We start from the raw sequence: 41,901 nt of genomic DNA on the forward strand, positions 1-41,901 counted from the left end.
GGCGGGGCGGGAGGCGCCGGTTTGCGGGCCTGCCGAATAGCGAGCGCAGACGGGATGGTGACCCGACGGGCGCGTGGCGGCCCGGGTCTCATGCCTTCGTGCTCATCGTAGGGCCGCATGGGTGCAGGCCACATACTCAAAATTGAGTACGCCGCGCGGCGCGGCCGCTCGTGTTACAGCAATGACGCCAGGCGGACCAGTTCGGATTGGCGGCTGCACTCCATCTTGGTCAGCAACGATGCCACCTGCTTGCGCACCGTCAGGACCGAGGCGTGGCGCAAGGTGGCCACTTCCTCGACGCTGTGGCCGGCCGCCAGCCCGGCCAGCACCGCGGCTTCGGCATGCGTGATGGAGAACACCGATTGCAGCTTGGTGACGTCCGGCATCGCGAAGGCGCTTTTCTTGCGCATGCGCACCAGCAGCATCCGGCCGCCGATGAGGCTGAGCGCATGGGGCGCCGTGCTGATGTCCACCCAGAACAGCTCGCCCCAGCCGGAGGCCGTGGCCATCGAACGCATATGGCCGTCGCCCGCCACGGCGGCGCAGTGCGCATCGAACAGCCGCTGCACCTTGGCGTCCGCGTGGCGCAGCCGTCGGCCATGCAGCGTCCAGCCGTTCACGTCGTCCAGAAAACCCACGGCCAGCGGCGACAGTTTGTCGACGATGCAATCCACGCTGATCAGCAGCACCGCTTCGTTGACCTCGGAAAACGCGCTTTCCAGCGACTTCCAGCCGATGGCGCGGTTGCGTTCGCGTTGCGACAACTGATGGCGCAGCACGCGGAAGTACCGCGCGTAATCGCCGGATTGCAGCCGGTCGCTCGCCTTGGCATCCACGGAAGAACGCTGAAAGCCGATCGCGGCGTGCAGCACGGTGTTCGATTCGATGATGAGCGACAGCAGTTGCTCCATGCGATGCCTGACCATGAAGTCCGCGTAGAACTCGGTGCGGTGCAACTGCGCGGGCTCGTACAACCGCGCGGTGTCCAGCCAGGTGCCGGCGGGAGCATTGCGGCCGTCCTGCTCAAGGATGTCGCAGGTGGAGTAATGCTCCTGGTATTCCGAGGTGCACGCGTCGGAGAATCCGATGGCGGACAGCGTCAGCAGTTCGTTCCTGGCGTCGAACACGATGAGCGTTCCGCTGTCGGCCCCGACAAGATCGCGGGCCGTGCCAAGAATGTCGCGCCATGGCGGCTCGGGGTCGGTCAAATGATCGACGGCCTCGACGGCGCGGCGCAATGCGATTCGATGATCGGGCATGGCGTGCCTCCAACGCTGGTTTAAACGTAATCGCTGCTACGTGTCACACATGGTTGTAGGTGGCGCCGGCCGGCAAGGCATGGCGGCGCACCGCTGCTGCGGATCAAAGCGGTGGGCGCGCCGCAAGGAACGTGCGGTGATGGCGGCAAACCCAGGGCCGATTATCGTCGCAAATTTGCGCGCGATGATGATTTCGCCGGGTTTGTCCGCAAGGAAAATTGCGTGTTGATGCGGCGATACCGGGATAATTCAACCGCTGCGGAAGTCCCCGTAAAACTGCCGCGCGGCACGGCTGAGCTTACTGCGCCAGCAGCCGTAGCAGCAGCGCCTTTTTCGGCTCGTCGGCCTTGCGCGCCAGCGCGGCCAGCTTCTTGTCGGATCCGTACAGCCGTTCGCGCACATGCGCCCTGTGGTGTTCGGGCAGCTCGGCCAGCGCGTCAGCCAGCAGGGCGAGTGTCTGCGCATCTTCAATCGCGAATCCGGCAGGCGGCTTGAAGCCATCCGTGCAGACGCACAGGCATGCCACGGCGGTGGCAAGAGTGTCCGGCGTCAGCCCATGCTGTTCGAGGAACACGGTGGTGTAGCGATCTTGCACCGACTGGTGTTCGTCGTCCACCAGATCCATGTAGTGGCGCAGCAGCGCAAAGCGGCCGGCGTCGGCCAGGCCCAGCGCGAAGGCCGCGTACGTGCCCGACAGGCAGGCCTTCTCGGCCTCCGAGTCGGTGTACCACTCATAAGGCTGGATGGCGGCGCGCGCGTAATTCTCCAGCGCATCGTGCGCCTCGAGGTGCTGCGCGGCGTTGGCAAAGAAGCGATGCGTGTCGGACTTGGCCAGGCCTTTGATGGGCAGATAGTGGCGTGCACGACTTTTCAATTCGATGCGGTAGCCGGCGGGAAAGCCCGCGCGCAACGCATTCGCGATGAAATCGAGCGCCTGGATGTAGGCTGCCGCCGATTCCTGCCGGATGGTGACGGACACCGTGGCAAGTACGTCGTTGGCGGCGCAGTCCACGTATTCGTGTGTCAGGCGCGTGCATGCTGGCGCAAGCGCTCCGCTGCCGGTGACCAGCATCGCTGCGGCACGCGCGCTGCCCACGTCGCGCGCCAGCTCCAGAAAGGTCAAGCCAAGCGGCCGCGCATAGCCGGGTTCAAAGCGCAGGATCAGCGTTGCCGCGTAGAGCAGCAGGTCGATGCCGCGGTCGCCGGGATCCAGCGTTGCGCCGGGCTTGAGCGTGTAGGTGTTCTGGCGGAAGGCGTTCTGTGCCACGTCGAAATAGCGCGGCAGATATTGCTCTTCGGACCAGCGCCGTAGCGCATGGATGATGGCGCCGCGCTGCTCCGCCAGCGATTCCTGGCCCGCGTTCAGCGCCAGCACGCGCGCAAAGACGGCGATCAGCCAGGGGTAATCGAACTCGGGAAACAGGCGTTCGTTCAGAAGATGGCTGCACAGCAGGCTGATGTGCAGGCGGCCGGTAGGCTGGCTGCCGTTCAGCACTTCGTGGTCCACGTATTGCGCCACGCGCTCGCGCAGGCCTTGCTGCTTGGCCTCGTCGGTGTGGTCCACCAGTGTCAGGCGCAGCCGGCCTTCGGTGGTCGGGAATTGCGCACGAAAGCGGAAATGGTGGTCCAGGTGCGGTTTGCCGGCAAGCCGGGCGATGCGTTCAAGCACGGCCTCGCGCAGCACGGGCGCCAGCGATTGGTGGATGGCTTCGGGACTGAGCGGGCCGTTGCGGCCTTCGGCGCGCAGGCCGTCCTCGTCGTCGGGCTCCCAGCTGGGCATGACGTCGAACATGATGCGCGAGGGCTCGTACTCCAGCAGGATTTCGCTGTGAATGCCGGCCTGCAGCGGCGTGCGGGCCACGATCGCGTCGATGTCATCGCGCGCTTGCAGCTTGTCGAACCAGCCATGAATGGCGGCAAGCGTTTCATCCTGGATCTGCTGGGCGGTCTTGTGATGCAGGCCAATGGCGCGGGAGTCGTGGGACATCGTGATTCGTGAGGGTTGCAACAGTTGCGCCGAATGCTACACGATGGGGCGCCACGCCAGCGTCAGTGCCGCGACGCGAAATCGCCGATGGCGGCCGCGGGCGACAGCGCGAATGACGCCTTCATGTCGCGCACTTCCTCGACTGGCGTGCGGCCGAAGAAGCGCTTGAATTCGCGGCTGAACTGCGACGCGCTTTCGTAGCCGACGCGGGCCGAGGCCGACGCGGCCGTCAGCCCGTCGCGGATCATCATGAGCCTGGCGTGATGCAGCCGCGTGGACTTGATGTACTGGATGGGCGAGGTCTGCGTCACCGCCTTGAAATTGACGTGAAACGCCGGGACGCTCATGCCGGCCTCTTGCGCCAGATGCGTGACGTCCAGCGGCTGGGAATAGTCCGTATGGATGCGGCGCAGCGCACGCGCGACGCGGCCGAAGCGTCCCGGGTGCGCCAGCGCGGCGCGCAGCGCGCCGCCTTGCTCGCCGCTCAGGACGCGAAAGCAGATCTCGCGCACCAGCGCCGGGCCGAGGATCTCGGCATCGAGTGGATGGCACAACGCACGCAAGAGGCGCACGGTGGCGTCGGCCAGCTCAACGGACAGCGGGGTCGAAGCGATGCCGAGCGGCGCGTCGCCGTTTTGGGTGTCTGCGCCGGTGCCTGCGGCGGCTTCGGAGCCATCGCCTGAGCGGTTGTCGATCGCCACCACCAGATCGGCCACGGTGGCCAGATCCATCCGTATCGACACCGCGAGCATGGGTTCTTCCTTGCTTGCCTGCGTTTCCGTGGAAAAGGGCAGGGGCACGGACAGCACCAGAAAGTGCTGCGCGTCGTAGACGTAGGTTTCGTCGCCCAGAAAGCCGAGCTTGCGGCCCTGGCAGACGATCACGATGCCGGGCTCGTAAAGCACCGGCGTGCGGCCAAGCGGCCGGTCAGAGCGCATGAAGCGCACGCCGTCCAGCGCGGACAGGCTGTAGCCCTCGTTGGGCGCCAGGCGGTCGATGAGCGCAATCATTTCGCGCGACAGCGGATTGGACGGCAGCGTCATGGGGCATCCGTGGTTCGGTTCCGGTGGGGGACATTCTACCGGCGTCAATCGGGGCGGAACAGTGTGCGCGATAGGAATGGGCAAGAGTGCGATAGACGCAGGTATTCGCGCGCGGCGCTGCAATCCTTAGCATTTCAGTCACGTAAACGACTTGGAGAAACAACCATGACTTCGACTCAGAACCGGCAATCCAAAGTGGTGCTGATCACCGGCGCCAGCAGCGGCATCGGCGAGGCCTCGGCGCGGCTGCTGGCCGCGCAGGGCCACCGCGTGTATGTGGGGGCGCGCCGCACGGACCGGCTGGAAACACTGGTGCAAGAGATTCGGGCAAACGGCGGCACGGCAGCGTTTCGCGCGCTGGACGTCACGTCGGCCGAGGACATGCGGGACTTCGTACGCGGCGCCGAGGCGGCCTACGGGCAGGTGGACGTGATCGTCAACAACGCGGGCGTGATGCCGCTGTCGCCGCTGAATTCGCTGAAGGTGGACGAGTGGGATCGGATGATCGACGTGAACATCCGCGGCGTGCTGCACGGCATCGCCGCCGTGTTGCCGGGCATGGAGCGCCAGGGACACGGACAGGTGATCAACGTGTCTTCCATCGGCGGACTCGCCGTGTCGCCGACGGCGGCGGTGTACTGCGCGACCAAGTTCGCGGTCCGTGCGATCTCGGATGGCTTGCGCCAGGAGACCGACAAGATTCGCGTGACCGTGGTGTGCCCCGGCGTCGTCGAATCGGAACTGGCCGACACCATCACCGACGACACCGCGCGCGTGGCGATGCAGTCGTTCCGCCGCGTGGCCCTGCACCCGGACGCCATTGCCCGCGCCATTGCCTACGCCATCGAACAGCCTGACGACGTGGACGTCAGTGAAGTGGTGGTGCGCCCGACGGCCAGTCCGTATTGAACGATCAATCCAAAGGAATCACTCATGACTGCGACAACTTCTAAAGACCAACCCTTTTCCGGCCAGACCGCCATTGTGACCGGCGCCGCCAGCGGCATCGGCCTGGCCACCACGGAACTCCTGCACGCGCAGGGCGCCCGCGTCGTGGCGGTGGACAGGGATGACGCTGTGTGCGCGCTGGCGCGGCCCGGCGTCGAGCCCCTGGTGGCCGACATCTCGCGGGAAGACAGCGCCGAGCTTGCAGTCAAGACCGCGATGGACCGCTTCGGCAGGCTGGACATCCTGGTGAACAACGCGGGCGTCATCATCAACAAGCCGGTGATCGACATGACGCTGGACGACTGGAACGGCATCCTTGCCGTAAACGCCACCGGCGCCTTCCTGTTTTCGCGCGAAGCGATGCGCGTCATGGCGCCGGCGGGCCGCGGCGCGATCGTCAACATCGGTTCGTATGCGTGCTACCAGGCCTTTCCGACCATTGCGGCCTATGCCGCGTCGAAGGGCGCGCTGGCGCAGTTGACGCGCGCCCTGTCGCTGGAGGCCATCGAGCACGGCATCCGCGTGAACGCCGTGGGATCGGGCGACGTGGTCACCAACATCACCAACCACATCCATGCGGACGGTCCCGGCTTCCTGGCCGAGCATGGCAAGAACGCGCCGATCCGGCGGGCGGCCGAACCGCGCGAGATTGCGGAGGTCATTGCGTTTCTGGCGTCGGAGAAAGCCAGCTACATCGTGGGCGCGGTGGTGATGGCCGACGGCGGCATGAGCGTGGCGCTGCGCTAGGCGCGGCACCAGTTCGGTCAGCGTGGCGGAAAGATCGCCGCGCGCCACAGGTCCAGGAAGTGGCGCTTTTTCAGCGGGTCCAGGTACACCAGCAGGCCGACGCCCAATGCCACGGGCCGCACGCCGGCCGCTGGCACGACCGATGCGCTGACCGGCCGCATGCCGGACTCGCGCGCCAGCGCATCCTGCCCCCGCGCCGACAGCAGATAGTCCAGGAACAGCGCGCCCAGGTCGCCGCGCGGCGCCTGTTTCGGAATGATGGCCGAGCGCGACAGCATCAGCGTGTAGTCCTGCGGGTAGATGATGGCGAGCGGCGCGCCGTTGTCGATGCGGTGCCGGGTATAGGACTCCAGCAGGTTGTAGGCCAGCGTCACGTCGCCGCTTTCCAGCTTGTCCAGCGCGTGTTCGGTGGACTCGTGGATGGACACGCCGTTGCGGCCGAAGGCGCCAAGCAGCGCGCCCGCCATGCTGTCCAGCCGCGTGTCCTGCGTGGCCGCCAGATAGCCGATGCCGCTGCCCTGCACGTCGTAGGTGGAGATGCGGCCGGCGAGCGGCTGGTCGGGCGCCTGCAGCAGCGACAGCAGTTCGCGGCGGGTATGCGGCACGCGCGCGGCATCGAGCTTGTGCGTGTTGTAGACCATCACGATGGGGTCGGTGCCGATGCTGAAGACCTCATCGCGCCAGTTCGCCCAGGCGGGCAGTGCGCGCGTCTGCGGCGATATGTGCACGCGCGCGTAGCCGTCGTTGACCAGTTTGGTCTGCAGGTCCATGGCGCTGCTGATGACGATGTCGGGGCCCGACGGAACGCCAGGTGGCTTCGCGGCGCGGGTCACGGTGTCGCTATAGAGTTCCTGCGTCGACAGCTCGGTGTATTCCAGCCGCACGGACGGATTGAGCCTGCTGAAGTCCTCCAGCACGCCGCGAAACACCTGCACGCTGTTGGACGCGTGCACGATCAGCACGTTGCTGCTGTCGGCGGGACCCAGCGTGAGGCCGCTGCTGCTCACTTCGGCGGCGTGGCTGACCGGTGCCAGCGTCAGCGCGGCGATCACGGTCAGGCCGCGCAGAAAGGACAGGGCGTCACGCATGATCGGCACGGGTGGGCAAGGGAGTGGCGGGCAGGGTGATGACGGCATCCAGGCCGCCGCCCACGCGGTTGCTCAGGCTGAGCGTGCCGCCGTGAATGTCGACGACGCGCTTGATGATGGACAGGCCCAGCCCGGCGCCGGGCGAGCGGGGATTGGGGCCGCGCGCAAACCGTTCGAAGGCCGTGTTGGCCAGCGCCGGCGGAATTCCCGGCCCCTGGTCGGACACCGTGACACGCCAGCCGCCGTCGTGCGGATCCAGCCGCACGTCGATGTGGCCGTCGTCGTTGGCGCCGTGGCGCAAGGCGTTGTCGATGAGGTTCTTGAAGGCTTCGCGCAGCATCAGGTTGTCGCCCAGCACGCGCGGCGGCTTGCTGCTGTTGGCGGATGGCAGATGCAGGCGGACATCAGGCTGCGGGTCGGCCTGCGGGACGGTGTCGTACACGGCCTGGCTCAGCAGTTCGGCCACGTCGACGGGCTGGAACTGCCGGACATTGCTTCGGTGGATGACGCTGGCGTCGCTAAGAAGCTGATTGACCAGCCGCGACAGCTTTTCGGCATTGCGCAGCACGGCCAGAAGGCTGCGCCGCTGCTCGGCCGGATCGTCCTCGTCCAGCGCGACTTCCATCTGCGCATGCAGCGCGGCCAGCGGGGTGCGCAACTGGTGCGCGGCCTCGGCAATGAACAGGCGCAGCGTGTCCAGGTTTTCCGACAGCCGGCCCATGAAGCCGTCCAGCGAGTGAACCAGCATGTCCAGTTCCTCGGGCACCGGCGCGGCGATGGGATGCAGGTCCGACGCGGTGCGGCCAGCCAGCTCGCGCTCGACCCGCTGGATGGGCGACAGCGACCGCTGCAATCCCCAATAGGCCAGCGCCAGCGCTGCCGCCGTAAAGCCGATGAGCGCCAGCGTGCCTTGCCACAGGATGCGCTCGGCCAGCGCGTTGCGCGCCTCGCGTGTCTGGGCGACCTGGATGATCGCGGTTTCGGTCTCTTGCGGACCCGCCACCTTGCGTTCCATCCACGCGATGCGCACCGGTTCGCCCTGGTACTCGGCGGCGTAGAGTTGCGGCGTGCTGGCGTCGGCATTGCCGCGCGCGGGTGGCGCGGGCAGGTCGCCGTATCCGGAGATCAGCGCGCCGCGCGCCGAGGCCACCCGGTAGAACACACGGTCGCGCGGCGCCTGTTCCAGCAGTGCAAGCGCCGCATAGGGCATGTCCATCTGCCACTCGCCCTGCACGAGCTGCAGGCTGTCGGCCATGGACAGCACGGACGCGCGCAGCAGTTGGTCGTAAGTGGTGTCGGCGGTCTGGTGCGCATAGCCGCGCACCAGCAGGTAGATCGCGCCCAGCCCGACTGCGAACAGCGCGCCGAGCACGGTCAGCAGCCGGCGGCGCACGGAAATACGGCGGGGCTGCTCGGAACGCGGCCGGTTCATGGTGTTGCGAGCCGCTACGGATGCGGCGGGGCCGCGGGCTCGCCGTCCGCGCCTTCCGCTGCCGTCAGCAGGTAGCCGGTGCCGCGCTGCGTCTCGATGCGAAGGGGCGAGCCTTCCAGCTTGCGGCGTAGCCGGGCGATGTAGACCTCGATGGCGTTGGGCGCGGCGTCGTCGTCAAACGCAAACAGCTTGTTCGCGATTTCCGACTTGCTGACGGCGCGGTTCATGCCGGCCAGCAGGATCTCCAGCAGGCTGAACTCGCGCTTGGGCAGGTCGATGCGCCGGCCGGCCAGCGTCACCTGCCGCGCCGCACTGTCGATGACCAGTTCACCAAAGCGCAGGGTGCCCGTGGCCTGCGGGCTGGGCCGGCGCAGCAGCGCGCGGCACCGGGCTTCCAGCTCGCGGAAATCGAAGGGCTTGGCCAGATAGTCGTCGGCGCCGGTATCCAGCGCGTGCACGCGGTCCTCGATGTCGATGCGCGCGGTCAGCGCCAGGACGGGCGTCTTGCTGCCGCGGTCGCGCAGCCGGTGCAGGATGTCGAACCCCGACATACGGGGCAGGCCGATGTCCAGGATGACGAGATCGAAAGTCTCGTATTGCAGGACACCATCGGCGTTCAGGCCATCGTTCTGGCTGTCGACCGCATGGCCGAGACGACGCAGCCGGCGCACGAGTGCGTCAGACAAATCCTCATCGTCTTCGATTACCAGGATGCGCATAGCGCCGATTGTCGCATGAGGGGGAGCCCCCACGCCGCGCGCGCTTCGCACGCTAGCTGCCCCCGAGGGGGCGCTTTTCCCTTGGGGCGGCCCGGCGGGAAAAGGAGTTCCCAAGCGACGAATGTGTCTCCGCGGCCAACAAAAACGACAGGTTCCAGACAGCTTTTCTTCCTAGTCTTGCGCTCCTGCTTCCCCAGCCGGAGGCGGGCACACATAACAACGACTAGCTGGAGATAACCCTCATGCTTCTGACCCTGCTTGGCTTCGGCATGGTGATCACGTTCATGACGCTGATCATGACCAAGCGCCTGTCGCCGCTTGTCGCCCTCATCCTTGTCCCCATTATTTTTGCGCTGCTCGGCGGGTTTGGCGCGGGCATCGACAAGATGATGCTGGACGGCATCCGCAAGATCGCGCCGACCGGCGTGATGCTGATGTTCGCCATCCTGTACTTCGGCGTGATGATCGATGCGGGCCTGTTCGACCCCATCGTCGGCCGCATCCTGCGCGCGGTGAAGGGCGATCCGCTGAAGATCGTGGTGGGCACGACGGTGCTGGCGCTGGTGATCTCGCTGGACGGCGACGGCTCCACCACCTACATGATCGTCGTGGCGTCGATGCTGCCGCTGTACCGTCGCCTGAAGATGAACGCGCTGTCCATGACCTGCCTGGCGATGCTGGCGAGCGGCGTCATGAACCTGACGCCGTGGGGCGGACCGACGGCGCGCGCGGCCAGCGCCCTGCACGTGGACGCGGGCGACATCTTTGTGCCGCTGGTGCCGGTGATGGGCGTGTCCATCGTTGCGATCCTTATCCTGGCGTTCTTCCTGGGCCTGCGCGAGCGCCGCCGCCTGGGCGTGCTGGCGCTGCCGGAAGGCGCGTCGCTGCATGCCGGCTACGACGAGGACGGTCCGAAGAATCTGCCCGAGATCGAGGTCGACCACGACCTGCGCCGTCCCAAGCTGCTGTGGGTGAATGCGGGCCTGACGTTGGCGCTGATGGTGAGCCTGGTGCTGGGCGTGCTGCCGCTGCCCGTGCTGTTCATGATCGCGTTCGCGATCGCGCTGATCATCAACTACCCGAACCTGGCCGAGCAGCGCCGCCGCGTGGCGCAGCATGCGGGCAACGTGCTGTCGGTGGTGTCGCTGATCTTCGCGGCGGGCATCTTCACCGGCATCCTGTCGGGCACCGGCATGGTCGAAGCCATGTCGCGCAGTCTGCTCGCCGTCATTCCTGACGCGCTGGGACCGTATCTGGCGGGTATCACCGCGCTGGTCAGCCTGCCGTTCACGTTCTTCATGTCGAACGACGCCTTCTACTTCGGCGTGCTGCCCATCCTGAGCGAAGCCGCGCAAGGTTACGGGATAACGCCCGTCGAGATGGCGCGCGCCTCGCTGATCGGCCAGCCCGTCCACCTGCTCAGCCCGCTTGTGCCATCCACCTACCTGCTCGTCGGCCTGGCCGGCGTGGAGTTCGGCGACCACCAGCGCTATGCGCTCAAGTGGGCCACGATGGTCTGCATGGTGATGCTGGTCGCCGCCCTGGCGTTCGGCCTGTTCCCCCTGGTCGGCGCGGCCGCCTGATTCCCCGCGGCGCCTGCCGCACGACTTTGAAAGGAAGAACCATGGCTTTGCGCATCGCCTACGTCACCAGCGGCATGGGCCATACCGGCACCGCGATCTGCCAGGCGCTGCATCGCGCCGGCCATCGCGTAGTCGCCGGCTGCGGTCCGCGCTCGTCCCGCAAGGACCACTGGCTGAAGGAACAGAAGTCGCTGGGCTACGACTTCATCGCCTCGGAAGGCGACGCCACGGACTGGGCGTCGACCGAGGCCGCCTTCGCCAAGGTCCGGCGCGAGGTCGGCGAGATCGACGTGCTGGTCAACAATGCGGGCTCCATGCTGGACATGCGCTTTCGGCAGATGAGTCACGCCGACTGGTCGGCCGTCCTGCGCAGCAACCTGGATACGCTCTTCAACAGCACCAAGCAGGTCGTCGACAGCATGGCGGACCGGGGCTGGGGGCGGATCATCAACATCGGGTCGGTCGCGGCCGAGAAAGGCCAGATCGGCCAGATCAACTTCGCGACCGCCAAGGGCGCGGTCATCGGCTTCACGCGCTCGCTTGCGCAGGAAGTCGCGGCGCGCGGCGTGACGGTGAACCTGGTGTCGCCGGGTTTCATCGCCGACGATACCGTCCGCGCCTTCCCGCCCGCGCTGCTGGACCGCATCGTCGAAAGCGTGCCGGTCGGCAGGCTGGGCACCGCGCGAGACCTGGCCGGGCTGTGCGTGTGGCTGGCGTCTGACGAGGCCGCGTTTGTCACCGGCGCCAACTACGCCATCAACGGCGGCGTGTACATGGGCTGATGCAGGGGCGTCAGACGGCGCGGCTTTTCAGGAAGTCGGCGATGGAGGTCGCGGTGCGCTTGCTGTCGGCCAGCCATTCCACGCGCCATTCGGTGATGCGCTCGTCGGTGTAGTGTTCAAAGACGCCTGGCGTGGGCTCGTTGATGGACTCCAACTGCCGCACCAATACCAGCGGTTGTTCCGCACCCGGCGTGTCTTGCGAAAAGGCCGCGGCGTCTTCAAAGGTGTCAAAGGCGTAGTAGTAATCGTCGCCGTCGTGCAGGTCCTCACCGCCCGCATGCGGGTGCACCCACACGCGATATTCCAGGACGTCGTCGTAGAAATAGCCGCCGCCCGACTTGGTCATGGCGGGGTATTCGCCCACCTGATCGGGATCGATGGCGACGGGGTGAGCGGATGAAATGCCGGGTGTCATGGTGCTGCGGGCTCCGATTGATCTGCCTGGGGCAGGTAAGCAGGGCCGACACCTTATCGCAGTTTCGACCGCTGCGCCGCTGTCAGCGAAACACCGACCAGGCCAGCGTCGCCGAAAACACGCCCAGCACGATCGAGGCGCCGCGCTGCATCTTTGCCGGATCGATCCACTTCATCCGTTCACCGCCCAGCGTCGCGCCGAACAGCACCCAGGCCAGACCAATGGGCACCAGCAACACCGCAAAGACGCCCATCGCCGTCAGATACGCCGGGACGCTCTGGAAGGCCAGGGCGGGAAAGATGGCGCTGGCGAACAGGATGCCCTTCGGGTTGAGCAGCGTGGCGACGAACAGCGTGCGCATGCCGATCAGCTGCTGGGCCGCCGAGGGCACGGCGGTGGCGGCGCGCCACATGCGCCACGCGAGCCAGGCGATATACAGGCTGCTGGACGCCCGCACCACGGCCGGCAACCACGGCACCACCTGCGCGGCTTCGCCCAGGAATCGGCCCCACACCGTGATCGACACCAGATAGCCGGCCAGTTCGGCCAGGGTCAGGCGCGCGGACTTGCGAAAGCCTTGGCGCAGGCCGGCGGCGGCTAGCAGCGTATTGGTCGGACCCGGCATGGCCAGGATGACTGCGACGCCTGCGACAAACAGACTGGCGGTCGTGACGGTGAACATGGTGCATGGGATCGATGGCGGGAAGGGCCGTCTTGTAGCACGGCCCCGTTACCGCATGCAATCGCAGCCCTGCGTCAGGGCGCGGCCAAAGGCGGCCGGTCAGGTGCACTGCCAAAGATGCCCGCTGACGCGGCAGGCCGCGCACCAGAAGCTGTAGTTGCAGCCACCGCTACCCCACAGCCATTCGCCGCCGTCTTCTTGCGGCAGGCCCGAGTCCAGCTGCATGGCCAGGGGCATGTCCTCGCCGCAATCGGGACACGCCGGATAGGTGGCGGATTGCACCCAGCTCGGTGCGCCGCCGACCCGGCTGAGGTTCTGGCGGCCATTGGATTCGCCCCAGTCCTGCCAATGCCAGCGCGCCGGCGCCTTGAACAGCGTCACGTCGGCCGCCAGTAGCGGAGTCGCGACGAAGTCCGGCGACAAAGGGGCATCGCGCTCCTGGCTGGGATGCGTCCGCGGCACGCCGTCCTCGCCGTGGCAAAAGAAGAGGGCGCCGTCGGTTTCCCAACCCTGGCACGACAGGCAGGTGGCGAATTCAATCGCGCTATTGCCATCGATGCCGGCCGCGGCGGGATCTTGGATGGTGAGCAGCCGGTGCAGGGGGCCGTGGCACAGGCCGCATTGGCTCGCCAACGTGCCGCCCATGCGCGCCTGCAAGCCGCCCGTTGATTCAGCGTTCCAGGTCGGGTGCGCGCGATGCACCTCGCGCCGCCACGCCGGTTGTTGCGCCAGCATCGATTTTCGTTGCGCGGCGTTAAAGCCGATGTGCAGCGGCTGTTCGCCGTGCAGGGCGCGCAGGCCGCCTTCGTGTTCCGTATAGCCCGCCTGCTGCAACCACGCTGCGGCATCGGAGTGGCCGGCCTCGGGGAACAGGCGGCGCCAGGCCGCGTACACCGCCTGCGGTCGGCGCGAACGCAGCAATGCGACGGCGCGCGCGCGGCCTGGACTGCCTTCGGACAGGTCGTCGTCCAGCCGGTGCAGCCAGTCGTACAGCGTGGCGTCGTCAAGGGCGCGCCATGCGTGGTCGGCCGCGTATTCCGGACCGCCGTCGTCGTCTTGCACGGCGGTGAGCAGCCGCTCCCATTCCGGGGCAAAGGCTTCGGGATGCTGCACCGCTGCGGAGTCCAGGATCCCCCGCGCCAGTTCGGAATCCGCGCCGCGCCGCCAGACGTCGCGAACCGTGGCTACGTAGGCCTCGTCGTCCATCAGGTCCAGCGCAGCGTCGATGAAGGTGGCGTGGTTCGGCGGCCTGTGGAGCGCCTGCAGAACCAGATCGGCCAGCGCCGCCGGCGCATCCCGCCACAATTGCAGCGTCTGCGCCATGGGGTCGTTGTTCTTCCAGCCCAGGCGTTCGTAGGCGTCAAGGATCTCGGTGGCGGTTTTCATCGGCCCGTCCAGAATTGATCGAGCCGGGAGGATATCCGATGGCGTCGCTTGCCGCGGACCGGTGACGTGGGCGGGGGACGGTTCGCGCCGGGTCCGTGCTAGCGTGCCAGCTTCGTCGATACGTCCGTATGCGTGCCACGGTCCAGATCCGCGCCAAGCGATCTGTCCCATGCAGGCAGCGTCTGCAGTTCCTCGCTGACTTCACCCGCTTCGATGCGACGCGCAATGTCGTCCAGCAATTGCGTGCGCGTGGCGAATCCCCGGCCCTGCAGGTCTCGTGCAAACAGCCGGTAACGCAGATTGGGTTCAGCGCCCTTCATCACGCCCAGATTCAGGATCTGGCCTTGCTCGTTGCGCAGCAGCAGATGGCCGGGGCGGGCATAGATACGGTAAATGCGCCAAGGCGACGAAATCGCGGTGTGACGGGGATGTGTGACGCACCCGGGGTCGCTACTACCGCCGGACGGCAGTGGCGTCGAAGGAAGGCGTTTGATGCACGCGTTGGCGAATCGGGCAATGGATCTTCTGATGGCGCTCACGCAGCGCCCGCCGTCATCGCGGAAAAATCAATCGGGCAGGGGACTGGCGGCAGGGGCTGGCGCTGAATGACCACGGGTTGTTCCTCATATGGCGATACGGCGAGGCGACGCGCGTTCAAGCACCACGCGCCCAGCATACGCGCTTTAGGCGGCCGGCTTACGCGCTGAGGTGATTTGGTTACGCATTAAGCACAAAGCGCGTTGACTTCCCCCCGCAGGCCGCCCATAGTGGTCTAGAAGCTTTTCGAGCATCGTGATTTTCGTCCGGTCTTGCACCCTCCGAGGGGCGCCTAATTGTTCGCGATCCTTTCCTTGACTGGCCTCATTTCGCGGGCCCGCCCGCATTTAAAGGAAAGCGTCATGGAAACCGGAATTGTGAAGTGGTTCAACGATGCCAAGGGGTTTGGCTTCATCATGCCCGAGGACGGTGGCAAGGACATCTTTGCGCACTTTTCGGAGATCGTCAGCGACGGCCATAAAGTGCTTCTTGAAAATCAGCGTGTCAGCTATGTGACCGCGCAAGGCGCCAAGGGCCCTCACGCGACGCAGATTCGCGCATTGTGATCGGCGGCCGCACGGCCTATCGGTCAGATACTGGAGGTCCCATGTTTCATAACAATATGGTTTACAAGGGCTACCGGCTTACCGCGAGTGTGTCCCGGGTTGCAATCGGGAACGCGCGCCGACCGGCTTTTACCGCAACGGTCGCCGTGGAATTGGCGGGCGATCAGGACCGGCTCGGCGAGCCGCATGCCGTGCCGCTGTTCGACTCCGGCGGGTGTGTTGCCACGCCCGGCATGGCAGTCGACGCCGCGATCACGCATGGCCGTTTGATGGTGGATGCGCATTCCCGGGCAGTGTGACGGCGCTGTGCGAGCCGCGGGGTAGCGCGAATCGCTGCCCATGCACGGTGCAAAAACCAGACAGGGCCGTCCTCGTTACGGGGGCGGCCCATTTTCATGTTGGGCAGCGCGGGTTCAGTGTGGCGATGGCGGGTAATGACGTCTGAAAGGGCTTTCCGATCAGCACGCCCGCTGCCGTACAACATTACGGTAAGCCGCCTCAGGCCTTCAAGCCTAAGCGCCGCGCCAGCTTGTGCAGGTTGCTGGGGTCCACATCCAGCGCTCGCGCAGCCACCGCCCAATTGCCCTGGTTGGCGTCAAGCGCCCGCCGGATGACCTGACGCTGGCAGGCGTCGACCGCGTCGCGCAGCGACTGCACCGGCACGCTTGCATCGGGGACGTCGGCGGCATCGTCTTCCAGCGACGCCGGCATATCGCCGTCGGACAGGTCCAGCAGCTTGGCGCCCAGCGTGACGATCTCGTTGCGGGTGGCGCCGTGGCTGACCGCCTTGATAGCCGCGCGGCTGAGGACGTGTTCCAGTTCGCGCACGTTGCCCGGCCAGCGATAGCGCCGCATCATTTCCTCGGCCTCGGGTGATAGCCGCAGGCTGCGCAGGCCGAGCCGCGCACGGTTCAGTTCCAGGTAGCGGCCGGCCAGCAGCAGGATGTCGTTGCCGCGGTCGCGCAGGGGCGGGATGGGAATCGGGTAGACCGACAGCCGGTGATAGAGGTCGGCGCGGAAGTCGCCCGCACGCACCAGATCGCGCAGGCTGCGGTTGGTGGCCGCCACGATGCGCACGTCCACCGTGCGCGGGCGGTCGTCGCCCAGCCGCTGGATCTCGCCGTTCTGCAAAGTGCGCAGCAGCTTTGCCTGCACCAGCAGCGGCAGTTCGCCGACTTCGTCCAGGAACAGGGTGCCGCCATTGGCGGCTTCGAAGCGGCCGGGGCGGTCGGCAACGGCGCCGGAGAACGCGCCCTTCGCGTGGCCGAACAACTCGCTTTCAGCCAGCGATTCGGGCAGCGCGGCACAGTTCACGTGCACCAGCGGCCGGTCGCGGCGGCGCGACAACCCGTGCACGCGATGCGCGAACAGCTCCTTGCCCACGCCGGTCTCGCCCAGCAGCAGGATGGGCAGCTCCGAATCGGCCACGACGTCGATCTCGTGCAGCAGCCGGGCGATGGAGTCGCTCTGGCCCAGGATCTCGCTGCTGGCGGGGGCGGCGCTGTCCGCCGGCGCCTGCCCGCGCGCCACACGCAGGGCGCGAATCTCGGCCTCCAGGCGAGTGGTGCGCAGCGCGGCTTCGAGCAGCACGATGTAGTCGCGCAGGTCGGCTTGCGCCTCCATGTCGAACGTGCCGACCTCCAGCGCGTCCAGCGTCAGCACGCCCCAGGTCTTGCCCTCGATGTGCAGGCTGGTGCCCATGCAGTCGTGCACCGGCAGCGGTTCGCCCGCCATGCCATTGATGAGTCCGTCGTAGGGATCGGGCAGGGTGCTGTCGTGATGAAAGCAGGTGACGCCGCGCCGGCCCAGGATGGCCGCCAGCCGCGGGTGCTGCTGCACGGCGAAGCGGCGGCCCAGCGCATCCTGGGTCAGACCGTCTACCGCGATGGGGCGAAGGTGGTCTTCTTCAAGCTGCAAGAGCGCGACAGCGCCGCAGCGGAAATGGGTGCGAAGACTGGAGACCAGGCGCTGAAGACGGATGGCGGGCGGCAGGTCGGCGACCAGGTCCGCAAGCAGGAGATTTTGCATGGGTGAATTCTACCGTTGCAAGGTGAATAGAACCCTCCTGTTAAATGGTGATATTTACCCGTTAAATCGCATGTGGTTGATATATCGCAAGTTTTTCCTGGCACGGTTTTCGCAAGTAGGGAAGCACCGTCATGATCAATGGAGAGACGCGATGAGCATGGTTGAGCAATCCCTGGGCCAGTTGGCCCGCAGCATTCCCGGCGCCACGCAGGTGTTTCACGAGTTCGAACTGGACTTCTGCTGTGGCGGCAAAAAGAGCCTGGCCGAGGCGGCCGCCCAGCGTTCGCTGGACCCCGCCCAGATCGAGGCCCGCCTGGTGGCCCTGGCGCAGAATCCCTCGCAGGAAATTGACTGGGGGCTGGCGTCCCCGGCCGAACTGGTCGAGCACATCCTGGCGCGCTATCACGAGGTGCACCGCCAGCAGTTTCCAGAACTCATCCGCCTGGCGCTGAAGGTCGAACAGGTGCATGCCGACAGCCCGGACTGCCCGACGGGCCTGGCCGACCACCTGCGCACCATGCAGCAGGAACTGGAAAGCCACATGCAGAAAGAAGAACAGGTGCTGTTCCCCATGCTGGCCCGCGGTCACGGCGCCATGGCGACCATGCCGATCATGGTGATGCGCATGGAACACGACGACCACGGCGTCGCGCTCGAACGCCTGATGGCCCTGACCAACAACGTGACGCTGCCGCGCGCCGCCTGCAATACCTGGCGCGCGCTATACCTGGGCATTCGCCAGTTCAAGGAAGACCTGATGGCGCACATCCACCTGGAGAACAACATCCTCTTTGAAAACGCAGGCGCGCGCGCCTCGGCCTGACGGGCACGCGCGGCAAGGAAGGGCGGGGCCTGCCGGCCCCGCGGCATCAGCAGGGAAGAGGTCCGTATGAATATCGACAAATTCAAGCAGCAGCACGTGGATATCCTGGAAGGCATCGCGTCGTTGCGCAAGCTGGCCCTGGCGGGCGTGGCGCGCAACGCCGCCGAGATCGCCCGGGGCATCGTGGCCATGAGCGCCACCATCAAGCTGCATCTGGCGGTCGAAGACCGCGCGCTGTACCCGGCCGTGGCGCGCAGCGCCGACGCCGAACTGGCGCGCAAGGGGCGGGAGTTCCAGGAAGAGATGGACGCTATCGCCGCCGCCTACGAAGGCTTTGCCAAGCGCTGGAACAACGCCCGCAGCCTTGAGCTGGACGAGCGCGGTTTCCGGAACGACGCCAATACCGTGCTGCGCCGCGTCCACGAACGCATGCAGCGCGAAAACCACGATCTTTATCCGCGCATCGAAGCCATGTAGCGCGGGGCGGCCTTAGCGGTCTTCGGGCGCAATGCCCGCAAGCGCGCGCCGCAAGGCCGCATGCGCGTCCCGGTCCACCGGCCGATGCTTGCGTTCGGCGCTGGCGGGATACTTGCCCAGGAAGTTGCCGCCCTTGCGGTCCATGGCCGGGCGCACCGGCCGGGGCGCGAAGCCGCCGCCGCAGTTCGGGCAGACGTTGCCCAGCACGTCTTCCACGCAATCGGCGCAGAAGGTGCACTCAAAGCTGCATATCCGGGCCAGCGGGGACGCCGGCGGCAGGGCGGTGTCGCAGTGTTCGCAGGTGGGGCGCAAGGCAAGCATGGAAGGCTCCAACGTCGGGAAGAGACCGGTGCGTCAGCGTACCCGTTTCGCCGCCTGCCGCGCCAGCCCCGAACCGGACACAAAAGGAATGAAAAGCGCCATCTCCGTTGCAGGTAACCGGCGTCCGCCGCCTGTACACTCGGAACACCTTACAGGGCGACAGGGGTACTTGATGGCCGGAAGCAGTTTCTTCGCGTTGTTCGACGATATCGCCACCATCCTGGATGACGTTTCCGTCATGACGAAGGTGGCGGCCAAGAAGACGGCGGGCGTGCTGGGCGACGACCTGGCGCTTAATGCCCAGCAGGTCAGCGGTGTGCCGGTCAACCGCGAGCTTCCCGTGGTCTGGGCAGTGGCCAAGGGCTCCTTCATCAACAAGCTGATCCTGGTGCCCGCTGCGCTGCTCATCAGCGCGTTCGCGCCCTGGGCCATCACGCCGCTCCTGATGCTGGGCGGCGCGTTCCTCTGCTACGAGGGCGTCGAAAAGCTGGCGCACAAGTACCTGTCGCATGGCGAATCCCCCGAAGGCCACCATGCGGCGCGCGCCGAGGCGCTGCAGAACCAGTCGGTCGACATGGTGGCGTTCGAAAAGACCAAGATCAAGGGCGCGGTGCGCACCGACTTCATCCTGTCGGCGGAAATCATCGTCATCAGCCTGGGCGCGGTGGCGGGCGCCGATTTCACGCGGCAGGTCGCGGTGCTTTCCATCATTGCCATCGGAATGACGGTGGGCGTGTACGGCCTGGTTGCCGGCATCGTCAAGCTGGATGATCTGGGTTTGTACCTGAGCCAGAAATCCTCGCGCGCGATGGCCTGGCTGGGTGAGCGCATCGTGGCCGCGGCGCCTTATCTGATGAAGACGTTGTCGGTGGTGGGCACGGCCGCGATGTTCATGGTCGGCGGCGCCATCCTGACCCACGGCATCCCGCCGGTGCATGCGGCCGTCGAACACGCCGCCGCCGCGGTTGGCGGGGGCGGCGTCGTTCACGCGCTGGTGTCCACGCTGCTCAATGCCTTGTTCGGCATCGTCGCCGGCGCGGTGGTGCTGGGCGCAGTGAGCGGCATCAAGCGCCTGTTCAAGAAGGGCTGACGCGCCGCTACTGCTGCGGCGCGGCGCTGGCCGGCGAGCCCATTGCCTGGAACAACGCCGCCGTTTCCGTCATGCGGGCGTTGGCGTATTCCAGTTCGCGCAGGCGCGCTGCCACGTAATGCTGTTCGGATGCGTACTGGGTGTACGGCGCCAACGCGCCCAGCCGCACGCGGCTGGCCGTGTTCCGGTAGGACTGCTCCGCCGCGCGGCGTGAGCCTTCCGCCGAGGCCAGCGCCTGCCCGCCGGCATCCAGCCGTGACAGCGTGTCGGCCACGTCGCGGAACGCGGTCAGCACGGTCTGCTTGTACTGCAACACGGCGGCCTCGTAACGCTCCTTGGCGGCGCTGCGCTCGGCAAGCAACTGCCCGCCGTGGAAGATCGGCTGCGTCAGCGACGCGCCGATGGCCCAGATGGAGCCGGCGCCCGACAAGGCATCTGCCCACGCAAACCCGCCCTTGCCCATGGAGGCCGTCAGCGACAGGCTCGGAAATAGCTGCGCGGTCGCCAGGCCCACGTCGGCCGCGGCCGCCACCAGCGCCGCCTCGGCAACCTGGACGTCCGGCCGGGAAGCCAGGAGTTCCGACGGCACCACCACCGGCACCGCCTCGGGCACGGCGATCGTGCTGAAGGCCAGATCCGGCGGCGCCTGATCGGGACTGCGGCCCAGCAGCACGGCCAGCGCGTGACGCGTCGCATGCCACCGCGCGCGCAGCCCGGGCAGGGAGGCCTCCAGCGTGGCGGCATCCTGGTCCGCATCCAGCGCGTCGTTCTGCGACGCCGCGCCCAGTTCGTACCGGCGCTGCGTATCGCGCGCGACCTGTCGCAACAGCACCACCTGCTTTTCCGTCAGCGCCACCTGTTCGGCCAGCGAGGCCGAGGTGATCGCACCCGTGACGATGTTGGCTGCCAGCGAACGCCGCGCGGCTTCGAGCTGGTAGGCCTGCTGTTCGACCTGCGCCGCGAGCGACGTGTTGGCAAAGCGCGCCGCGCCGAAGAGGTCCAGGTTGTAGCTGGCCTGCACCTGACCCGTGAATACATTGAAGAGCGCGGTGGGCTGCGGCAGGTTGGGCATCGTCAGCGCACGGTTGCGCGTGGCGCTGACGCCTGCATCCACCGTGGGCAGCAGCGACGAATTGACCTGTCCGCGCAATTGCTCGCGCGCGCCGGCCAGATTGCGTTCGGCCGCGGCCAGGTCCGGGCTGTTGGCCAGGCCTTCTTCGACCAGCGCATTCAGCGCGTCGGACTGGTAACGCGTCCACCATTGCGGCACCGGGTGCGCGCCGCGCTCGAAGCGCTGCGCCACGCCCTGCGCGGCGGCGCCGGCAGCAGGTGCGGCCTCGACGCCGTACTGCGCGGGTTCGGCCACCGCGGGCGGCCTGCTGTCGGGCGCGAAGGCGCAGGCGCCCAGCGCCAGCACCAGCGCAAGCGCGGCAAATCGCAGGCATGCGGAAGGGATGGGATGTCGCATCGTCAGGCTCCTCGTTCCACCGTGTCGCCCGCGTTGGCGCCGGGCGGCACGCCTTCGGGTTCGTCGCGTTCGTTGTGCTTCACGCGGAACCACGCCGCGTACAGGGCCGGCAGGAAGAACAGCGTCAGCACCGTGGCGCTGGTGATGCCGCCCATCAGGGCCGTCGCCATGGGACCAAAGAAGTTGCTGCGCAACAGCGGAATCAGCGCCAGCACGGCGGCAGCGGCCGTCAGCGTGATCGGCCGGAAACGCCGGACCGTGGCGCCGACGATGGCGTCCACGCGCTTGTGGCCCGCGCTGATGTCCTGTTCGATCTGGTCCACCAGGATGACCGAGTTGCGCATGATGATGCCGAACATCGCGATCACCCCCAGCATCGCGACAAAACCGAAGGGCTTGCCGAACAGCAGCAGGGCGGCGACCACGCCGATCAGCCCCAGGGGCGCGGTCAGCACCACCATCAGCACGCGGGCGAAGCTTTGCAGCTGCACCATCAGCAGCGTCAGCACGGCCACCGCCATCAGCGGCATCTGCGCATTGATGGACGTCTGGCCCTTGGCGCTTTCCTCTACTGGTCCGCCCACTTCGATGCGGAAACCGACCGGCAGCTCGGCGCGCAGCGTGTTCAGCTTCTTGTCGATGGCGCGCGTGACGTCGATGCCTTGCGCGCCGCCAACCACGTCGGCCTGGACGGTGATCGTGGGCTGGCGGTCGCGTTCCCAGATGACGCCGTACTCCAGGTCGTACTTCACCTGGCCGATGCTGCCCAGCGGCACGGGACCGTTCGCCGTCGGCATCGCCAGCGTGGCGAGCCGGGCGGGGTCGACCCGCTCTTCTCGCGGGGCGCGCAGGCTGACGTTGATGAGCTTGTCGCGCTCGCGGTATTGCGTCACGGTGTAGCCCGACAGCGTCATTGCCAGGAAGTCGGAGATGTCGCTGGAGCTGATGCCCAGCTCGCGCGCCTTCTGCTGGTCGACTTCGAAGCGCACGGAGCGCTCTGAAGGCTCGTCCCAGTCGAACTGCACGTTGGCCGAGCGCTTGTCGGCGCGCACTTCGGCGGCCACCTTCTCGGCCACCGCGCGGACGTCCGGGATCTTGTCGCCGCTGACGCGGAATTGCACCTGATAGCCCACCGGTGGTCCGTTCTCCAGCCGCGACAGGCGGCTGCGGATGGCGGGGAAGTCGCTGCGCAGCATCGGCTCCATCCACTGCGCAAGCTTTTCGCGATCTTCCACCGAATGGGTGGTGATCACGAGCTGCGCGAAGTTGGGCGTGGCCAGCTGTTGATCCAGCGGCAGGTAGAAGCGCGGGGCGCCCGTGCCGACGAAGCTGACCGAATGTGCGATCTCGGGCCGGCCGTCGATCGCCTTTTCCAGGCGCTCGACCTGGCGCAGCGTCGCGGCAAAGGATGCGCCTTCCTGCAGGCGCACGTCGACCAGCAGTTCGCTGCGGTCGGAGCTGGGGAAGAACTGCTGCGGCACGAACTTGAAGCCCGCCATGGCCACGGCAAACACCACCACGGTGCCTGCCAGCACCAGGAAGCGCCGGTCCACGCACCACGCCACCCAGCCGCGCAGGCGCCGGTAGAAGCGGGTGTTGTAGATGTCGTGCTCGTGGTCGTGCGGCAGATGCGCCTCGCGCTTGCGCTCGGGCAAGAGGCGATAGCCCAGCAATGGAATCAGCACCACGGCCGCGAACCACGAGGTGATCAGTGCGATGGCGGACACCTGGAAGATGGAGCGCGTGTATTCGCCCGTGCTCGACTTGGCCAGCGCAATGGGCAGAAAGCCTGCCACGGTGACCAGCGTGCCGGTCAGCATCGGAAACGCCGTGCTGGTGTAGGCGAACGCGGCGGCGCGCGTCCGGTTCCAGCCTTGTTCCAGCTTCACCGACATCATCTCGACCGCAATAATGGCGTCGTCCACCAGCAGGCCCAGCGCCAGCACCAGCGTGCCAAGCGACACCTTGTGCAGGCCGATGCCGAACATCTCCATGAACAGCGCCGTGATGGCCAGCACCACGGGGATGGAGATCACCACCACCATCCCGGTGCGCAGGCCCAGCGACACCAGACTGACGGCCAGCACGATCGCCACGGCTTCCGCGACGGAGCGCAGGAAGTCGTCGACCGAATGCGATACGGCCGTGGGCATGCTGGAGACTTCCTTCAGCGTGAGGCCCGCGGGCAGTTGCGCCTGCAATTCCTTGAACTTCGCGTCCAGCGATTTGCCCAGGCGCACCACGTCCTGGTTCGGCTGCATGGTGATGCCGATGCCCAGCACGGTTTCCCCGCTGAACCGCATCTGCTGCGCGGGCGGATCGTCGTAACCGCGATGAATGGTGGCGATGTCGCCCAGCCGGATCGACTTGTCGTTCACGCGGATCAGCGTGTCCGCCAGCGCCCGGCTGTTGGGAAACTGCCCCGAAGGCCGCACGAAGATGCGGTCGTCGGCGGTGGTGAGCGTGCCCGCGCCCTGCACGGCGTTCTGGCTGTTGATCGCCTGCGCGATCTGTTGAGGCGAGACGCCCAGCCGGGTGAGCTGCGTGTTCGTGATCTCGATATAGATGTGTTCGGGCTGATCCCCGAAGTAATCCACCTTGGCCACGCCGGGCACGCGCAGCAGCACGGTGCGCAGTTTATCCGCGTAGTCGTGCAGTTGCGCCGGCGAGAAGCCGTCGCCCTGCAGGGTGTAGATGTTGGTGTAGACGTCGCCGAACTCGTCATTGAAGAACGGGCCCTGCACGCCTTGCGGCAGCGTGGCCCGCATGTCGCCCACCTTCTTGCGCACCTGATACCACTGGTCGGCCACCGTATTGGCGGGCGCCGAATCCTTCATCGTGTAGAAGATCAAGGATTCGCCGGGGCGCGAGTAGCTGCGCAGGAAGTCCGTGTTGGCGGTTTCCTGGAGCTTCTTGGCGATGCGGTCGGTGACCTGTTCCTGGACCTGCTGCGCGGTGGCGCCGGGCCACAGGGTCTGGATGACCATGACGCGGAAGGTGAAGGGCGGATCCTCGGACTGCGCCAGCCGCGAATACGACAGCACGCCAAACAGCGTGACGAGCGTGATGATGAAGATCACCAGTGGCTGATGCCGCAACGCCCAGGCCGACAGGTTGAACCTGCCTTCCTCGTGGCGATGGGCGTCTTGGCCGGCGTTCTGGCCAGCGACTTTGCCGCCTTCCTCGCCCACTTCCTGGCCGGGGGCGCTCATGACGCGAAGTCCTCGGGATGCAGCGGCGGCACCGGGCGCACTTTCTCGCCCGCCGACACCGTGTGCACGCCTTGCCACACCACCCGCTCGCCAGGCTGCAGGCCTTGCGACAGGGTGACGGTGCGCGCGTCGTAGCGCAGCACCTGCACCCGGCGCAGCTCCAGCGTGTCGGCGTCGGGTTTGACGATCCACACCGCCGGCTCTCGGCCTTCATGGAACAGGGCAGTGGCCGGCACGGTAAAGGTGGTCTGCCCGTTGGCCGACCGGTTGTCGAAGCTGATGTTGGCGGTCATGCCCAGCCGGACCTCGGGCGAGGGCGATTCCAGCGTGAGCTTGGCGCGGTAGGTGCGGCTTTGCGGGTCGGCGGCCGGCGCGATCTCGCGCAGCACCGCCGTGAAGGTCTGGCCGGGCAACGGGCCGAGCGTGACGCTGGCGCGCTGGCCGATCGCCAATCCCGCCAGCACGCTTTCAGGTACGTCGCACAGCGCGTCGATGTCGCCCGACCAGGCAAGCTGGTAGACGGGCGTGCCCGCCGCTACGTTCTGGCCGGTGTCGGCCTGTTCGGCCGTGATGACGCCCGCGTGGTCGGCCGTGAGGGTGGTGTAGTTGAGCTGGTCGGCCGCCAGCGCCGACTGCTGCGCGGCCTGGTCCCGCTGCGCAAGCGCGGAGGCATAGGCGTTGCGGGTTTGTTCAAGCTGCGTCGCGGCAATCAGGTTTTCACGTGCCTGGGCGCGGTCGCGCTCCAGTTGCTGGCGGGCGTAGTCAAACTGGTGCTGCGCCGCGGACAGCGCCGCGCGCGCGGCGGCCGCGTTCTTGGCCGCGTCGGCCGGATCCAGCTTGGCGAGGACCTGGCCGGGCGCAACGGTGTCGCCCAGCCGCACTTTGCGCTCGATGATCTTGCCGCCCACGCGGAACGACAGCGGCGTGCTGTAGCGCGCCTGCACCTCGCCGGGCAACGTCCAGGCGGGCAGGGCTTCGTCCGCCTGCGCGGGCATGGCGACCACGGGCCGCGGCGCGGCGGGGGGCGCCTCGTCGCGGCCGCAACCGGCCACGGCGGCAGCCAGCGCAAGCACGGCAGACATCGCCATCAGGCGTGTCCGGCGGCGGGGCAGGGAAATGGGAAGAAGCGGCGCTGCATCCGCAGCGGCGTGGCGCGCGGTGGAACGCGCGGCCGGGCCAGGACAATTCACGAAACACCTCGCGGCGCGGAAAAGGGCAGAAAAGGGCGAGTCGAACTCGATACGGACTGGATTCTAATACAGTCATGTATCTGGATTCAATGTTGAATCTGAAACTGGCGCCGATGCTAAACTCCGGCCATGTCAAAAGTCCGCCTAACCCGAGAGCAGAGCCGTGACCAGACGCGTCAGCGCCTGCTCGACGCCGCGCAGTCGATTTTTCTGTCCAAGGGTTTCGTGGCGGCCAGCGTCGAAGACATCGTCGAACAGGCGGGCTACACGCGCGGCGCGTTCTATTCCAATTTCGGCAGCAAGTCCGAACTCTTCCTGCAGTTGCTCAAGCGCGACCATGAAAACGTCATGGCCGACATGCGCGCCATCTTCGAAGCCGGCGAGACCCGGCAGCAGATGGAAGCGCGCGTGCTCGAGTACTACAGCACGCACTATCGCGAGAACGACTGTTTCCTGCTGTGGATGGAAGGCAAGCTGCAGGCCGCGCGCGATCCGGACTTCCGCGTGGGGTTCATCGCCTGTCTGCGCGAGCTGCGCGCCGCCACCACCGAATACATCCGCCAGTTCTCGGCCCACGTCGGCACGCCGTTGCCGCTGCCGGCCGAACAGCTTGCGCTGGGCCTGCTGGCGCTGTCGGACGGCATGCAGTTCAGCTATGCCTTCGATCCGCAGGCAGTCACGCCCGAGATGACCGAGGCCGTGCTGGCCGGGTTCTTTCGCCGGGTGGTCTTCGGTGACGCCAAGCTGGACTGAGGCCGCGGCGCCGGTCTGAATATTTCCGATTTCTGACTCAGGTGATTGTCAGCTTGGGTGCGCCCGTGATAGTAATACCGGCGGCGCACCGGTCGTGCTGAGGGGGCCAGCGCCACGTTCCGCGACCCTCGGGCGCAAGGAGTGCATCCATGACTTCGGAATCCCGACCCGGCACGACCATCCATCGACCCGTCTTCTTTTCAGCGGCCCTCTTCACTGTGCTGCTCGTCGCCTTCGCCATCATTGCGCCCAAGGCCGCGCAGGACGTCTTCGGCGCGATGCAGGCATGGATCATCAGCAACGCCAGCTGGTTCTACATCCTGGTCGTCGCGATCATCCTGATCTCGGTCGCGTTTCTGGCGATCAGCCGGTACGGCGACATCAAGCTGGGCCCGGACCACAGCGAGCCCGATTACCGCAATTTCACCTGGTTCGCGATGCTGTTTTCGGCGGGCATGGGCATCGGGCTGATGTTTTTCGGCGTGGCCGAGCCCGTCATGCACTTCGTGTCGCCGCCCGTGGGCGAGGGCGGCACGGTCGAAGCGGCGCGTGAGTCCATGAAGATCACCTTCTTCCATTGGGGCCTGCACGCATGGGCGATCTACGCGGCGGTGGCGTTGACGCTCGCGTTCTTCAGTTTCCGGCATGGCCTGCCGCTGACCCTGCGGTCCGCGCTGTATCCGCTGATCGGCAACCGTATCCATGGCCCGATCGGCCACGCCGTCGACATTTTCGCCATCATCGGCACCGTACTGGGCGTGGCCACGTCGCTGGGCCTGGGCGTGGCGCAGATGAACAGCGGCTTGAATCACCTGTTCGGCATTCCCGTCGGCGTCGTGCCGCAGATCATCCTGATCGTCATCACCTGCGGCCTGGCGACCATGTCGGTGGCGAGCGGGCTGGACAAGGGCATCCGCATCCTGTCGGAAGCCAACATGGTGCTGGCCGTGATCCTGCTGCTGTTCGTGCTGATCGCCGGCCCCACGGTGTTCCTGTTTCAGACGTTTGTGCAGAACACCGGCGCTTACCTGTCCGACATCGTCAACAAGACCTTCAACCTGTACGCCTATGAGCCGACCGACTGGCTGGGCGGCTGGACGCTGTTCTATTGGGGCTGGTGGATCGCGTGGTCGCCGTTCGTGGGCCTGTTCATCGCCCGCATCTCACGCGGCCGCACCATCCGCGAATTCGTCTGCGGCGTGCTGCTGGTGCCGGCTGGTTTCACGCTGTTCTGGATGACGGTGTTTGGCGATACGGCCATTTACTACATCCTGGTGGGCGGCGACCAGGGCCTGGCGCAGGCGGTGGACAAGGACAGTTCCCTGGCGCTCTTCGCGTTTCTAGAGTTATTGCCCTGGAGCAGCGTGATATCGGTCTTTGCCATCGCGATGGTGGCGGTGTTCTTCGTCACGTCTGCCGACTCGGGGGCGCTGGTCGTGGACCTGCTGGCCTCGGGCGGCGCGGACCGCACGCCGGTGTGGCAGCGGATATTCTGGTCGCTGTCCATGGGCGCGGTGGCCATTGCGCTGCTGCTGGCCGACGGCCTGACCGCGCTGCAGACCGCCACCATCGCCAGTGCGCTGCCGTTCTCGATCATCCTGTTGCTGTCGCTGTGGGGGCTGTTCAAGGCGCTCAAGCTCGATGCGACCAAGCGCGGCATCCGCTACCAGTCCCTGACGCTCTCGCGGCCGGCGCGCGGCGGCCAGTCCTGGGAACGACGCCTGCGCAACATGGTCATGATGCCGCGCCGCGCCCATGTGCTGCGCTTCATCTCCGATGTGGCGCGGCCGGCCCTGGAAGACGTGGCCGATGAACTGCGCAAGCAGGGATATGCCGTAGAGGTGCGCGACGACGAAAACGAAGGCGGGGTGATCCTGGAAGTCTCCCACGGCGACCATCTGGACTTTTCCTACGCCGTCCAGCCGCAGGCCTTCGTGCGTCCCAGCCTGACGCCCGACGAGGCGGCCGACGAAGACGAGCGCAAGTATTTCCGTGCCGAAGTCCATCTGCGCGAAGGCGGCCAGGACTACGACATCATGGGCTGGAGCCGCGACGCAGTGATCGGCGACATCCTGGATCAATACGAGCGGCATCGTCATTACCTGCACATGGTGCGCGGGTAAGCCGCCCGCGCTGCCCGCCCGCTCCGAATTCCCCTTTGGCCACGCGCTTCGCGTGGCTTTTTTTCGCCCATAGGCCGCCGCTATCCCCTTCATTGCTTTCGCTGCTTTGACGAATCATCGCGATTCGTGGATTATCCAAGCAAATTCTTGTTTAAATAAAAAAGTGAGCGAAAGATGAAGGCGAAGGCAGGAGCATGGGCGGTTGTCGCCCTGGCAGTGGCGGCGGCGTTGGTCGGCGGGGCGATGTACTGGAAATCCAGTGGGGCGGCGCAAGGCGGCGGGTGGACCATGCCACCGGCCAAAGTCGCCGTGGCGGCCGCGGTGCAGGCGGATTTCCCGGTTGTACTCGCCGGCATTGGCTCGCTGGAGGCCACGCGCCAGGTGCTGGTGCCCGCGGAGGTCGACGGGCGGGTGGCGCAGATCCTCTTCACGCCGGGCGAGTCCGTGAAGGCCGGGCAGTTGCTCGTGCAACTGAACGACGCGCCCGAGCAGGGCGAGCTGGCGCGGCTGCAGGCGCAGGCGCGCAACGCGCGAGCCTTGCTGGACCGCACGCGCCGGCTGGTGCCGCTGCAGGCTGCGACGCGCGAACAACTCGATCAGGCGCAGGCCGATCATGAGCAGGCCGCCGCCGACGTGCGGCGCATCCAGGCGCTGATCGAGCAGAAGCGCATCAAGGCGCCGTTCGACGGGGTGCTGGGCGTGCGCCGCGTGAACCTGGGCCAGTTTGCCCGCGCCGGCGATCCGCTGGTGTCGCTGACGGATGCGTCCTCCATGTTCGCCAATCTCACGCTGCCCGAGCAGGCGCAGGGCGCGCTGCGCGTGGGTCAGCCGGTGGCAGTGACCGTGGACGCCCACGCCGGCCGTGCGTTCCCGGGCAAGGTCACGACCGTGGAGCCGCAGGTCGACCCGGGCACGCGCACGGTCCGCGTGCAGGCGCTGCTGGCCAATCCCGACGGCGCGCTGTCGGCCGGCATGTATGCGCAGGGCAGGATCAGCCTGCCCGATCGTCCAAACGTCATCACCGTGCCGGAGACGGCCGTGAGCTACAGCGCCTATGGCGATTCGGTCTATGTCGTGGCCGCGCCCGATGCCGGCACGGACGGTGCGGCGCCCACCGTCCGGCAAGCCTATGTGAAGACCGGCGAACGCCTGCGGGGCCGCGTGGTGGTGACCGAGGGGATCAAGGCCGGCGACCAGGTCGTCACGTCGGGCCAGTTGCGGCTGCACAACGGGGCTGCCGTCGAGATCCTGCCGGACGACACCGTGGCGCTGACCGCGCCGGGGCAGACCGTGGCGCAAGCCCGATAAGGCACGGAGGCTCCCATGAAGTTCACCGATCTTTTCGTGCGCCGTCCCGTGCTGGCGCTGGTGGTCAGCACGCTCATCCTGCTGCTGGGCATCAAGGCGCTGAGCGGGTTGCCCGTCCGCCAGTATCCGCTGACCGAAAGCACCACCATCACCATCACCACGCAATATCCCGGCGCCTCGCCCGACCTGATGCAGGGCTTCGTGACGCAGCCCATCGCGCAGTCCGTGGCCACGGTCGAAGGCATTGATTACCTGTCGTCCTCGTCCACGCAGGGCCGCAGCGTGATCACCGTGCGGATGAAGCTGAACGCCGATTCCAACAAGGCCATGACCGAGGTGATGGCCAAGGTCAACGAGGTCAAGTACCGCCTGCCGCAGGACGTCTACGATCCGGTCCTGGTCAAGTCCGCGGGCGAGGCCACGGCCGTCGCCTACGTGGGCTTTTCCAGCACGAACCTCTCGTTGGCCGCGCTGACCGACTATTTGTCTCGCGTGGTGCAGCCGCAGCTCTCGTCCATCGACGGCGTGGCCAGCGTCGAGCTGTACGGCGGGCAGAAGCTGGCGATGCGGGTGTGGCTGGACCCCGACCGCATGGCGGCGCGCGGCATTTCCGCCGGCGAGCTGGCCGACGCGCTGCGCCAGAACAATGTGCAGGCGGCGCCCGGCCAGGCCAAGGGCCTGTATGTGGTGTCCAACATTCAGGTCAACACCGACCTCGTCAACGTGGCCGAATTCCGCGACCTGGTCGTCAAGCACGACGGCGGCGCCGTCGTCCGGCTGGGCGACGTGGCCACGGTGGAACTGGGCGCGGCGTCCACGGATTCGAGCAGCCTGATGGACGGCGAACCGGCCGTCTACTTCGGCCTGAACGCCACGCCGGTCGGCAATCCGCTGGTCATCGTGAAACGCCTGAACGAACTGTTGCCCAACATCAAGCAGAACCTGCCGCCCGGCACCAGCGTGCAAGTGCCGTTCGAACTGGCCCGCTTCATCAGCGCGTCCATCGACGGCGTGACGCAGACGCTGCTGGAGGCCATCGTCATCGTGGTGGCGGTGATCTTCCTGTGCCTGGGCTCGCTGCGGGCGGTGCTGATTCCGGTGGTCACCATACCGCTGTCCATGCTGGGCGGCGCGGCGATCATGGCCCTGTTCGGCTTCAGCGTGAACCTCCTGACGTTGCTGGCGATGGTGCTGGCCATCGGCCTGGTGGTGGATGACGCCATCGTGGTGGTCGAAAACGTGCACCGCCACATCGAGGAGGGCAAGTCGCCCGTGCGCGCGGCGCTGATCGGCGCGCGCGAGGTCGCGGGGCCGGTGATTGCCATGACCATCACGCTGGCGGCGGTCTACGCGCCGATCGGGCTGATGGGCGGGCTGACCGGCTCGCTCTTCAAGGAGTTCGCGTTCACGTTGGCGGGGGCGGTGGTGGTGTCCGGCGTAATCGCGCTGACGCTGTCGCCGGTAATGAGCTCGTTTCTCTTGAACGGCCGGGTGGCAGACGGGTGGATGGCGCGCAAGGCGGAACACTTCTTCGGCCGGCTGGGCGACGCCTATGGCCGCGTGCTGGACGTGTCGCTGCATCATCGCTGGATCACCGGCGTGCTGGCGGTGGCCGTGCTGGCCAGCTTGCCATTCCTGTACAACGCCGCACAGCAGGAGCTGGCGCCCGTCGAGGACCAGTCCACGGTGCTGACCGCCATCAAGTCGCCGCAGCAGGCCAACATCGATTACGTGGAAAAGTTCGGCAAGAAGTGGGACGACGTCATGAAGACGCTGCCCGAACAGAAAGGGCGCTGGCTGATCAATGGGTCGGACGGTGTGTCCAACAGCATCGGCGGCGTGGACTTCGTGGACTGGCAGGATCGCACGCGCTCGGCCGACGAGATCCAGGCCGACATGCAGGCCATGGCAAACCGCGTGGAAGGCAGCAACATCTTTGCGTTCCAGTTGCCGTCCTTGCCCGGCTCCACCGGCGGGCTGCCCGTGCAGATGGTGCTGATGAGCGCGTCCGACTATGCCGTGGTCTTCGACGCCATGGAGAGCCTGAAGAAGGCCGCGCGCGAAAGCGGCCTCTTCATGGTGGTCGATAGCGACCTGGACTACAACAATCCGGTTGTGCAGCTGAAGGTGGACCGCAGCAAGGCCAATAGCCTGGGCGTCACCATGAAGGCCATCGGCGACACGCTGGCGGTGCTGGTGGGCGAGAACTACGTCAACCGCTTCGGCATGGACGGGCGTTCGTATGACGTCATTCCGCAGAGCCTGCGCGAACAGCGCATCTCGCCGCAGGCGCTGGCGCAGTACCACGTGAAAAGCGCCTCGGGCGCGCAGGTGCCGCTGTCCAACCTGGTGTCGGTGTCGATGGGCGTGGAGCCCAACAAGCTCACGCAGTTCAACCAGTTGAACGCCGCCACGTTCCAGGCCATTCCCATGCCGGGCGTCACGATGGGCGATGCGGTGCGGTTCCTGACACGCGAGGCGCAGTCGCTGCCTGCGGGCTTCAGCTACGACTGGCAGTCCGACGCGCGCCAGTTCACGCAGGAAGGCTCGGCGCTGATGATCACCTTCATTTTCGCCATCATCGTCATCTACCTGGTGCTGGCCGCGCAGTACGAAAGCCTGCGCGATCCGTTCATCATCCTGGTGAGCGTGCCCATGTCGATCTGCGGCGCGCTGATTCCGCTGGCGCTGGGCATGGCCACCGTCAACATCTACACGCAGATCGGGCTGGTGACGCTGATCGGGTTGATCAGCAAGCACGGGATCCTGATGGTGGAGTTTGCCAACGAAATGCAGGTCAGCCACGGCCTGGACCGGCGGGCCGCCATGGAGCAGGCCGCGCGCATTCGCCTGCGTCCCATCCTGATGACCACGGCCGCCATGGTCATGGGCCTGATCCCGCTGCTGTTCGCCACCGGCGCCGGCGCGCACAGCCGCTACAGCCTGGGGCTGGTCATCGTGGTGGGCCTGCTGGTGGGCACGCTGTTCACGCTGTTCGTGCTGCCCACCGTCTACACCGTGTTTGCCCGCGATCACCGGGCGGCCAACGACACGCCGCGCGCCCGCGAACTGGCGCAGGCCGACGTCGAGGACGCGCGCGCCGCGGCCTCGCATTGAGGAATCGAACATGAATACGCTACACCCCTCCATCCGGCTGCGCCGCAGCGCCGTCGTGCTGCTGGCGGCCCTGGCCGTGGCCGGTTGCGCAGTGGGGCCGGATTACCAACAGCCGAACCCCGCGCCCGTTGTCTTGGCCAGCCCCGAGCAGACGCTGTTTTCCACCGACCAGGTCCAGCGCGATTGGTGGAAGCAGTTGCAGGACCCGCAGCTCGATCGCCTGATCGGCATGGCGCTCGCCCGCAATTTGGACATTCGCATCGCCCAGGCACGCCTTGCCGAATCGCGCGCGGTGCTGGACGAAAGGGAGCTGGACAAGCTGCCCGCCGTGACGCTGGGCGGCGGTTACGCGCGCAGCCTGTCGCAGGCGAACCCGGGCGCAGCCGGCGAGCGAAATCTGGCCGAAAGCTATCGCGCGGGCTTTGACGCGACCTGGGAGCTGGATCTGTTTGGCCGGCTGCGCCGCGCGGCCGAGGGCGCCGCCGCCCGCAGCGAAGCGCAGGCGGCCGACCTGGCGCAGGCGCGCATCGTGGTGGCGGCCGAGGTGGCGCGCAACTATTTCGAGCTGCGCGGCGCCGAGCAGCGGCTGGCCGTGGCGCGGGCCAACCTCGCCAGCCAAGAGGACAGCCTGCGCGTGACCCAGGCCATGGTGTCGGCCGGCCGCGGCGACGAAGGCGACCTGGCCAGCGCGCGGGCGGAACTGGAGACCGTGCAGGCCAGCATCCCCGTGCAGGAGACCGCACGCCGGCTGGCGCTGTACCGGATCGCGGTGCTGGCGGCCCTGCGTCCGGTGGAACTGGGCGCGCTGGATGCCGCCACGCCGCTCGCGCCACTGACAGCGCGGCTGCCCATCGGCGACGTGGGCGCCCTGCTGTCGCGGCGTCCGGACGTGCTGGCCGCCGAACGCGACCTGGCCGCCGCCAATGCCGACGTAGGCGTGGCCACGGCCGAGTTGTACCCGCGCATCGACCTGGGCGGATTCCTGGGATTCGTTGCGCTGCGCGGCGCCGACTTCGGGTCGGCGGCCAGCCGCGGATTCAGCGTGGCGGCCGACGCCGGCTGGCCGGCCTTCCACCTGCCCACGGCGCTGGCCCGCAAGCGCGGGGCCGAGGCGCGTCTGGAAGGCGAAGCGGCGCGCTACGAGCAGACGGTGCTGCGGGCGGTGCAGGAGGTGGAGGAGGCGCTGGCCGAATACGGACAGACGCAGCAGCGCCTGGGCAGCCTGGCGCAGGCGGCCGCCCACAGCGGACGGGCCGCGGAACTGGCCCGGCTGCGCTACCGCGAAGGCAGCACTCCGTATTTGACCGTGCTGGACGCGCAGCGTACGCTTTTGCGCGCCCAGGACGCCGTGGCCGTCGCCGAAGCCGAGTCCTACACTCGCCTCATCGCGCTGTACAAGGCGCTGGGGGGCGGCTGGCAGGCCAAGCCCGCCGACGCCGTGGCCGCGAGCCAGCCCGGCGCCGGCTGACCACCGCAAGCCGTCCATGGCACCATAGGAACCTTCTCCCGGAGCATCGATACCTCTCATGTCTGACAGCCTGTCCCACCCGGCCGCCGCGATCCCGCACCAGCCTGCGGATCGTGTGCTCATGACCCTGAAGACGCGCGGGCCGCAATCCATCGCGGTCATCGCGCGCGCCATGGACGTGACGGCGGAGGCGGTGCGCCAGCAGATGACGCGCCTGCATGCCGACGGGCTGGTCGACTTTGAGAGCCAAAGCGCGGGCCGCGGCCGGCCCACCCAGATCTGGTTCCTGACCAAGGCCGGGCACGGGCGCTTCCCGGACACGCACGCCGAGATGACGGTGCAGATGATCGCGGCCGTGCGCCAGGTGTTCGGCGACGAAGGCATCGACAAGCTGGTGCAGGTGCGCGAAGGCGCCATGCTCAATGTCTATCAGCAGGCCATGCAGGACGCGCCGGACCTGAAAGCGCGGCTCGAGCGCCTGGTCGACGTGCGCTGCGCCGAGGGCTACATGGCGGAGCTGCGCGAGGAAGGAGCGGATTTCATCTTCATCGAGAACCATTGCCCCATCTGTTTCGCGGCCAAGGCCTGTATGGGCTTTTGCCGCAGCGAGCTGGAACTGTTCCGCAAGGTGCTGGGCGAGGGCGTGCAGGTCGAGCGCGAAGAACACATCCTGGCCGGCGCGCGGCGCTGCGCCTACCGCGTCAGTGAACGGGGTAGCGAGCGGGCCAGCGAGCGGGTCAGCGGGCGGCCATGACGCTCAAGCAGCTCGAAGCCTTCTACTGGGCCGCCACCTGCGCCAGTTTTGCCGTGGCGGCCGAGCGGTTGCATCTGTCCGTGTCCTCGCTGTCCAAGCGCATCACGGAGCTGGAAGAGGGGCTGGGCCAGCCGCTCTTTGACCGTAGCGGCCACAAGGCCGTGCTGACCGACGCGGGCCAGCGCCTCGTGCCGCAGGCGCGCAGCCTGCTCGCCGCGGCTGACCAGGTCCGCGCTTCCATGACTGAAACGCCCGGCCTGCGCGGCCGCTGCCGCTTCGGCGTGGGCGAGCTGACCGCGCTGACCTGGCTGCCGGGATTGATCCGAGCCGTGCGCGCCGCCTACCCCGAGCTGGTGCTGGAACCGTACGTGGACATCGGCCAGGTGCTGGAGCAGCGTGTCGCGGACGGCGAACTGGACTTCGCGGTGATCGCCGGCCGGTCTTCCCGCGCCGGCATCGCGTCCTCGCCCATCGGCGAGGCGCAATTCGCCTGGGTCGCCGCGCCCTCCGTGCTGCAACCTTCGGAGACCGGCATGACGATGGCGTTGCTGGCCCGGCTGCCGCTCGTGACTCTGCCCGAAGGCGCGGGCACCACGCGCATCATCGACGACTGGCTTGGCGGACGCGAAGCTGCCGGGGAGCGCCTGTGCTGCAACAACTGGGGCGCCATCGTCGGGCTGCTGATCGAGGGCACGGGCGTTGGGCTGCTGCCCAGCCATTGGGCCGAAAAGCTCCAGGCAGAAGGCAGCCTGCGCGTCCTGCACGGCGAGCCCGAACTGGCCGCCTTGCCCTATGCGTTCCAGTACCGGCGCGACGACGCCCGGCCGCTGGTCGCCATGTTGCGCGACACGGTCGCCGCGTCGGCCGATTTCTCCGCCCCTTGCCGTCTGCCCTGAGCCATTCGTCCGCAAGGCGGCCGCCACGGGCGTATAGTGGGCGGCGCGCCATCCGCCGGTCTATACAATCGCCGCGCGCCTGGCGCAGAATCCAACAACAACGTGCGCGCGAGGGGGATGGGCCCGGCGATGCGGCACGACCCGGGGTCTGTTGCTCCCTGCCAGGCGGTGCGACCGCGCACGAGACGACAGATCTTCCGGAATCGACGGAGATCTTTCATGCGTAAACTTTGCCTCGCCATGGCCATGGCGGGAATGCTGGCCACCGGATTGGCGCAAGCCCAGTCCACCCTGCGTATCGGGCTGCAGGACGACCCGGACGTGCTGGACCCGGCGCGCGCCCGCACCTTTGTCGGCCGCATCGTGTTCGCCTCGCTGTGCGACAGGCTGGTCGACATCACCCCCGACCTGAAGATCGTGCCGCAGCTCGCGCAATCCTGGTCCGTCGGCCCGGACAACAAGACGCTGACCTTCAAGCTGCGCACGGATGCCGTGTTCCATGACGGCACCCCCATCAACGCCGCCGCCGTCAAGGCCAACCTCGACCGCGCCCGCACGCTGCCCGACAGCAACCGCAAGAGCGAACTGGCCACCGTTGCCAGCATCGACGCGCCCGACGACCACACCGTGGTGCTGAACCTGTCGGAGCCGGATGCCTCGCTGCTGTCGCAACTGTCCGACCGCGCGGGCATGATGATTTCGCCCGCCAGCTTCGACAAGGATCCTGGCGGCAAGCCCGTGTGCTCGGGCCCGTACCAATTCAAGGAGCGCGTGCAGAACGATCGCATTGTGCTCGAGAAATTCCCCAAGTACTGGGACGCGGCCAACTACCATTTCGACCGCCTCGTCTACACGCCGATTCCGGACAACACCGTGCGCCTGAACAACCTGCGCGCCGGCGACCTGGACATCATCGAACGCGTGGCGCCCAGCGACGCCAAGGCCGTCAAGGACGACGCCAACCTGCGTCTGGCGCCGGTCACCGGCCTGGGCTTCCAGTCCATTTCTGTGAACCTGGCCAACGGCGCGCGCGCCGACCATCCGCTCGCCAAGGACAAGCGCGTCCGCCAGGCGCTGGATCTGGCCATCGACCGCGACGTCCTGAACCAGGTGATCGGCGAAGGCATGTTCCAGCCCGCCCACCAGCCGTTCCCGCCCGCCAGCTTTGCCTACAACAAGTCCTTCGACCGCCCGGGCCGCGATCCCAAAAAGGCGCAGGCCCTGCTGAAGGAAGCCGGCTACGACCGCGTAAAGGTCGAAATCACCTTCGGCAACAACACCACCATGCAACAGGTCTTCGAACTGGTGCAGGCCATGGGCGCCGAAGCGGGCTTTGACATCTCCCTGCGCCCGGTCGAGTTCGCCTCGCTGCAATCCTCGCTGGCGCGCGGCGACTTCCAGATCGGCCAGAGCGGCTGGTCTGGCCGGGTCGATCCCAGCGGCAACATCCACCAGTACCTGAGCTGCAAGGGCAACCTGAACGACGGCAAATTCTGCGACCCCGCCGTCGACAAACTGCTCAACGACGCCCGCGCCGAAGCCGACACCACCAAGCGCCGCGCCATGTACGACCAAGTGCTCGCCGCGATGCAGGACCAGCGTCCGATCATCTACCTGTTCTACCTGCCGTGGACGTTCGGCGTGCAAAGCAAGGTGGAAGGCTTCGTCCCGTACCCCGACGGCTTGATCCGCCTAAAAGGCGTATCAAAGAAGTAGACCCACCCCCTACCCGCTAGCGCGGGCCCCCTCAAGGGGGCGACACCTGCGGACCGGCGGAGCCGGATCCGCGGTGTCCCGGATGGCGTCACTTGCTGTTGTGAGGCGGTTACCCGTATGCGCAGGTGTCTGACACCCTCTGAGATGCTGTGCAGAGGTGCCGACCGTCTCTCCAGGGTGTCAGACACCGGCCAATAGCAACGCGGTCGGCCAATCCATGGGTGTCAGACACCCGACCAGTCCTACAAAACACCCGGGTGTCAGACACCCGAATCGGTCTTACCTCCCAACACCAGGACCCACCATGTTTACGACTCGCCCGGAAATCCTCGGCACCTTCGGTGTCGTGACGTCCACCCATTGGCTGGCCAGTTCGGCCGGCATGTCGCTGCTGGAGCGCGGCGGCAATGCGTTCGATGCCTGCGTCGCCTCGGCGTTCGTGCTGCAGGTGGTCGAGCCCCATCTGGTCGGTCCGGCCGGCGAAGTGCCGGCCGTGTTCTATTCCGCCCGCACCGGCAAGGTCGAGGTCCTGTGCGGGCAGGGCACCACGCCCGCCGCCGCCACGCTGGAACGCTACCGCGCCGAAGGCCTGACGCTCATTCCCGGCAACGGCCTGCTCGCGACCGTGATCCCCGGCGCGTTCGACGCCTGGATGCTGCTGCTGCGTGACCACGGCACGATGCGCGTGCGTGACGTTCTCGAGCCTGCCATCTATTACGCGGAGCACGGCCATGCCCTGATGCCCCGCATCTCCAACACCATCGCCGGTCTCAAGGACTTTTTCGAGACGCACTGGCCGACGACCGCCCAGGTCTACGTGCCGGGCGGGCAGGTGCCGCAGGCCCGCAAGCTGTTCCGCAATCCGGCGCTGGCCCGCACCTGGACCCGGGTGCTGCAAGCCGCCGAAGGCGCCGGCGCCGACCGCGAGCGCCAGATCGAGGCCGCGCGCGACGCGTTCTACCGCGGCTTCATCGCCGAAGAGATCGACCGCTTCGCCCGCAACACCGACGTCATGGACGAAAGCGGCACGACCCATCGCGGCGTCATCACGGCTGACGACCTGGCCGGTTGGTCCGCCAGCTACGACGAACCGCTGACCTACGACTATCACGGCTACACCGTCGCCAAGGCCGGCGCCTGGAGCCAGGGCCCGGTCTTCCTGCAGACGCTCGCCATCCTGAAAGACATGGACCTGGCGGGCGTCAGCCCCACCAGCGCCGAGTTCATCCACCGGGTCACCGAGGCCATGAAGCTCGCCTTTGCCGACCGCGAAGCCTATTACGGCGACCCGGCCTTCATCGACGTGCCGCTGGCCCATCTGCTGTCCGACGCGTACAACGCCGAACGCCGCCAACTGATCGGAGAGGGCGCGTCGCACGACCTGCTGCCCGGGCAGGTGCCCGGCTTCGAGGCGCAGGTCGCGCGTGTCATGGACACCCTGGAGCGCCTGTCTCCCGTCACCGCGCCCGGCAGCGCCACGAACGAACCGACGCTTGCCGACATGCGCGCGTCGGCCAAGCGCGGCGACACCACGCACGTGGATGTGATCGACCGCTGGGGCAACATGATCTCGGCCACGCCGTCGGGCGGCTGGTTCCAGTCGTCGCCGGTCATTCCCGAACTGGGTTTCGGCCTGAACACCCGCGCCCAGATGTTCTGGCTGGAAGAAGGCCTGCCCGGCACGCTGGCGCCGGGAAAGCGCCCGCGCACCACGCTGACCCCGTCGCTCGCGCTGCGCGACGGCAAGCCCTACCTGGCCTTCGGCACGCCGGGCGGAGACCAGCAGGAGCAATGGCAGTTGCTGTTCTTCCTGCGTCACGTGCACCACGGCCTGAACCTGCAGGAAGCGATCGACCTGCCCATGTCGCACACCATGCATTTCCCGACGTCCTTCTACCCGCGCGACCGCAAACCGGGCCACCTGGCGCTGGAAACCAGCTTCGGCCCCGAGGTCATCGCGGCGCTGCGTCAGCGCGGTCACCAGATCGAAGAACTGCCCGAATGGTCGGTCGGCCGGCTGACCGCGGCCTCGCGCGATCCGGACGGACTGCTGCATGCGGCCGCCACGCCGCGCCTGATGCAGGCGTACGCCGTCGGCCGTTGAGCGGCCGTCGAACGGACGGCGCACGCTTTCTTACAAAGCGTGCGCCGTGCGGCGTCTTGCAGCGGTTTACCCGCATAGGGTATGTTTGTCGCATGACGCCATCCGAGCAGAGCCCGGCAACAGCGGCTCGACCCCTCACGGGAACAGAACCCTTATTCATCGTCCTCAATAAAGGATCGGGGCGCGGCGACGCGCAGGTCCTGCAGGACACCATTCGGACTATCCTCGACGAGGCCGGGCGGCGCTACGAACTCATGCCCGTCGACGACCCGTCGCGGCTGACGGAAGTGGCCCGCAAGGCCGTCAAGCGCGCCCAGGACGAGCAGGGCGTCGTCATCGCCGCGGGCGGCGACGGCACGCTCAACGCCGTCGCGGGCACGGTGCTGGGACAAGGCGTGCCTTTCGGCATCCTGCCGCAGGGCACCTTCAACTACTTCGGCCGCACCTACGGCATCTCGCAAGAAACCGACGTGGCGCTGCGCGGTTTCCTGCAAGGCAGCATCCGCCCGGTGCAGGTCGGCTTGCTGAACGGCCGCCTGTTCCTCGTCAACGCCAGCCTCGGCCTGTATCCGCAATTACTCGAAGACCGCGAGGCCTACAAGCAGCGCTACGGGCGCAGGCGCTGGGTCGCGCTGTGGTCGGGCCTGGTCACGCTCTGGCGCCAACCGCGCCAGCTCGGCCTGGAACTCGAATTCGAGGGCAAGTCGCGCAGCCTGCGGTCGCCGACGCTGGTCGTGGGCAACAACAAACTGCAGTTGGAACACATCGGCATCGAGAACGACGAGCTTGACCGCAACCGGCTTATCGCCATGGCGGCGCGGCCCGTGGGCACGCTGGCCCTCTATGGCCTGCTGGTGCGCGGCCTGCTCAGCCGAATGGGCGAAGCCGAGAACGTGATCAGCTTCGCCTTCGACAAGCTCACGGTAGGCGTGCGCGGGCGTCGCCGGGTCAAGGTCGCGATGGACGGCGAAATCTTCTGGATGGACACGCCGCTCGAGTTCAAGGTGGCAAGCGATCGCCTGCCCCTGGTGGTGCCGGCGGACCCCGAGCTCCTGGACCGCTCATGACGCGGATCCTGCATCTGTCGGACACCCATTTCGGCACTGAGCGCAAGGCGGTCGTCGAAGCCGTGCTGGACCTGGCGCGGCAGTTGTCGCCCGATCTGGTGGTGCTCAGCGGCGACATCACCCAGCGCGCACGCCGCAGCCAGTTCGCCGCTGCCCGCCGGTTCATCGAGCGCCTCGCGCTGCCCGTGCTGGCGGTGCCCGGCAATCACGACATTCCGCTGTACAACGTATTCGCACGCGCCCTCAATCCCTACGGCAACTACAAGCGCGCGCTGGGGCCGATCCTCGAACCCGTGTTCGAGAACGACGGCGTGCTTGCCATCGGGGTGAACACCACCCGGCCAAAACGCCATAAGGACGGCGAGATCTCCGACGCACAGATCGCCCGTGTCGGCCAGCGGTTGCGGCAGGCCCGGCCGGGCCAGTTGCGGATCGTCGTCGCGCATCACCCCGTGCGCGCCAAGGTTGAATCGGACCTGTCCAATCTGCTGATCGGCCGCGAGCGTGCGCTTGCGGCCTGGGCGCAGGCGGGCGTCGACCTGGTGCTGGGCGGTCACATACACTTGCCCTACGTGCTGCCGCTGACCGCGCCCACGGGCCCGGCCGGCTGGATCGTCCAGGCGGGAACCACGTGTTCGCACCGCGTGCGGGGCACCGTGCCCAATTCGCTTGGCGTGATCACCCGCTCGCAAGAGGACGGCCAGTCGGTCTGCCACGTCGAGCGGTGGGACTATGCAGCAGGCGCGCACGCATTCGCGCCCGTCGACAAAACCCTGGTTTCGCTGTAACCGTGCGCGCCTGCTGCATAGTCC

At 67.1% G+C, this 41,901-nt stretch carries 35 protein-coding genes; 20 read left to right on the top strand and 15 right to left on the bottom strand.

What is annotated here, in order from left to right:
• Positions 1-173 precede the first annotated feature (173 nt).
• The 3 genes from AC6LJW_RS23530 to AC6LJW_RS23540 all read right to left on the bottom strand — a co-directional run bounded on the left by AC6LJW_RS23530 (position 174) and on the right by AC6LJW_RS23540 (position 4,289).
• A complete protein-coding gene (locus tag AC6LJW_RS23530; protein ID WP_056568393.1) occupies positions 174-1,259 on the bottom strand; it encodes a LuxR C-terminal-related transcriptional regulator in 1,086 nt (361 codons plus the stop codon).
• A 298-nt stretch (positions 1,260-1,557) separates the two neighbouring features.
• Entirely contained in the window at positions 1,558-3,246 is a 1,689-nt protein-coding gene (locus AC6LJW_RS23535; protein ID WP_498088395.1) for a DUF6138 family protein, read from the bottom strand.
• Positions 3,247-3,308: 62 nt separating this feature from the next.
• Positions 3,309-4,289: an AraC family transcriptional regulator gene (locus AC6LJW_RS23540; RefSeq protein ID WP_056568388.1), complete on the bottom strand. Its 981-nt coding sequence runs from the start codon at positions 4,287-4,289 to the stop codon at positions 3,309-3,311.
• Between the two features lie 165 nt (positions 4,290-4,454).
• On the opposite strand from AC6LJW_RS23540, the gene AC6LJW_RS23545 reads away from it, so the two are divergent.
• Positions 4,455-5,198, top strand: coding sequence for an SDR family oxidoreductase (locus tag AC6LJW_RS23545; RefSeq protein ID WP_427986327.1), 744 nt, complete (start codon positions 4,455-4,457; stop codon positions 5,196-5,198).
• Between the two features lie 24 nt (positions 5,199-5,222).
• On the top strand, positions 5,223-5,984 hold the full coding sequence (locus tag AC6LJW_RS23550; RefSeq protein ID WP_056568382.1) for an SDR family NAD(P)-dependent oxidoreductase: 762 nt from the start codon (positions 5,223-5,225) through the stop codon (positions 5,982-5,984).
• A gap of 17 nt (positions 5,985-6,001) precedes the next feature.
• Here AC6LJW_RS23550 and AC6LJW_RS23555 read toward each other — a convergent pair whose 3' ends face one another.
• From AC6LJW_RS23555 to AC6LJW_RS23565, 3 genes are read right to left on the bottom strand one after another with little or no spacing between them, the layout of a single operon-like run.
• Entirely contained in the window at positions 6,002-7,072 is a 1,071-nt protein-coding gene (locus AC6LJW_RS23555) for an ABC transporter substrate-binding protein (RefSeq protein WP_498088396.1), read from the bottom strand.
• Complete coding sequence (locus AC6LJW_RS23560; protein ID WP_498088397.1) at positions 7,065-8,504, bottom strand: sensor histidine kinase; 1,440 nt, start codon at positions 8,502-8,504, stop codon at positions 7,065-7,067. Before AC6LJW_RS23560 ends, AC6LJW_RS23555 begins: the two co-directional genes overlap by 8 nt.
• Before the next feature lie 14 nt (positions 8,505-8,518).
• Positions 8,519-9,223 (bottom strand): response regulator transcription factor, encoded by a 705-nt coding sequence (locus tag AC6LJW_RS23565; RefSeq protein WP_056568372.1) that lies wholly within the window; start codon positions 9,221-9,223, stop codon positions 8,519-8,521.
• A 242-nt stretch (positions 9,224-9,465) separates the two neighbouring features.
• On the opposite strand from AC6LJW_RS23565, the gene AC6LJW_RS23570 reads away from it, so the two are divergent.
• Together AC6LJW_RS23570 and AC6LJW_RS23575 are read left to right on the top strand one after the other, a co-directional pair.
• Positions 9,466-10,806, top strand: a complete 1,341-nt coding sequence (locus AC6LJW_RS23570; RefSeq protein WP_056568369.1) for a CitMHS family transporter — start codon at positions 9,466-9,468, stop codon at positions 10,804-10,806.
• Positions 10,807-10,847: 41 nt separating this feature from the next.
• Positions 10,848-11,588, top strand: coding sequence for an SDR family oxidoreductase (locus AC6LJW_RS23575; RefSeq protein WP_498088398.1), 741 nt, complete (start codon positions 10,848-10,850; stop codon positions 11,586-11,588).
• Positions 11,589-11,598: 10 nt separating this feature from the next.
• Here AC6LJW_RS23575 and AC6LJW_RS23580 read toward each other — a convergent pair whose 3' ends face one another.
• From AC6LJW_RS23580 to AC6LJW_RS23595, 4 genes are all read right to left on the bottom strand, one after another.
• A complete protein-coding gene (locus tag AC6LJW_RS23580; protein ID WP_056568364.1) occupies positions 11,599-12,003 on the bottom strand; it encodes a hypothetical protein in 405 nt (134 codons plus the stop codon).
• Between the two features lie 82 nt (positions 12,004-12,085).
• Positions 12,086-12,685, bottom strand: a complete 600-nt coding sequence (locus AC6LJW_RS23585) for a LysE family translocator (RefSeq protein ID WP_056568363.1) — start codon at positions 12,683-12,685, stop codon at positions 12,086-12,088.
• Positions 12,686-12,784: 99 nt separating this feature from the next.
• The gene (locus AC6LJW_RS23590; RefSeq protein WP_498088399.1) at positions 12,785-14,071 is read right to left on the bottom strand and encodes a serine/threonine-protein kinase; all 1,287 of its coding nucleotides are present in this window, start codon (positions 14,069-14,071) and stop codon (positions 12,785-12,787) included.
• A gap of 98 nt (positions 14,072-14,169) precedes the next feature.
• Positions 14,170-14,610, bottom strand: a complete 441-nt coding sequence (locus tag AC6LJW_RS23595; RefSeq protein WP_056568359.1) for a hypothetical protein — start codon at positions 14,608-14,610, stop codon at positions 14,170-14,172.
• A gap of 360 nt (positions 14,611-14,970) precedes the next feature.
• Between AC6LJW_RS23595 and AC6LJW_RS23600 the strand changes: the two genes are divergently transcribed.
• Positions 14,971-15,174, top strand: a complete 204-nt coding sequence (locus AC6LJW_RS23600; RefSeq protein ID WP_056568357.1) for a cold-shock protein — start codon at positions 14,971-14,973, stop codon at positions 15,172-15,174.
• Between the two features lie 41 nt (positions 15,175-15,215).
• On the top strand, positions 15,216-15,473 hold the full coding sequence (locus AC6LJW_RS23605) for a hypothetical protein (protein ID WP_056568355.1): 258 nt from the start codon (positions 15,216-15,218) through the stop codon (positions 15,471-15,473).
• Between the two features lie 199 nt (positions 15,474-15,672).
• Here the strand turns inward: AC6LJW_RS23605 and norR are convergent, their stop codons facing one another.
• Positions 15,673-17,202 (bottom strand): nitric oxide reductase transcriptional regulator NorR, encoded by a 1,530-nt coding sequence (norR, locus tag AC6LJW_RS23610; RefSeq protein WP_056568353.1) that lies wholly within the window; start codon positions 17,200-17,202, stop codon positions 15,673-15,675.
• Between the two features lie 151 nt (positions 17,203-17,353).
• Between norR and ytfE the strand changes: the two genes are divergently transcribed.
• Complete coding sequence (gene ytfE, locus AC6LJW_RS23615; RefSeq protein ID WP_056568352.1) at positions 17,354-18,025, top strand: iron-sulfur cluster repair protein YtfE; 672 nt, start codon at positions 17,354-17,356, stop codon at positions 18,023-18,025.
• 66 nt (positions 18,026-18,091) lie between these two features.
• The gene (locus AC6LJW_RS23620) at positions 18,092-18,502 is read left to right on the top strand and encodes a hemerythrin domain-containing protein (protein ID WP_056568350.1); all 411 of its coding nucleotides are present in this window, start codon (positions 18,092-18,094) and stop codon (positions 18,500-18,502) included.
• A gap of 12 nt (positions 18,503-18,514) precedes the next feature.
• Here the strand turns inward: AC6LJW_RS23620 and AC6LJW_RS23625 are convergent, their stop codons facing one another.
• On the bottom strand, positions 18,515-18,823 hold the full coding sequence (locus AC6LJW_RS23625) for a DUF1272 domain-containing protein (protein WP_056568347.1): 309 nt from the start codon (positions 18,821-18,823) through the stop codon (positions 18,515-18,517).
• Between the two features lie 172 nt (positions 18,824-18,995).
• Here AC6LJW_RS23625 and AC6LJW_RS23630 point away from each other — a divergent pair, with 172 nt between their 5' ends.
• Positions 18,996-19,913: a DUF808 domain-containing protein gene (locus tag AC6LJW_RS23630; protein WP_056568345.1), complete on the top strand. Its 918-nt coding sequence runs from the start codon at positions 18,996-18,998 to the stop codon at positions 19,911-19,913.
• A 7-nt stretch (positions 19,914-19,920) separates the two neighbouring features.
• Here AC6LJW_RS23630 and AC6LJW_RS23635 read toward each other — a convergent pair whose 3' ends face one another.
• The 3 genes from AC6LJW_RS23635 to AC6LJW_RS23645 are packed head-to-tail and all read right to left on the bottom strand — an operon-like array spanning position 19,921 to position 25,681.
• The gene (locus AC6LJW_RS23635; protein ID WP_498088400.1) at positions 19,921-21,381 is read right to left on the bottom strand and encodes an efflux transporter outer membrane subunit; all 1,461 of its coding nucleotides are present in this window, start codon (positions 21,379-21,381) and stop codon (positions 19,921-19,923) included.
• A gap of 2 nt (positions 21,382-21,383) precedes the next feature.
• Positions 21,384-24,593 (bottom strand): efflux RND transporter permease subunit, encoded by a 3,210-nt coding sequence (locus tag AC6LJW_RS23640; protein ID WP_498088401.1) that lies wholly within the window; start codon positions 24,591-24,593, stop codon positions 21,384-21,386.
• Positions 24,590-25,681: an efflux RND transporter periplasmic adaptor subunit gene (locus AC6LJW_RS23645; RefSeq protein ID WP_498088402.1), complete on the bottom strand. Its 1,092-nt coding sequence runs from the start codon at positions 25,679-25,681 to the stop codon at positions 24,590-24,592. The genes AC6LJW_RS23640 and AC6LJW_RS23645 overlap by 4 nt, the downstream gene beginning before the upstream one ends.
• A 231-nt stretch (positions 25,682-25,912) precedes the next feature.
• On the opposite strand from AC6LJW_RS23645, the gene AC6LJW_RS23650 reads away from it, so the two are divergent.
• From AC6LJW_RS23650 to AC6LJW_RS23700, 11 genes are all read left to right on the top strand, one after another.
• Complete coding sequence (locus AC6LJW_RS23650; RefSeq protein ID WP_056568333.1) at positions 25,913-26,536, top strand: TetR/AcrR family transcriptional regulator; 624 nt, start codon at positions 25,913-25,915, stop codon at positions 26,534-26,536.
• Between the two features lie 149 nt (positions 26,537-26,685).
• Positions 26,686-28,659, top strand: a complete 1,974-nt coding sequence (locus tag AC6LJW_RS23655; RefSeq protein WP_056568330.1) for a BCCT family transporter — start codon at positions 26,686-26,688, stop codon at positions 28,657-28,659.
• Between the two features lie 174 nt (positions 28,660-28,833).
• Positions 28,834-29,967: an efflux RND transporter periplasmic adaptor subunit gene (locus tag AC6LJW_RS23660; RefSeq protein ID WP_498088403.1), complete on the top strand. Its 1,134-nt coding sequence runs from the start codon at positions 28,834-28,836 to the stop codon at positions 29,965-29,967.
• A gap of 15 nt (positions 29,968-29,982) precedes the next feature.
• Positions 29,983-33,084 (top strand): MexW/MexI family multidrug efflux RND transporter permease subunit, encoded by a 3,102-nt coding sequence (locus AC6LJW_RS23665; RefSeq protein WP_498088404.1) that lies wholly within the window; start codon positions 29,983-29,985, stop codon positions 33,082-33,084.
• A 10-nt stretch (positions 33,085-33,094) separates the two neighbouring features.
• The gene (locus tag AC6LJW_RS23670) at positions 33,095-34,552 is read left to right on the top strand and encodes an efflux transporter outer membrane subunit (protein WP_498088405.1); all 1,458 of its coding nucleotides are present in this window, start codon (positions 33,095-33,097) and stop codon (positions 34,550-34,552) included.
• Positions 34,553-34,610: 58 nt separating this feature from the next.
• Complete coding sequence (locus AC6LJW_RS23675) at positions 34,611-35,306, top strand: helix-turn-helix transcriptional regulator (RefSeq protein WP_498088406.1); 696 nt, start codon at positions 34,611-34,613, stop codon at positions 35,304-35,306.
• The gene (locus AC6LJW_RS23680; RefSeq protein WP_056568318.1) at positions 35,303-36,202 is read left to right on the top strand and encodes a LysR family transcriptional regulator; all 900 of its coding nucleotides are present in this window, start codon (positions 35,303-35,305) and stop codon (positions 36,200-36,202) included. Before AC6LJW_RS23675 ends, AC6LJW_RS23680 begins: the two co-directional genes overlap by 4 nt.
• A 219-nt stretch (positions 36,203-36,421) precedes the next feature.
• Positions 36,422-37,918 (top strand): ABC transporter substrate-binding protein, encoded by a 1,497-nt coding sequence (locus AC6LJW_RS23685; RefSeq protein ID WP_498088407.1) that lies wholly within the window; start codon positions 36,422-36,424, stop codon positions 37,916-37,918.
• Positions 37,919-38,222: 304 nt separating this feature from the next.
• Positions 38,223-40,022, top strand: coding sequence for a gamma-glutamyltransferase family protein (locus AC6LJW_RS23690; protein WP_498088408.1), 1,800 nt, complete (start codon positions 38,223-38,225; stop codon positions 40,020-40,022).
• A 92-nt stretch (positions 40,023-40,114) separates the two neighbouring features.
• Positions 40,115-41,089: a diacylglycerol/lipid kinase family protein gene (locus AC6LJW_RS23695; RefSeq protein ID WP_056568309.1), complete on the top strand. Its 975-nt coding sequence runs from the start codon at positions 40,115-40,117 to the stop codon at positions 41,087-41,089.
• Entirely contained in the window at positions 41,086-41,877 is a 792-nt protein-coding gene (locus tag AC6LJW_RS23700; protein WP_056568307.1) for a metallophosphoesterase family protein, read from the top strand. Before AC6LJW_RS23695 ends, AC6LJW_RS23700 begins: the two co-directional genes overlap by 4 nt.
• Positions 41,878-41,901: the final 24 nt, after the last annotated feature.

The organism is Achromobacter sp. 1012554356 (genome assembly GCF_059760815.1).

Bases quoted from the DNA above. Each gene is read 5' to 3' on its own strand.
- AC6LJW_RS23530 (WP_056568393.1), bottom strand. From the start codon at position 1,259: ATGCCCGATCATCGAATCGCATTGCGCCGCGCCGTCGAGGCCGTCGAT.
- AC6LJW_RS23535 (WP_498088395.1), bottom strand. From the start codon at position 3,246: ATGTCCCACGACTCCCGCGCCATTGGCCTGCATCACAAGACCGCCCAG.
- AC6LJW_RS23540 (WP_056568388.1), bottom strand. From the start codon at position 4,289: ATGACGCTGCCGTCCAATCCGCTGTCGCGCGAAATGATTGCGCTCATC.
- AC6LJW_RS23545 (WP_427986327.1), top strand. From the start codon at position 4,455: ATGACTTCGACTCAGAACCGGCAATCCAAAGTGGTGCTGATCACCGGC.
- AC6LJW_RS23550 (WP_056568382.1), top strand. From the start codon at position 5,223: ATGACTGCGACAACTTCTAAAGACCAACCCTTTTCCGGCCAGACCGCC.
- AC6LJW_RS23555 (WP_498088396.1), bottom strand. From the start codon at position 7,072: ATGCGTGACGCCCTGTCCTTTCTGCGCGGCCTGACCGTGATCGCCGCG.
- AC6LJW_RS23560 (WP_498088397.1), bottom strand. From the start codon at position 8,504: ATGAACCGGCCGCGTTCCGAGCAGCCCCGCCGTATTTCCGTGCGCCGC.
- AC6LJW_RS23565 (WP_056568372.1), bottom strand. From the start codon at position 9,223: ATGCGCATCCTGGTAATCGAAGACGATGAGGATTTGTCTGACGCACTC.
- AC6LJW_RS23570 (WP_056568369.1), top strand. From the start codon at position 9,466: ATGCTTCTGACCCTGCTTGGCTTCGGCATGGTGATCACGTTCATGACG.
- AC6LJW_RS23575 (WP_498088398.1), top strand. From the start codon at position 10,848: ATGGCTTTGCGCATCGCCTACGTCACCAGCGGCATGGGCCATACCGGC.
- AC6LJW_RS23580 (WP_056568364.1), bottom strand. From the start codon at position 12,003: ATGACACCCGGCATTTCATCCGCTCACCCCGTCGCCATCGATCCCGAT.
- AC6LJW_RS23585 (WP_056568363.1), bottom strand. From the start codon at position 12,685: ATGTTCACCGTCACGACCGCCAGTCTGTTTGTCGCAGGCGTCGCAGTC.
- AC6LJW_RS23590 (WP_498088399.1), bottom strand. From the start codon at position 14,071: ATGAAAACCGCCACCGAGATCCTTGACGCCTACGAACGCCTGGGCTGG.
- AC6LJW_RS23600 (WP_056568357.1), top strand. From the start codon at position 14,971: ATGGAAACCGGAATTGTGAAGTGGTTCAACGATGCCAAGGGGTTTGGC.
- AC6LJW_RS23605 (WP_056568355.1), top strand. From the start codon at position 15,216: ATGTTTCATAACAATATGGTTTACAAGGGCTACCGGCTTACCGCGAGT.
- norR (WP_056568353.1), bottom strand. From the start codon at position 17,202: ATGCAAAATCTCCTGCTTGCGGACCTGGTCGCCGACCTGCCGCCCGCC.
- ytfE (WP_056568352.1), top strand. From the start codon at position 17,354: ATGAGCATGGTTGAGCAATCCCTGGGCCAGTTGGCCCGCAGCATTCCC.
- AC6LJW_RS23620 (WP_056568350.1), top strand. From the start codon at position 18,092: ATGAATATCGACAAATTCAAGCAGCAGCACGTGGATATCCTGGAAGGC.
- AC6LJW_RS23625 (WP_056568347.1), bottom strand. From the start codon at position 18,823: ATGCTTGCCTTGCGCCCCACCTGCGAACACTGCGACACCGCCCTGCCG.
- AC6LJW_RS23630 (WP_056568345.1), top strand. From the start codon at position 18,996: ATGGCCGGAAGCAGTTTCTTCGCGTTGTTCGACGATATCGCCACCATC.
- AC6LJW_RS23635 (WP_498088400.1), bottom strand. From the start codon at position 21,381: ATGCGACATCCCATCCCTTCCGCATGCCTGCGATTTGCCGCGCTTGCG.
- AC6LJW_RS23640 (WP_498088401.1), bottom strand. From the start codon at position 24,593: ATGAGCGCCCCCGGCCAGGAAGTGGGCGAGGAAGGCGGCAAAGTCGCT.
- AC6LJW_RS23645 (WP_498088402.1), bottom strand. From the start codon at position 25,681: ATGGCGATGTCTGCCGTGCTTGCGCTGGCTGCCGCCGTGGCCGGTTGC.
- AC6LJW_RS23650 (WP_056568333.1), top strand. From the start codon at position 25,913: ATGTCAAAAGTCCGCCTAACCCGAGAGCAGAGCCGTGACCAGACGCGT.
- AC6LJW_RS23655 (WP_056568330.1), top strand. From the start codon at position 26,686: ATGACTTCGGAATCCCGACCCGGCACGACCATCCATCGACCCGTCTTC.
- AC6LJW_RS23660 (WP_498088403.1), top strand. From the start codon at position 28,834: ATGAAGGCGAAGGCAGGAGCATGGGCGGTTGTCGCCCTGGCAGTGGCG.
- AC6LJW_RS23665 (WP_498088404.1), top strand. From the start codon at position 29,983: ATGAAGTTCACCGATCTTTTCGTGCGCCGTCCCGTGCTGGCGCTGGTG.
- AC6LJW_RS23670 (WP_498088405.1), top strand. From the start codon at position 33,095: ATGAATACGCTACACCCCTCCATCCGGCTGCGCCGCAGCGCCGTCGTG.
- AC6LJW_RS23675 (WP_498088406.1), top strand. From the start codon at position 34,611: ATGTCTGACAGCCTGTCCCACCCGGCCGCCGCGATCCCGCACCAGCCT.
- AC6LJW_RS23680 (WP_056568318.1), top strand. From the start codon at position 35,303: ATGACGCTCAAGCAGCTCGAAGCCTTCTACTGGGCCGCCACCTGCGCC.
- AC6LJW_RS23685 (WP_498088407.1), top strand. From the start codon at position 36,422: ATGCGTAAACTTTGCCTCGCCATGGCCATGGCGGGAATGCTGGCCACC.
- AC6LJW_RS23690 (WP_498088408.1), top strand. From the start codon at position 38,223: ATGTTTACGACTCGCCCGGAAATCCTCGGCACCTTCGGTGTCGTGACG.
- AC6LJW_RS23695 (WP_056568309.1), top strand. From the start codon at position 40,115: ATGACGCCATCCGAGCAGAGCCCGGCAACAGCGGCTCGACCCCTCACG.
- AC6LJW_RS23700 (WP_056568307.1), top strand. From the start codon at position 41,086: ATGACGCGGATCCTGCATCTGTCGGACACCCATTTCGGCACTGAGCGC.